This window comes from Neobacillus terrisolis, assembly GCF_051233475.1.
Lineage (GTDB): Bacteria > Bacillota > Bacilli > Bacillales > Cytobacillaceae > Bacillus_BU.
Genome location: NZ_JBKFGH010000008.1, coordinates 173015 through 230685, shown reverse-complemented (window position 1 = coordinate 230685; position 57671 = coordinate 173015). Strand labels below are relative to the sequence as shown.

At 41.2% G+C, this 57671-nt stretch carries 55 protein-coding genes and 1 tRNA gene (2 of these 56 running past the window's edge); 48 read left to right on the top strand and 8 right to left on the bottom strand.

The features are described 5' to 3' along the window. On the bottom strand, positions 1 to 336 hold the 5' portion of the coding sequence (locus tag ACI48O_RS06750; protein ID WP_435560972.1) for a multicopper oxidase family protein. Its footprint begins 1215 nt before the window's first position; only the first 336 of its 1551 coding nucleotides appear in the window; it begins with the start codon at positions 334 to 336; the stop codon falls past the left edge of the window. Between the two features lie 294 nt (positions 337 to 630). Here ACI48O_RS06750 and ACI48O_RS06745 point away from each other — a divergent pair, with 294 nt between their 5' ends. The 11 genes from ACI48O_RS06745 to ACI48O_RS06695 all read left to right on the top strand — a co-directional run bounded on the left by ACI48O_RS06745 (position 631) and on the right by ACI48O_RS06695 (position 12140). Next, positions 631 to 1758, top strand: a complete 1128-nt coding sequence (locus ACI48O_RS06745) for a ParM/StbA family protein (protein WP_435560971.1) — start codon at positions 631 to 633, stop codon at positions 1756 to 1758. 5 nt (positions 1759 to 1763) lie between these two features. Further along, positions 1764 to 2126, top strand: a complete 363-nt coding sequence (locus ACI48O_RS06740; protein WP_435560970.1) for a hypothetical protein — start codon at positions 1764 to 1766, stop codon at positions 2124 to 2126. A 281-nt stretch (positions 2127 to 2407) separates the two neighbouring features. Beyond that, positions 2408 to 2788, top strand: a complete 381-nt coding sequence (locus tag ACI48O_RS06735) for a hypothetical protein (protein ID WP_435560969.1) — start codon at positions 2408 to 2410, stop codon at positions 2786 to 2788. Between the two features lie 138 nt (positions 2789 to 2926). After that, the gene (locus ACI48O_RS06730) at positions 2927 to 4729 is read left to right on the top strand and encodes a dynamin family protein (RefSeq protein WP_435560968.1); all 1803 of its coding nucleotides are present in this window, start codon (positions 2927 to 2929) and stop codon (positions 4727 to 4729) included. Beyond that, entirely contained in the window at positions 4730 to 6535 is a 1806-nt protein-coding gene (locus tag ACI48O_RS06725; protein ID WP_435560967.1) for a dynamin family protein, read from the top strand. A 260-nt stretch (positions 6536 to 6795) separates the two neighbouring features. Continuing rightward, the gene (locus tag ACI48O_RS06720) at positions 6796 to 8121 is read left to right on the top strand and encodes an MFS transporter (RefSeq protein ID WP_435560966.1); all 1326 of its coding nucleotides are present in this window, start codon (positions 6796 to 6798) and stop codon (positions 8119 to 8121) included. A gap of 75 nt (positions 8122 to 8196) precedes the next feature. After that, positions 8197 to 8748 carry a TVP38/TMEM64 family protein gene (locus ACI48O_RS06715; RefSeq protein ID WP_435560965.1) on the top strand — a complete coding sequence of 184 codons (552 nt, stop codon included), beginning with the start codon at positions 8197 to 8199 and terminating at the stop codon, positions 8746 to 8748. An 89-nt stretch (positions 8749 to 8837) separates the two neighbouring features. Next, a complete protein-coding gene (locus ACI48O_RS06710; RefSeq protein ID WP_435560964.1) occupies positions 8838 to 9221 on the top strand; it encodes a metal-sensitive transcriptional regulator in 384 nt (127 codons plus the stop codon). A gap of 15 nt (positions 9222 to 9236) precedes the next feature. Further along, positions 9237 to 9443: a copper chaperone CopZ gene (gene copZ, locus ACI48O_RS06705; protein WP_435560963.1), complete on the top strand. Its 207-nt coding sequence runs from the start codon at positions 9237 to 9239 to the stop codon at positions 9441 to 9443. A gap of 75 nt (positions 9444 to 9518) precedes the next feature. Then, the gene (locus ACI48O_RS06700) at positions 9519 to 11942 is read left to right on the top strand and encodes a heavy metal translocating P-type ATPase (protein WP_435560962.1); all 2424 of its coding nucleotides are present in this window, start codon (positions 9519 to 9521) and stop codon (positions 11940 to 11942) included. Positions 11943 to 12011: 69 nt separating this feature from the next. Further along, a complete protein-coding gene (locus ACI48O_RS06695; protein WP_435560961.1) occupies positions 12012 to 12140 on the top strand; it encodes a hypothetical protein in 129 nt (42 codons plus the stop codon). A 50-nt stretch (positions 12141 to 12190) separates the two neighbouring features. Here the strand turns inward: ACI48O_RS06695 and ACI48O_RS06690 are convergent, their stop codons facing one another. Together ACI48O_RS06690 and ACI48O_RS06685 are read right to left on the bottom strand one after the other, a co-directional pair. Beyond that, the gene (locus ACI48O_RS06690; protein ID WP_435560960.1) at positions 12191 to 13192 is read right to left on the bottom strand and encodes a nuclease-related domain-containing protein; all 1002 of its coding nucleotides are present in this window, start codon (positions 13190 to 13192) and stop codon (positions 12191 to 12193) included. Positions 13193 to 13471: 279 nt separating this feature from the next. Further along, positions 13472 to 14320, bottom strand: a complete 849-nt coding sequence (locus ACI48O_RS06685) for a TetR/AcrR family transcriptional regulator (protein WP_435561044.1) — start codon at positions 14318 to 14320, stop codon at positions 13472 to 13474. Positions 14321 to 14496: 176 nt separating this feature from the next. On the opposite strand from ACI48O_RS06685, the gene ACI48O_RS06680 reads away from it, so the two are divergent. After that, the gene (locus ACI48O_RS06680; RefSeq protein ID WP_435560959.1) at positions 14497 to 17745 is read left to right on the top strand and encodes an efflux RND transporter permease subunit; all 3249 of its coding nucleotides are present in this window, start codon (positions 14497 to 14499) and stop codon (positions 17743 to 17745) included. Positions 17746 to 17797: 52 nt separating this feature from the next. Here the strand turns inward: ACI48O_RS06680 and ACI48O_RS06675 are convergent, their stop codons facing one another. Continuing rightward, complete coding sequence (locus ACI48O_RS06675; protein WP_435560958.1) at positions 17798 to 17953, bottom strand: hypothetical protein; 156 nt, start codon at positions 17951 to 17953, stop codon at positions 17798 to 17800. Between the two features lie 124 nt (positions 17954 to 18077). Next, positions 18078 to 18830, bottom strand: coding sequence for an alpha/beta hydrolase (locus ACI48O_RS06670; protein ID WP_435560957.1), 753 nt, complete (start codon positions 18828 to 18830; stop codon positions 18078 to 18080). A gap of 243 nt (positions 18831 to 19073) precedes the next feature. Between ACI48O_RS06670 and ACI48O_RS06665 the strand changes: the two genes are divergently transcribed. The 7 genes from ACI48O_RS06665 to ACI48O_RS06635 all read left to right on the top strand — a co-directional run bounded on the left by ACI48O_RS06665 (position 19074) and on the right by ACI48O_RS06635 (position 26791). After that, on the top strand, positions 19074 to 19307 hold the full coding sequence (locus ACI48O_RS06665; protein WP_435560956.1) for a CsbA family protein: 234 nt from the start codon (positions 19074 to 19076) through the stop codon (positions 19305 to 19307). Beyond that, positions 19282 to 19578, top strand: a complete 297-nt coding sequence (locus ACI48O_RS06660; RefSeq protein ID WP_435560955.1) for a hypothetical protein — start codon at positions 19282 to 19284, stop codon at positions 19576 to 19578. Before ACI48O_RS06665 ends, ACI48O_RS06660 begins: the two co-directional genes overlap by 26 nt. A gap of 106 nt (positions 19579 to 19684) precedes the next feature. Beyond that, complete coding sequence (gene uvrB, locus ACI48O_RS06655; protein ID WP_435560954.1) at positions 19685 to 21664, top strand: excinuclease ABC subunit UvrB; 1980 nt, start codon at positions 19685 to 19687, stop codon at positions 21662 to 21664. 9 nt (positions 21665 to 21673) lie between these two features. Further along, a complete protein-coding gene (gene uvrA, locus ACI48O_RS06650) occupies positions 21674 to 24553 on the top strand; it encodes an excinuclease ABC subunit UvrA (RefSeq protein WP_435560953.1) in 2880 nt (959 codons plus the stop codon). A 377-nt stretch (positions 24554 to 24930) separates the two neighbouring features. Next, entirely contained in the window at positions 24931 to 25248 is a 318-nt protein-coding gene (locus ACI48O_RS06645; RefSeq protein ID WP_435560952.1) for a magnetosome magnetite crystal formation protein family, read from the top strand. Between the two features lie 15 nt (positions 25249 to 25263). Next, the gene (locus tag ACI48O_RS06640) at positions 25264 to 26370 is read left to right on the top strand and encodes a DUF4097 family beta strand repeat-containing protein (protein WP_435560951.1); all 1107 of its coding nucleotides are present in this window, start codon (positions 25264 to 25266) and stop codon (positions 26368 to 26370) included. A gap of 55 nt (positions 26371 to 26425) precedes the next feature. Further along, positions 26426 to 26791 carry a phage holin family protein gene (locus ACI48O_RS06635; RefSeq protein WP_435560950.1) on the top strand — a complete coding sequence of 122 codons (366 nt, stop codon included), beginning with the start codon at positions 26426 to 26428 and terminating at the stop codon, positions 26789 to 26791. Positions 26792 to 26881: 90 nt separating this feature from the next. On the opposite strand, the gene ACI48O_RS06630 is transcribed toward ACI48O_RS06635, so the two are convergent. Further along, entirely contained in the window at positions 26882 to 27706 is an 825-nt protein-coding gene (locus ACI48O_RS06630) for an N-acetylmuramoyl-L-alanine amidase (RefSeq protein WP_435560949.1), read from the bottom strand. Positions 27707 to 27931: 225 nt separating this feature from the next. Between ACI48O_RS06630 and hprK the strand changes: the two genes are divergently transcribed. The 20 genes from hprK to ACI48O_RS06530 all read left to right on the top strand — a co-directional run bounded on the left by hprK (position 27932) and on the right by ACI48O_RS06530 (position 45491). Next, positions 27932 to 28867 (top strand): HPr(Ser) kinase/phosphatase, encoded by a 936-nt coding sequence (gene hprK / locus ACI48O_RS06625; protein ID WP_435560948.1) that lies wholly within the window; start codon positions 27932 to 27934, stop codon positions 28865 to 28867. Positions 28868 to 28935: 68 nt separating this feature from the next. Next, complete coding sequence (gene lgt / locus ACI48O_RS06620; RefSeq protein ID WP_435560947.1) at positions 28936 to 29754, top strand: prolipoprotein diacylglyceryl transferase; 819 nt, start codon at positions 28936 to 28938, stop codon at positions 29752 to 29754. 21 nt (positions 29755 to 29775) lie between these two features. Further along, complete coding sequence (locus ACI48O_RS06615) at positions 29776 to 30720, top strand: nucleoside recognition domain-containing protein (RefSeq protein WP_435560946.1); 945 nt, start codon at positions 29776 to 29778, stop codon at positions 30718 to 30720. After that, positions 30717 to 31370 carry a pyrophosphatase PpaX gene (gene ppaX / locus ACI48O_RS06610; RefSeq protein WP_435560945.1) on the top strand — a complete coding sequence of 218 codons (654 nt, stop codon included), beginning with the start codon at positions 30717 to 30719 and terminating at the stop codon, positions 31368 to 31370. The genes ACI48O_RS06615 and ppaX overlap by 4 nt, the downstream gene beginning before the upstream one ends. After that, positions 31367 to 31843, top strand: coding sequence for an acyltransferase (locus ACI48O_RS06605; protein ID WP_435560944.1), 477 nt, complete (start codon positions 31367 to 31369; stop codon positions 31841 to 31843). The genes ppaX and ACI48O_RS06605 overlap by 4 nt, the downstream gene beginning before the upstream one ends. 263 nt (positions 31844 to 32106) lie before the next feature. Next, positions 32107 to 33285, top strand: a complete 1179-nt coding sequence (locus ACI48O_RS06600; RefSeq protein ID WP_435560943.1) for an ATP phosphoribosyltransferase regulatory subunit — start codon at positions 32107 to 32109, stop codon at positions 33283 to 33285. Next, the gene (gene hisG / locus ACI48O_RS06595) at positions 33282 to 33911 is read left to right on the top strand and encodes an ATP phosphoribosyltransferase (RefSeq protein ID WP_435560942.1); all 630 of its coding nucleotides are present in this window, start codon (positions 33282 to 33284) and stop codon (positions 33909 to 33911) included. The genes ACI48O_RS06600 and hisG overlap by 4 nt, the downstream gene beginning before the upstream one ends. A 24-nt stretch (positions 33912 to 33935) precedes the next feature. After that, entirely contained in the window at positions 33936 to 35204 is a 1269-nt protein-coding gene (gene hisD / locus ACI48O_RS06590) for a histidinol dehydrogenase (protein ID WP_435560941.1), read from the top strand. Between the two features lie 214 nt (positions 35205 to 35418). Then, a complete protein-coding gene (hisB, locus tag ACI48O_RS06585; RefSeq protein WP_435560940.1) occupies positions 35419 to 36006 on the top strand; it encodes an imidazoleglycerol-phosphate dehydratase HisB in 588 nt (195 codons plus the stop codon). Further along, complete coding sequence (gene hisH / locus ACI48O_RS06580) at positions 36007 to 36642, top strand: imidazole glycerol phosphate synthase subunit HisH (RefSeq protein ID WP_435560939.1); 636 nt, start codon at positions 36007 to 36009, stop codon at positions 36640 to 36642. Next, positions 36642 to 37373 (top strand): 1-(5-phosphoribosyl)-5-[(5-phosphoribosylamino)methylideneamino]imidazole-4-carboxamide isomerase, encoded by a 732-nt coding sequence (hisA, locus tag ACI48O_RS06575; protein ID WP_435560938.1) that lies wholly within the window; start codon positions 36642 to 36644, stop codon positions 37371 to 37373. The genes hisH and hisA overlap by 1 nt, the downstream gene beginning before the upstream one ends. Next, on the top strand, positions 37373 to 38131 hold the full coding sequence (gene hisF / locus ACI48O_RS06570; RefSeq protein ID WP_435560937.1) for an imidazole glycerol phosphate synthase subunit HisF: 759 nt from the start codon (positions 37373 to 37375) through the stop codon (positions 38129 to 38131). The genes hisA and hisF overlap by 1 nt, the downstream gene beginning before the upstream one ends. Then, entirely contained in the window at positions 38128 to 38760 is a 633-nt protein-coding gene (hisIE, locus tag ACI48O_RS06565; RefSeq protein ID WP_435560936.1) for a bifunctional phosphoribosyl-AMP cyclohydrolase/phosphoribosyl-ATP diphosphatase HisIE, read from the top strand. The genes hisF and hisIE overlap by 4 nt, the downstream gene beginning before the upstream one ends. A 274-nt stretch (positions 38761 to 39034) precedes the next feature. Then, positions 39035 to 40531, top strand: a complete 1497-nt coding sequence (locus tag ACI48O_RS06560; protein WP_435560935.1) for a tetratricopeptide repeat protein — start codon at positions 39035 to 39037, stop codon at positions 40529 to 40531. A gap of 103 nt (positions 40532 to 40634) precedes the next feature. Further along, positions 40635 to 41585: a thioredoxin-disulfide reductase gene (gene trxB / locus ACI48O_RS06555; RefSeq protein WP_435560934.1), complete on the top strand. Its 951-nt coding sequence runs from the start codon at positions 40635 to 40637 to the stop codon at positions 41583 to 41585. Between the two features lie 283 nt (positions 41586 to 41868). Next, the gene (locus ACI48O_RS06550) at positions 41869 to 42327 is read left to right on the top strand and encodes an 8-oxo-dGTP diphosphatase (protein ID WP_435560933.1); all 459 of its coding nucleotides are present in this window, start codon (positions 41869 to 41871) and stop codon (positions 42325 to 42327) included. Positions 42328 to 42347: 20 nt separating this feature from the next. Then, positions 42348 to 43241 (top strand): RNase adapter RapZ, encoded by an 894-nt coding sequence (gene rapZ, locus ACI48O_RS06545; protein WP_435560932.1) that lies wholly within the window; start codon positions 42348 to 42350, stop codon positions 43239 to 43241. Then, the gene (locus ACI48O_RS06540) at positions 43238 to 44230 is read left to right on the top strand and encodes a gluconeogenesis factor YvcK family protein (RefSeq protein ID WP_435560931.1); all 993 of its coding nucleotides are present in this window, start codon (positions 43238 to 43240) and stop codon (positions 44228 to 44230) included. The genes rapZ and ACI48O_RS06540 overlap by 4 nt, the downstream gene beginning before the upstream one ends. Before the next feature lie 31 nt (positions 44231 to 44261). Beyond that, positions 44262 to 45218 (top strand): DNA-binding protein WhiA, encoded by a 957-nt coding sequence (whiA, locus tag ACI48O_RS06535; protein ID WP_435560930.1) that lies wholly within the window; start codon positions 44262 to 44264, stop codon positions 45216 to 45218. Positions 45219 to 45233: 15 nt separating this feature from the next. Continuing rightward, on the top strand, positions 45234 to 45491 hold the full coding sequence (locus ACI48O_RS06530) for an HPr family phosphocarrier protein (RefSeq protein ID WP_435560929.1): 258 nt from the start codon (positions 45234 to 45236) through the stop codon (positions 45489 to 45491). Between the two features lie 746 nt (positions 45492 to 46237). Here ACI48O_RS06530 and clpP read toward each other — a convergent pair. Further along, the gene (clpP, locus tag ACI48O_RS06525) at positions 46238 to 46840 is read right to left on the bottom strand and encodes an ATP-dependent Clp endopeptidase proteolytic subunit ClpP (protein ID WP_435560928.1); all 603 of its coding nucleotides are present in this window, start codon (positions 46838 to 46840) and stop codon (positions 46238 to 46240) included. 483 nt (positions 46841 to 47323) lie between these two features. Here clpP and ACI48O_RS06520 point away from each other — a divergent pair. The 9 genes from ACI48O_RS06520 to eno all read left to right on the top strand — a co-directional run bounded on the left by ACI48O_RS06520 (position 47324) and on the right by eno (position 56880). Next, positions 47324 to 47395, top strand: a tRNA-Arg gene (locus tag ACI48O_RS06520). A 239-nt stretch (positions 47396 to 47634) separates the two neighbouring features. Further along, positions 47635 to 48951 carry an RNA polymerase factor sigma-54 gene (gene rpoN, locus ACI48O_RS06515; RefSeq protein ID WP_435560927.1) on the top strand — a complete coding sequence of 439 codons (1317 nt, stop codon included), beginning with the start codon at positions 47635 to 47637 and terminating at the stop codon, positions 48949 to 48951. A 72-nt stretch (positions 48952 to 49023) separates the two neighbouring features. Further along, entirely contained in the window at positions 49024 to 49284 is a 261-nt protein-coding gene (locus ACI48O_RS06510; RefSeq protein ID WP_435560926.1) for a glutaredoxin family protein, read from the top strand. Between the two features lie 127 nt (positions 49285 to 49411). Further along, complete coding sequence (locus tag ACI48O_RS06505; protein WP_435560925.1) at positions 49412 to 50434, top strand: sugar-binding transcriptional regulator; 1023 nt, start codon at positions 49412 to 49414, stop codon at positions 50432 to 50434. Positions 50435 to 50556: 122 nt separating this feature from the next. Then, positions 50557 to 51564, top strand: a complete 1008-nt coding sequence (gene gap / locus ACI48O_RS06500) for a type I glyceraldehyde-3-phosphate dehydrogenase (RefSeq protein WP_435561043.1) — start codon at positions 50557 to 50559, stop codon at positions 51562 to 51564. A gap of 318 nt (positions 51565 to 51882) precedes the next feature. Further along, complete coding sequence (locus ACI48O_RS06495; protein WP_435560924.1) at positions 51883 to 53067, top strand: phosphoglycerate kinase; 1185 nt, start codon at positions 51883 to 51885, stop codon at positions 53065 to 53067. Positions 53068 to 53178: 111 nt separating this feature from the next. Further along, positions 53179 to 53940 (top strand): triose-phosphate isomerase, encoded by a 762-nt coding sequence (gene tpiA / locus ACI48O_RS06490; protein ID WP_435560923.1) that lies wholly within the window; start codon positions 53179 to 53181, stop codon positions 53938 to 53940. After that, positions 53933 to 55468, top strand: coding sequence for a 2,3-bisphosphoglycerate-independent phosphoglycerate mutase (gene gpmI / locus ACI48O_RS06485; protein ID WP_435560922.1), 1536 nt, complete (start codon positions 53933 to 53935; stop codon positions 55466 to 55468). The genes tpiA and gpmI overlap by 8 nt, the downstream gene beginning before the upstream one ends. A gap of 116 nt (positions 55469 to 55584) precedes the next feature. Then, a complete protein-coding gene (gene eno, locus ACI48O_RS06480; protein WP_435560921.1) occupies positions 55585 to 56880 on the top strand; it encodes a phosphopyruvate hydratase in 1296 nt (431 codons plus the stop codon). Between the two features lie 324 nt (positions 56881 to 57204). Here eno and ACI48O_RS06475 read toward each other — a convergent pair whose 3' ends face one another. After that, positions 57205 to 57671: the 3' portion of a nuclease-related domain-containing protein gene (locus ACI48O_RS06475; protein ID WP_435560920.1), read on the bottom strand. The gene runs 457 nt beyond the window's last position; 467 of the gene's 924 nt are visible here — the last part of the coding sequence; its start codon lies beyond the right edge, outside the window — the gene reads right to left on this strand; it ends in the stop codon at positions 57205 to 57207.

Below are 57671 nucleotides of genomic sequence, written 5' to 3'. Positions count from 1 at the left end.
ATGAATGCCATGCCAGTGAATAGCGACTGGTTCAGATAATTCATTTTTCAACTTTATTTTAACGGTTTCTCCTTCGGTGACACGGATTTGTGTGCCAGGAACAGAACCGTTGAAAGTCCATGCATCTACCGTTACCTCACTGTTTAATTTTAGAATGGCCTCTTTAGCAACAAGGTCAATTACATTTCCATCTGATTTTGCCACACTTGTTTCAACAGCTTCTATCTTGTTTTTCTCCCCATTTTCTTCTGATTTATCGTTTTCGCTTTGATTTGAGGAACAGGCAGCCAGAGTGAGAGCAATAGTAGTAAATAATAGAGCAAATTTTAGCTTCATTACAATACCTCCCAAAGTTTTCTACAAGACCGATAATAAATGTCAAATTTGTAGAAAGTGTGAATTTCGTTATCAACTAATAAAAAATCAACGATAAACATCACATCGCTTCAGTGGCGCCTAAAAAAAAGATAATTTTCACACAAAATACAAATTCACATAAGAAAAATGGCATTAACCGACAGGAAGGTCCACCATTCTTCAATAAACGAAATTGTCAGTTGTAGACATAGTTGATAGAATTGAAGGATAAGTTAAAATATTTTGAAAATTATTTCGGGGGGGGAATTGAAAATGAATTTTGCGGCGATCGACATGGGGAATTCTCTTTTTCAAGCGATTATAAATGGTCGTGAGTACTTTATGCCCAATGCTTTGGCACGGTGCACCGTAGATCGAGTAGAGTATTATGACTCAGCACAGCAGGACTTTATTGAGAATCTAATCGTAGAAATTAATAGCAATGCAGTATTACAGGGTCAGCATCAGTACTTTGTAGGATTTTCGGCGACAGAGAAAGAGAATGTGTCAAGTGTTGCAAAAAACAATCAAAAAGCTTCCTCGGATCGCTCGATTATTCTGCTATTAACAATGCTGGCATATAATGCAGTCCAAGAAAATAAAGGGGATACAACGATTAAACAACAATATGATGTTGTGGCAACGGCACTTCCAACTCGACAGGTACGACGAGATCGCGAGGAGTTAAAAAAGAAACTGCAGGGGGAGCATACCGTAACGTTCCATTATGTGCCAGGTGGAAGCAATATCACCGTACAAATTAATATAACAAATGTGTTGGTAGGAATTGAAGGTTCAACCGCTTATGTTGCACTTATTCGAGATGAGAATACATTAAAAATTAAAGATGAAAACCTCATGCGAGAAACGATTTTAATTGCCGATATGGGCGGTGATAGTACCGACTTTGTAGGAATTCGAAACAATAAAATTGTCGATGGAATTGAAGGAGAAATATTTGGAGTAAATACGTATCTTGATCGGATCATTCAAGATGTAGAAAATCGGACAGGCTATCGATTTCCATCCAGGTACAGCTTGGAGAAAAGGATCGCGCGAGGACCTTCGCACTGGAAAGTTGTTATTGATCAAGAAGATGTCAATATCACCAATTGCATTGAACCGCATCTCATCGAAATGAGTGAAAAGTTTTTAGATCTAATAGATCAAAAGCGGAAACATGTTGCCCTTCAAGAAGCAAAGCATTATTTTTGCATCGGCGGTCCTGTAAAAGTTGCTAAGAATTACATCGAAGCAGAGAATCAAAAACGGACAAAGCCGATGAAATTAAGCTTCCCTGAGCATCTTGAACGGTTAAATGTTCTTGGGTTGTGGATTCTGGCACAAGCACAAGGCATAAGAATTTTGCAAAAAGAAGTCGCCAGTGCGAAACAAGTGTGAGTTGTATGTCGATGCAATCAAAGGAAAATGGTGACGAAAAACGAACACTGACAATCTTTACGATACCAGAGAAATTTGTTCATATTGAAACAGGCAAGTTCCAAAAAGTCACTCCCGAAATGTTTCGTTTTTTTCAAGAGCATCAGGAGCAAAATAACATAGTCGAAGCGTTAATGACTGTCGTTTTCCATCATGTTCATGGAGACCGTTATCCAGTAAATTTAGATCGGTTAGAGATGAAAATGGAGGAAGTTCTACAACTTTTAAAAGATAAAAATTATTATGTTCCGGCACAGGTGCAGGCAGCGAGCGCACTGGAGGATTTGCCAGATCAACTGGATGACCTTCTTGATGAGTTCGCAGGATAGTCTATTTATAAAAATTTATGAAAGATCACCCAAGCAGTTTGTTACTTGGATGATCTTTTTTTTGTTTAAATCAACTGTTCAAAATTGCACAGCTATATGTAAAGATTTACACAAATCCTTTGGGGATGTTGAGCAGAATTAAATAAGTGTTAAGGGTATAATGGCACCATTTTTACAAAAATAATCATAATAAAGTCGATGGTAATAATTAATGGCATGAAAATTGCATAAAAATAAAGTGTGTTGTGAAAAAGTAGAGTCGAGAAAGGAGTGAATAGTAAATGTTTTATATAACAAAATACATGATCAAACAGTATTTAAAATTTACAGTACTCCACCATCTACCAGGCAGACTAACATTGAAATTATCTGATAAAGTAAAAGTTCCAGAGAAGTATAAAGTATATGATCAATATATTCTTAAAGGAATGAAGCTTTTACATGGCATAGAGAATGTTCGATTTAATTATGAGTTAGCAACAATCTTTATAACCTACGATATAAATCTCGTGAATGAAGAGAAGATTTTAACATGGACAAATAAAGTGATTGAAGTGGTATTAAATCATTATGAGTTAATTAAAAATCATGGGAAAGATAATGTAGACATGGTGATTAATAAAATCGAACAACAGTTAAAAGAAGAATTGAAAATACTTTAATGAAGGTGGGAGGGAAAGGATCTTTTTAAAGAGATCTCCTATGTTAAAGGACCGATTAATAGCAAACTAAGAAAAGCAGAAGATTACCATAGAAAAGGTGACTCTGCTTTTTTAAATTCATGGAAAGAGTGGATTGCGATGATGTCCTCAATTTCAAGGGAACGATTTTACAAATTGGCAGATCAATACCTTCCTTTAATAGATGGAAATGGAACAATTCAATCTTATAAAGACTATTATTCTCATAAATTCCAAAACCTTGAGAAGGATGAATTTGTGGTTCCAGTTCTCGGAGTTCAAGGAACAGGGAAAAGCAGTTTTCTAAATGCCTTATTAATGGAGGATATTGTCCTTCCAGTTGATGTAGATGAAACAACCTGTATCCCAGTTGAAATACGGTACAGTGAATCCAATACTAGAGAAATAGAAGTTTATTTTAATGATAAGTCAGAGCCATTGTCTATTCATGAAGCATCAGAGCTAGAGCTATTTGTCCACAATGCCTACAATTATAGTAATAAGAAGAATGTGTCCCACGTTGTTATTTATAAAAATAACGAGATATTAAAGAATGGTGTCGTTTTTGTAGATTTACCAGGTGTGTTTAGTCTGAATGAAAAAAATACGAAGACAACAATGAGCTATATTGAAAACCTTTCAGCAGCAATTTTCCTCCTTAGAACAGTTCCGCCAATAACAAATAGTGAAAAAGTGTTTTTAAGTACGGTTTGGCCAAAGTTAACAAAAGCGTGGTTTATTCAAAATCAATGGAACGACGAAAGTAAAAGGGAAGTGCTGGAAGGACTAAAGCATAATAAGCAAGTGTTACAGGAAATTGCGATAAAACATCATACAAACGAGGAAATCAATATTCAAATAGTCAATGTTTATCAAGCTTTAACGGGTCGAATGCAAGATCGAAAAGACCTTATTAACGAATCGGGATTAGAGATCGTCGAAAATTCCCTTTTGAAAATAACGGCAGATTGGAAGAAAGAATTATCTGAGCAACTTTTTGAAGACTTGAAGCTGCTACTTTTTCGCTTAAAAGAGAAGTTACAAGAAAAATTAGTAGAAGTTCGACTTGATGAAGGAGAGTTACATAAGAAATATCAGGAACAGGAAAATATTTATGACAATTTGCTGGCGGATCACCTTGAAAAAACATCGATAATGAACAAAATGCTTCAACAGTACGAGCACGATATGTGTCAATTTGCTGATCAACAAAGTAGAATTCAGGAAAAAAAGTTACGAATGAAAATGAAGCATATAACCGGTAACAAAGTGGTAGATGGAGAACGATTAACGATCGCTTTTTACGAGATTCAACGAGAATTAGCTTCAGAGTTTCTCGAAGAGTTGAACTTGAAGTTTCGAGAGATGAAACAGCAATTAGAAGGAAGCCTTGGAGAACTTAAATTTATTGATATGGACGGTTCGATTTTAGACTTTGTAATGATTCAAAAAAAAGAGGCATTTAAGTTTGAGAAAGGCCTTGTACCCGCGATTACGATTGGTGGGACTCTCTATGGAATTGCGTTAGGGTCACAAGTTGGTATTTTTTTTGGCGGCCCGATTGGGACGATCATCGGAGGAATTGTAGGCTTAAGTCTATCACTCTTATCTGGTTGGTTTGGTAAGGAGACAATGGAATATGCGCAAAAAGAGCGGGGCAAGGCAAGTATGCACGATTTAGAGTCGCCCATTCAAGCTTTTCAGAAAAGATTAAACCTGTCCATTAAACAACAAATCAATATGTTTAAAAATCAAATTCAACACTCCTTAGTACTATTTATCGAAAATCAAGAAAGAGAAATAGCATTCAAGAGAGAAGAGAATAGGATAGAAGTTGATTTATCTAAAGTAGAACTGGAGAAGAGGCGGTGCCAATTAGAGGAGGACATCGGCTTCTTAGTTTCCTTGGAGGTGAATTTGTAAATGAATTCACAGCAAATTTTAGAAAACATGAAGAAGATCGAACAACTCATTCAACGTGTAAACAGAAAAGAGTTCGTAGAAGCATGTCAATATTTGCGCGAACGAATTGAGAATCCAGAAAGTTTTGTCACCCTCGTCGGGGAAACTAGCAGTGGTAAATCAAGCTTAGTCAACGGACTGTTAGGTAAGGGAATACTACCTATTGGGCCGCAGCCAACAACCGGAACGATAGTGGAAATAATGGTTGATCCTGACTTAGATGCTGAGAAATTTTATGCGGTAACAACTGAAGCAACATTAGTTCCAATAACTTTCGAACAGTTTCAAGAATTGAATTTTAACTTGCCGGAACAGTATAGTCGGTTACGGTTATCGATCCCATCTTTTCCAAATGGATTACAAGGATTACGTATATATGAAATACCAGGGTATGAGGCGATTCAAGTTAAGTATGAAGAAATCACCAAAACACTTCTTTCAAGTAGTGACATGATTGTTTACGTGGTCAATTATCGTTCAGGTGTAAATAAAAGTGATGCTGAATTTCTCGAATACATTTACGAACTATTGCCAGAAGATGTGAAGATCTATTTAGTCATCAATCGAGTACCAGGTTCTGTGACCAATCTTGATTCAAGAATAAACGAAATCTCTTGCTCTGTTAATGACCTTATTCATAGGGATGTACCGGTTTATATTGTTCCAAGTGAAATGTCAGTTTCAGAGGATGCGGAACCTTTACCAAAGGCGGAGAAGCTTTGGGAGGACATCAGAAAAGAAGTGGTTTCTCCAGAACGACAGGAAGCATTGCGAAGCAATTTCATATCATTTCAGCAGAACCTTCTTGATGAAGTTTATCGTTATTTACATCATAAAAAAATTGCAACTCTCGTTAGTGACACAGAAAGACAACAAGTTGAAGCTGCACTGAAGGAGTTCGTGGATAACAGGAACTTTATTGAAGCGAAAATAGAATCCTCGATTAATAGAATTTCACATATGATCAAAGAGCTGTTTTCTCAGAGTGCGAACACGATCGTTGAAGAAATTGAAACAGAAATCAAGATCGCCAATAAGTGGACAAGCCAGCAAGAATGTGCCGGCTTTGTAAAAGCACATCTATTGCCAAATTTAACAAAAAAACAAACTAATAAGATAAATGCGGTCATCGAAAAAGAATTTTATTTATTGAATGATGAAATTCAATCCATCTTAAATCTCGCCATAACCAACTTTGAAGATAAAGGAATCTTAGGAAGCTCAGAATATGAAAATTTTGTTGATACGATTAGAAATAAAGTGTCACCTAGTCTAAATGGACAATCCCTTCCTGGTTCCGTCAGTCGGAACGGTGGGGCAGCCGGAACCAAGGAAGTCAAAAAAGAACCGATAAAGTTTGGCGGCTTATTCAGTCATATCTTTTCAAGAGAAACTCATATTGTGTTTGTCAGGTTTTTAAGAAAACTGGGAGCAGCATCAACAAGAGCAACTACCGCCGCAGTAGTCCTTGTAGAGGCATCGTTTTATTTTTATGAAGTGGCAGTTTGGCAATCAAAGTTAGGTAAGCTGGTTAAAGAATCAGTAAAGGTATGGCAAGAAAAATCGATAGAAGCAATGGGAAAAGATTTAATTGAATTAGAATCGTATATTAACAATGAGATCCAAGCAGTCTTTAAAGCGTATGAACTTTCATTTCCTTTTGATCAGAAAAGCATGAATGTGGGTAATCTTTGTGAAATCGAAGAACAGCTAAAAATGGTCCAGGATCTATTAAATGAGCTAGGGAATACTTTTATCCGGACATAGAATCCCTTATTTTAATAAAAAACGCTATTTTGAGAATATTTGCGGACATGAAGTCCGTTATTTGTTAAAAAATCAAGCAAATGAGGGATCTTTATGCTAAATAAGGGATCGTATGTCCGATAAATAAGGGAAATCACCATTTTCGATGCAAATAACGGAATGTGTGTCCGCTCAATTTCACAACAAAATTCTTATACGACAGTATAGCCCCCATCATGATGAGAAAACTAAGTCAATATAAAACTTTATGGGGGATTTAAATGGATTTCAAGGAAATCAGCAAGCTGGAAAAACCAATGTTCATCTTATTGTTAGGTGTGCTATTGTCTCACTTGGGCTCCTATATGGTGACGCCGATTTTGCCAATCGTGTTAAGGGTTGAAGGAGGATTAACACTGGTTCAGATTGGTTCAGTCCTTGCTGCGATCGCCATTTCCTTTCAAATCGGCAGTATTTTAGGCGGTTTTTTAGCTGATCGAATAGGGAGAAGATTCATTATTGGATTGGGAGCGTTCATTGCGGCCGGGGGATTAATCGGGTTTGGCTTATTTACTTCTTATTTGTTGCTCTTATTAACAGCTGTTACCTTGGGAATCGGCAATGGGTTAAATGCCCCTTCAACAAAAGCTGCCATCGCAGCGTTAGCCTCGAAGGAAAATCAAACGACGGCTTTTTCGCTGCGTGGTATTGCGGCCAATGTTGGAATCGTGATTGCAGGGCTTACTGTTTTCTTCTTCATTACAGGCACTGCAAAAATAGCTTTTTGGATTGCTGGAATCATCTATATTGTGTTGGGGGTAAAAAGCTGGTTATTGCTCCCCAAAAACTGTGGAGATGCTCCTTGTCCGGAACTCCCGGTTGGCGCCTACAAGGCGGTTTTAAAAAACAAACCGTTTCTCGTATTTGGCGGAGTCGGGATTTTAATTTGGGCTTTATATGCCCAGCTTTCGTTAGCTTTGCCATTGCGAGCCGCTGAAATTTTACCGGATCCGAAAAATGTTTCATTAATATGGACGATCAATAGCATCATCGTTATTTTTTCACAAGGGTTTGTAACAACTTGGATTATTAAGCGTCTACATCCTTTAACTGCAATGGGAGTTGGCATGCTTTTTATCGGCTTTGGCGTTGGATCGTTATATTGGTCCAGTGCGTTTATTCATTTAGTGTTTAGCGGGGCGATTTTTATCATCGGAGAAATGTTAATTATGCCGACGATTGACAGTACTGTATCACAGCTTTCAAGAGCAGATTTAATTGGGATCTTTTTTGCTTTGGCCAATGTTGTGTCTGGTTTAGGGGAGGCATTTGGAAAATTTGTTGGCGGAAATCTTTTGGCATTAGGGACGAAAGCAGCCTATTTGCCGTGGACTGTTTATTCTATTACCGGTATTTTATTATTTTTCGAGGTCGTGTTTCTTTTAAAACGCTGGAAACCACTGGAACTGGCTTTACAAGCTGCCGCCAATAAACCAAATAAACCAAACCATGCTCCCAGGGTTAGCTCAGGGCCAGTCCAACACCCTTCCCATCCATTTGGTAGCTGGATACCGGAAGTGTTTTTACGGAAAAGAAGAAATACATAAGTTTCTATTCAGTTCATTTTTCTATAAAATAAATCTTATGATTCGGCCAGACGACATAGGAGTGAAATAGGAAAAATGAATGAACAAGTAGTGGAGCTGCTTCAAAATTATAAACCTTATGCTTTTGCTATTAGCATTGTTATTAATATTATCATTAGTATTTTTGGGCTTGTTCCAAGTTTGTTTTTAACAGCAGCAAACTTAGTTGTCTTTGGTTTTTGGAAAGGGACATTGGTTTCCTTCATTGGTGAGGGGCTGGGGGCTGTTGTTTCTTTTATTATCTATCGAAAAGGGTTACGAAAGGTTGCGGAAACAAAGGTGTTTCATCGTCCTTTAGTAAGAAGGCTTCTTGAGGTGGAAGGAAAACAGGCGTTTATGCTCGTTCTTTCATTACGGCTTCTTCCGTTTGTTCCTTCGGGTGTCATCACTTTTTTTGCAGCAATCGGGAAAATGACCCTTATGATTTTTGCTCTTTCCAGTACGCTTGGGAAACTTCCTGCATTGTTGTTGGAAGCTTACACAGCCAATCACATGATCCAATGGACCTGGCAAGGAAAGGTTATATTAGCCGTTTTAGCTATGATTTTGTTAATATCCGTTTTAAAAGGCTTATATAAGAAAACATAATTTATTTTTAAATTGAGAAAAATGGGTATCATTCTACTTTACATACCATAGAGGGGTATGGTAATATACAATTAAAGGAGGTTGAGTTAATGGATCAATCCAATCCTAATGAAAAGACATTACAACATAATGACCATTGCGACACTGAAAATTCAGTGACGAATGAAAATACAGCATGCCATATAAGTTCCGGTCGGAAAAGTCATCATTCCGAAAAAACGAAGCAAAACCTAATCACAAGGTTAAACCGAGTTGAAGGTCAAATCCGCGGAATAAAGGGATTAATCGAGAAGGATACTTACTGTGACGATGTCATTACCCAAATTTCGGCAACTCAGGCAGCCTTAAATAGTGTGGCAAAAATTTTATTAGAAGGTCATCTGCGAAGCTGTGTGGTAGAACGAATTCAAGAGGGCGATGACGAAATCATTGATGAATTGCTTACTACGATACAAAGATTAATGAAAAAATAGGAAGGGGAAAGAATAATGGAAAATACAACTTTACAAGTAAAAGGAATGTCTTGTGGTCACTGTGTTAAAGCAATTGAGGGAAGTGTTGGGGAACTAAACGGTGTTGAAACCGTTAAAGTTGATTTAGGAGCTGGGGCCGTTAGCATCACCTTCAATCCTGAACTAGTTACGGTAGAGAAAATTAAAGAAACAATTGATGATCAAGGTTATGATGTAGAATAAACATTAACGTGCTAGAAGTAGCACGTCCTTTTTTGAAAAAAACATACCCGACTGGGGTATATGGGAGTTGGTTTTATGAGCCAAAATCTTAAAGAAACATCAATGCAAATCACAGGTATGACCTGTGCAGCATGTGCAGTCCGCATTGAGAAAGGTCTAAACAAACTAGATGGTGTAGAGGAAGCAACCGTCAACCTTGCCTTGGAAAAATCAGCGGTTAAATTTGACCCAACCAAAACGAATATAGAGGCGATCCAGAAAAAGGTTCGGGATTTAGGCTATGATGTGGTAACGGAAAAGGCCGAGTTTGATATTACCGGAATGACCTGTGCGGCTTGTTCTGCCCGGATTGAAAAAGGATTAAATAAATTGGAAGGTGTCCTGAAGGCGAATGTCAATCTTGCCTTAGAAAAGGCGACTGTTGAGTACAATCCTGGAACACTTAGCAAAGTAGACATTATTAAAAAAGTAGAAGCGTTAGGATACGGAGCAACTATTAAAGAAGAGGCGAATCCACAGGATGCGGCGGATCATCGCCAGCGTGAAATAGAAAATCAAACAGGCAAATTTTTATTCTCAGCGATTCTATCGATTCCATTGCTTTGGGCGATGGTGGGGCATTTTAGCTTTACTGCGTTTATTTGGGTACCGGATATGTTTATGAATCCTTGGTTCCAGCTTGCGCTTGCAACGCCAGTTCAGTTTATTATCGGTAAGCAATTTTACGTAGGAGCATATAAGGCTTTAAAAAACGGCAGTGCCAATATGGATGTACTTGTGGCGCTTGGGACGTCTGCTGCGTACTTTTACAGTCTCTATCTTTCAATCGTTTCGTTAACGGAAACGGCTCACACGGTGGAACTTTACTATGAAACAAGTGCCGTATTAATTACTTTAATCATATTAGGGAAGCTGTTTGAAGCAAAGGCAAAAGGGCGTTCCTCCGAGGCAATTAAAAAATTAATGGGACTCCAAGCGAAAAACGCGATTGTTGAACGCGATGGGGTTGAGAAGGAAATTCCGCTTGAAGAAGTGGTCGTTGGAGATATTCTTCATGTGAAGCCGGGTGAAAAAATTCCGGTTGATGGCAAAATTATCGACGGTCAGTCGGCAATTGATGAATCGATGCTTACAGGCGAAAGTGTACCGGTTGATAAGACAATTGGCGACACTGTTATTGGAGCAACCATTAATAAGAATGGATTTTTAAAGGTGGAAGCAACAAAGGTTGGTAAGGATACTGCGTTAGCTCAAATCATAAAGGTCGTTGAAGAAGCACAAGGCTCTAAGGCACCAATTCAACGGTTGGCCGATAAAATCTCCGGCGTGTTTGTTCCAATCGTAGTCGGGATTGCCGTTGTAACCTTTCTAGTTTGGTATTTTGCCGTTGCGCCTGGTGATTTTGCAGAAGCATTAGAAAAATTAATCGCTGTTCTTGTTATTGCTTGTCCGTGTGCATTAGGTCTGGCAACACCGACTTCGATTATGGCAGGTTCAGGTCGTGCCGCTGAGTTTGGGATTTTGTTTAAAGGTGGAGAGCACCTCGAAATGACACACCGTATCTCTGCAGTGATTTTAGACAAAACCGGAACGGTCACGAACGGGACACCTGTATTAACAGATGTTATTCTTGCCGGCAATGAATCGGAGGAGTCTGAATTCCTGGCATTGGTGGGCTCTGCGGAGAAGCAATCAGAGCACCCATTAGCGCAAGCGATTGTTCAAGGGATTAAGGATAAAGGAATTGCGTTAAAGGATGTTTCTGGGTTTGAAGCAATCCCAGGCTTTGGGATTAAAGCAACTGTTGACGGGAAAATAATGCTAGTTGGAACACGGAAATTAATGTTACGAGAAAATGTTGAAATCGGGTCAGCGCTTGATACGATGGATGCGTTTGAAAAAGAAGGGAAGACTGCGATGCTGGCAGCTGTTGACGGTCAGTATGCAGGAATTGTTGCTGTCGCCGATACAATTAAGGAAACTTCCAAAGAAGCGGTTCGCCGACTTAAAGATATGGGCCTCGAAGTCATCATGATTACCGGTGATAATCAGCAAACGGCTAAGTCGATTGCGGCTCAGGTTGGAATTGATCATGTTATCGCAGAGGTTTTACCAGAAGGCAAAGCGGATGAAGTGAAAAAACTGCAGGCCCAAGGTAAAAAGGTAGCAATGGTTGGAGATGGAATCAACGATGCCCCGGCACTTGCAGTTGCAGATATCGGGATGGCAATTGGTACTGGTACGGATGTGGCAATGGAGGCAGCGGATATTACCTTGATTCGCGGGGACTTAAACAGCATTGCTGATGCGATCTTCATGAGTAAAAAGACAATCCAAAACATTAAGCAAAACCTGTTTTGGGCATTTGGGTATAATACACTAGGAATCCCCGTTGCAGCACTAGGGTTTTTAGCACCTTGGCTTGCAGGCGCGGCAATGGCGTTCAGTTCGGTGTCGGTCGTATTGAACGCGCTTCGTTTGCAAAAGGTTAAACTATAGAAATTTGTGGCTCGTTTTTATCAAAGACAATGAAGAGTTCTTTGAATAATTTATAGGGGTGACTTTGCAATGATAAAAAAATGGGTGTTTGCTGCGATTGCCTATTTAATGATTGTTATGGTGGGCTTTGGGATTTATAATGCCACTGTCGAACATGAACCAATGAATATGGATCAAAAAGAAGCAAACCACGATTAATGAATAAATCAAAGGCATGACGGGTAAAATCACCTGTCATGCCTTTTTAGTTAATATTTGATAAAAATTTCCTTGTAATCTTGTAAGCGAAGCATTAATCTATCAAGCTCATAAACTCTTCCTTTAGTTGAACCGAAGTATGTGAGGTCTAATTTTGAGAGAAGATAGTTAGCAACTGTAGGTGATGGAAGGTGGAGAAACTCAACACATTGGCGATTAGTGATTGTTGTATTGATGAGGAAGAAATAATCTAAAAGAGTCGGAATATGGGCAATTTTTGAGGTGTATGTGCATATAGGACAAAACCAAGTTCCATGCTGCCGAACCATTGCAAACTTTAAGCATTTTGGACACTGGACACCAGGGATAATTTCAGTTTGCTTGATTCCGTAAAATTGTAATGGATTATACTCTCTAGGGGTATGGTGTTTTAATAGATATTTAATTAATTTTTTCATTTCTTTTTGGCTGATAGCTTGCTGATGGTGGATTTTATTTAAGAGTTCAACTTGTTCTGGAATTCGATGGGCAAAACATACCTTTTGCTTTGAAATGGGATTAGAGGTGTCAAGCTTAGTTGAAGGGTTACTAATAACAACAACGTATTCGATCGGGAGATTGCCAAAATTCCAACTTTGAAATAACGTATCTAATTGTTGTTTTTGCCTTTTGGCTTGGGTGATCGGGTCTTTAAATGCATCCTCAGTACCATTGTGAGATCTAATCAGTTGATGGAAATGAGGCTCGAAGAATAATGTGCCAATGATATTTTTGATTTCATTGATTAGAGCATAATGGTGGGAAAGAATGAGCGTGTCAATTTGAAAGTGGAATGGGCCTGATGGTAAGCGGAGGTCGTTGAAAATATGGTAGTCATTTTCGGGGAGGAATCTTAATTCTCGATCAGCGGCTAATTCACCATAATAACCCGCAATTCTTTTTGCTAATCTTTCCTCAATCTCGGCTCTTCTTGGAATGGTAGGTCGAGTTCTTCTCAATAATGCCTTGTCTTTAAGTATTTCTATTGGTATTCCTCGTTCTTTTTCAATCACATTCTCAACTCCTTTTACTTTTTCCTGTTTTATTTCGCTGTTTTATGGTGAAATTCCTTTAAATTGGGTGGTGAGGGAACCCGAAATATTTTTATCTGTAAAAAAATGATTTTATCGAGAAAAATGAACAATATATCTGTAAAAAAATCAATATATCAAGAAAAACCAACAATATATCTGTAAAAAATTGATTTTATCAATAAATTGACTTTTTTTACCAAAATTGAACAAAAAAACAGTACGATAACTCATAAACCTCGAGTCACCGCACTGCATTTCTTAAATCAACTTCACCTTAAAATACCCCGCTACCTTCGCTTGCAAATCCGCTAACTCCTTCACTCCGTTCAGCGTCGCCAGCATCCCTTGAATGACCGGTTTTCGCGGAGCATCGCTTTTGATTTCTTCCTCTATCACCTCTAAAGACACGACCAGTTCCGGAGCTGGAACCTTTCCTTTAGCAGCAGCAATGATCTTTAATAGTTCACTTTTTCCATTTTTCTTTTCGAACAACGAGACGACTGGGAATTCAAGAATGACCGGTGCTTCGCCAGAATCTTTGAGTCCTTCAACCAAACTATCTATTCTTTTTAAAATAAACCGCGCTAAGTAATTGAAATCAAGAGGCGTTTTATTAAACATAATCATTTCAAAATAGCTTTTGTTTATGCCTTGCACGATAAGGGTGAGATCGATTAAATAAGGTCGAATCTCCTCACCATATATGGTAAGAAACGCCTTTTGGAAGAAAATTTGCGATTGCTCGCGCATCCTGGAAAGAAAATTTGCAATTTCATTATTAAACGGAATCGCTTGTTCCCGGGCCTGCATAATAATAAATTCTTTATGTTTGCTCATTTCTTCAAACTGACTGGCCAGTTGCTCCACAAATAGCTCTCGAGGCGGTAGATTTTTGGATTCTATTTCATCTAATTGTGTTTTAATTTGATCATAATAATACTCAAAAATGGAGAGAAGAAGTGCTGTTTTCGATTTAAAATAAAGGTAGAAGGCCCCTTTTGAAATTCCGCACTCTGTTGCGATATCCTGGATTGATGTTGCTGTAAATCCCTTGATGGCAAATAGTTTTATGGCTCCTTCGATAATGGCAATTTCTTTTTCCTTCATGAGCACTTGGTACACATCCTTATTTTCTGTATGCTTAAGAAAAATTTAATGTTTTTTTAATTGACTATGACTGACTGGTCATTTACTATTATTAACGAACATGACCGATTGGTCAATGTTGTTTTTTTACGATAATAATAATCGGTTATTCACCTATTCATCACAGGAGGTCTAAAATGAACGGAATCATCAATTTTGTTTTGAAAAACAAATATGCTGTCTGGCTGATTACTTTTATTATAACAGTTGCCGGGCTATATTCTGGAATGAACATGAAGCTTGAAACCATTCCGAATATTAATGTTCCTGTAATTAGTGTTACTACTATCTATCCTGGAGCTACACCACAGGAGGTTGCCGATCATGTAACCAAACCGATCGAGCAAGCGGTTCAAAACCTTAATGGTGTAAGTGTAGTCAACTCTTCATCCTTTCAAAACGCTTCTTCGCTTCAAATTGAGTATAAATATGAGAAAAACATGGATGAAGCTGAGGATGAGTTGAATAAAGCATTAGCGAAAACAACCTTCCCGGAAGCAGTTCAGGATCCGAATGTTGCTCGGATTAGTATGAATGCATTCCCAATTTTAGCGGCAAGTGTTGCGAATGACAAGCAGTCGCTCGCTGCTCTTAGTAAAACGGTTGAAGATGAGATGATTCCAGCCTTAGAAGGTTTGGATGGAGTCGCTTCCGTGCAAATTTCCGGACAGCTAATTGACGAGGCGGAGCTTGTTTTTAACAAAGAAAAAATGGCTCAGTATGGTCTGAGTGAGGAAACGGTTCAGGGGATCATTAAGGGATCAAATGTTTCGATTCCACTCGGTCTGTTTACATTTGGAAATGAAGAAAAATCCGTTGTCGTGGATGGCAAGTTGATCACCATCGATGACCTTAAGCAAATGGAGATTCCGGTCATCCCGTCAACGGCCGGACAGAGTGCAGCTGGAGCAGGAATGCCAAGCGGTATTGGATCTCAAACAAGTGCCGGAGCCCAAGCAGGAATGCCAAACAGCACCGGAGCGCAGGCAAGTCCCGGAGCTCAAACTAGCACCGGAACTCAAGCTGGCTTAACAACACAACCTAATTCGGCAGTGCAACCCGGCACTACCGCTCAATCTCAGCAAATGCCTGGTCTCCCAACCGTTAAACTAGGTGAAATCGCCGACATTAAAGTGGTTGGTAAAGCGGAATCTGTTTCCCGCACAAACGGAAAAGAGTCAATCGGACTTCAAATTGTCAAGGCAGCGGATGCCAACACCGTTACTGTTGCAAATGATGTAAAAGAAGAACTCGCCAATTTTGAAGATGAGATTAAAGGCTTGGATGTTCATACAACGTTTGACCAAGCAGAACCGATTGAACAGTCGGTCAGCACGATGTTGAGCAAAGCGATTTTTGGCGCCATTTTTGCAGTCGTTATTATCCTGCTGTTCCTGCGAAACTTTAAATCAACGCTTATCTCAGTTGTATCGATTCCATTATCGCTCTTGATTGCCGTTTTAATTTTACAACAATTAGATATTACGCTTAACATGATGACGCTAGGTGCGATGACGGTAGCAATTGGCCGTGTCGTCGATGACTCAATTGTTGTCATTGAAAACATTTTCCGCCGCATGTCGTTACCAGAAGAGAAATTGCGAGGCAAGGCGCTGATTCGAGAAGCCACGAAAGAAATGTTTATGCCAATAATGTCCTCAACGCTCGTTACGATCGCCGTCTTTTTACCGATGGCTTTAGTGAGCGGGATGATTGGTGAAATGTTCATGCCGTTTGCGTTAACCATCGTGTTTTCGCTATTGGCTTCATTATTAGTGGCGATCACACTCGTGCCGATGATGTCGCACTCTTTGTTTAAGAAAAACTTAAGCGGGGAAAAGGCTGGGCATCATGATAAACCTGGTAAGCTAGCCGGGTGGTACAAATCGATTTTAAATTGGGCATTAAACCATAAAATCATCACATCAACGATTGCGGTGGTATTGTTAGTAGGCAGCTTTTTCTTAGTGCCACACATTGGGGTCAGCTTCCTACCATCCGATGAAACGAAAATGATCATCGCTACTTATAAGCCGGAGCCGGGTCAAACTCGGGCTGATGTTGAAAAAATAACATCGGAAGCCGAACAATATTTACTTGATCGAAAAAATGTCGAAACGGTGCAAATGTCTTTAGGCGGTCAGAATCCAATGAATCCAGGTAGCGGTAATGACGCAATGTTCTTTATTGCCTATCAGGATGATACGAGTAATTTTGAGAAAGAAAAAGAAACGGTTATTAAAGAACTTCAAGATAAGACTAATATGGGCGAATGGGCGAATCAAGATTTCTCGGCCCAGGCTGGCGGCAATGAGATTGTTGTCCGTGTCTTTGGTGAAGACATGAAAGACATTGAGCCTGTCGTTAATGTAGTATACGATATTATGAAAGCTGACAAGCGCTATAAAAAGGTAGAAACGAGCATCGCCGAAACATATGATGAATATGTTCTCGTGGCCGACCAGGAAAAGTTAAGTAAACTTGGACTAACAGCTGGTCAGGTTGGAATGGCGTTAATGCCAAATCAACAGCGTCAGGTTATCACCACAGTGGAGAAGGATGGCGAAGAGTTAAATGTTTACCTTCAGGTTGAAAAGGAAACAACCGCCACTGTCGAGGATTTGACGGGTAAAACAATTCAGTCACCACTTGGCCTACAAGTTCCAATTAGTGAACTTGTAAAGGTGGAGGAAGGCAAAACATCTGATACAATCACGCGCCGTAATGGGAAAATTTCTGTCCAGGTAAGCGGAACACCGAAAACAGATGACGTTGCAGAAATATCCACAAACCTTCAAGCAGATTTGGATAAAATAGATACTCCTGATGGCGTCGACATTTCGATGGGTGGGGTTACTGAGGACATTCAAGAAGCCTTTACCCAGTTAGGTTTGGCCATGCTTGCAGCAATTGCGATTGTATATTTGATTCTGGTGATAACCTTTGGTGGCGGCCTTGCACCATTGGCGATTCTGTTCTCACTGCCATTTACGATTATCGGTGGTTTAGTCGCTTTACTAATCACAGGAGAAACGATCAGTGTATCTGCCTTGATCGGTGCGTTAATGTTAATCGGAATTGTTGTTACAAATGCGATCGTGTTAATCGACCGTGTGATTCACAAGGAGCGCGAGGGCTACAGCACCCGTGAAGCGTTGTTAGAAGCGGGGGCGACCCGACTTCGTCCAATCTTGATGACGGCCATTGCAACGATCGGTGCCCTTCTTCCATTAGCATTTGGAATGGAAGGCAGCGGACTTATCTCAAAAGGGATGGGTGTCACTGTAATTGGCGGCTTAACAAGCTCGACATTATTAACTTTGTTGATTGTGCCAATTGTTTACGAGATTTTAAGCAAATTTAAACGAAATCGTATCGAAGATTAAAAGGAAAAAAGCTGACTCCCGAGGGGGTCAGCTTTTTTCCTTTTAAAAAAATCTAGTCTCCGCCATTATGTAAGCTTGCATCTGCAACAGGACTCGGCTCCCGGTCCTCCTCCTCCGCAACCGGAAAATTACTAATAATAAACGCAAATACCAATACCGTAAACAACACACTAATAAACACAAAAAAACGTTCTCGCAAAAGTTTCATTCTTTTCTAATCTCCCTTGCAAAAGATCGTGAGGATGTCCCTGACCTGGCCCGGGTTGCAGAACAGGAACACCCTCAATTTTTTAGAAAATTTCCGAACGTTACATGTTTATTAAGCAATGTGCTTATTTATTTATAATTTTTTTTACAAATGCACGAATGTATTGGGGGATTTTTTCCTTATCATAGTCTAATGAAGCAACATGGTACGAATTTTTCAGGATAATCTGGCCTTTTATTTTAGAAGAAACAGAATCTAAAATCTGCACGGAATCAGCCGGAGGAACTACATGGTCTACCGCTGATGTCAAGGTAAGCACCGGAATCCGTACATTTTCAAGTTGCTCAATCGTTAAATCGAGCAGCTGTTGCAATTCGTGAATGGCTGTTAACGGTACTTCTTCATAGGTGATTTCTTCCGCAGTTTGATCCTTTATATCCGGTGCGCCTTCCTGAATGAATCTTGGACCGCTGCTGTTGCGAAGCGCATCGTAACCTGGAACATGGAGAGCGGCATTGATTGTTGCCACACCTTTTATTTCTGGATATTTAGCTGCCAGCTGCAGGCAGAGGGCGCCGCCCATTGATTGCCCTACTACGAATACTTCTTGAACCGAATCCTTTAGCTCAAGATACGCTGCTTCAAGATCCTTGACCCAGTCCGTATACTTGGCTTGCTCCATATCATAGCTTGATGTTCCATGCCCGGTTAAGCGAGGCGCTGATACGGTAAAACCAAAGCGGTTCAGCATTTCTCCGATTTCACGAACGCTCTGGGGGGTACCGACAAATCCGTGAGATAACAGAATCCCGATTTCGTTTCCTTTTAGAAAAAATGGCTCAGCGCCAGCAAGTACATTAACTTTGGTTAAATTCATTTAATATCGCACCTCTTTCTTTAAATCATTCTTCAAGTTCGAGTGTTGTTGTTTTTGATTATAAAGGGTGAATTTTCAAAAATCAATACTAATTTTATAATTCATATAAGAAAAGTAGGGATTAATCTTTCGAAGTCCGTTCTTAGCCTTTGCAATTACGGTATTTTAAGAGTATTCTAGTAATAATAAAAAGTTGTCGGACCTTTATTGATTGCAATTATAGTATAGAAGGAAGGTGTAACAATGGTTATCAAATATTTGTCCGCTCTTATACTTCCCGGGATCGTGGTAGTATTGTTTTCGCGTGTAACCTATAACCATGTCATTGGTTTAGTATTAACGGTTGCGCTGATTGCTGCCTCGGTATATAAAGGATACACGGATTCGTGGCTGTTAATTATTGTTGACGCCTTTTCGTTAACCGCAGGTTTTTGGTATAGCACGAGCATGATTGAAAAGACGAGAAAAAGGGCCTGATATCCCTTTTGTGAAGTGTGCCACAGCTCCAGGGGTTGTGGTTTTTTGCATTTTGGCAGGTGTTGGCGGGGTGATTTTTTTCACTTGCGCCGATAAATCTTCAAAAAGCGCCGATAAAAATCAAAAAACCGCCGATAAAAATCAAAAAACCGCCGATAAACTCTCCAATAGCGCCGATAAATGGGAGAAAACCGTCGACAAATCTCCCCTGCCCCCAAAAAACGAATATTTGTTCGCTTATTATTGGTTTGTTTTCCCTCAATTGTGGTAGAATGGGGATAGTAGTTTTTTTTGAAAAAATAAACCTAAATCAGCCACCGAAAGCGCTGATATTAAATAAAGAATTCTTGAATTTTCCCATAAAGGAGGTCATAAAAGTGAAGGACCAATTCGAATTAGTTTCAAAATATTCGCCCCAAGGGGACCAGCCGCAGGCGATCCAAAAAATTGTAGAAGGGATTCGCCAAGGGAAACGGCACCAAACCTTGCTCGGAGCTACCGGAACCGGTAAGACATTCACGATTTCCAATGTTATTAAAGAGGTAAATAAGCCAACCCTCATCATTGCCCATAACAAAACCCTCGCCGGCCAGCTATATAGTGAATTTAAAGAGTTTTTTCCTAATAACGCGGTTGAGTATTTCGTCAGCTATTATGATTACTTTCAACCGGAAGCTTATGTGCCGTCTACTGATACATTTATTGAAAAAGATGCCAGTATTAATGATGAAATTGATAAGCTTCGTCACTCTGCGACCTCCTCGTTATTTGAACGGCAGGATGTCATCATTATTGCCAGTGTTTCTTGCATTTACGGCTTGGGGTCTCCGGAAGAATATCGTGATCTTGTTGTTTCGCTTCGTACAGGGATGGAAATTGAGCGAAATCAGCTTCTCCATAAGCTGGTCGATGTCCAATACAGCCGCAACGATATTGATTTTCAACGTGGAACGTTCCGGGTCCGTGGCGATGTCGTCGAAATTTTCCCGGCCTCTCGCGATGAACACTGTATTCGTGTTGAATTTTTCGGAGATGAAATCGACCGCATCCGTGAAGTGGATGCGTTAACGGGTGAAATCATGGCTGAACGAGACCATGTCGCGATTTTCCCGGCCTCCCACTTCGTTACCAGAGAAGAAAAATTAAAGGTTGCGATTCAAAATATTGAGCAAGAGCTCGAAGAAAGACTGAAGGAACTTAGAGAAAATGGAAAGCTATTAGAAGCACAGCGCCTCGAGCAGCGGACTCGTTATGATTTAGAGATGATGGCTGAAATGGGATTCTGTTCTGGAATTGAAAACTATTCCCGTCATCTAACGTTGAGACCACCAGGATCAACGCCATATACGTTATTAGATTATTTTCCGAAAGATTTCCTGCTTGTTATCGATGAGTCGCATGTAACCTTGCCGCAAGTTCGTGGGATGTTTAATGGAGACAAAGCGAGAAAGCAGGTCCTGGTTGATCACGGCTTCCGTCTCCCATCAGCACTTGACAACCGGCCGCTTACCTTTGATGAATTCGAAAAGCATATTAGCCAGGCCGTTTATGTGTCTGCAACCCCTGGTCCGTATGAACTTGAGCATACGCCAGAAATGGTCCAACAGATAATTCGACCAACTGGGCTCCTTGATCCGATGATTGATGTTCGTCCAATCGAAGGACAAATTGATGATTTAATTGCCGAAATTCATGACCGGATTCAAAAGAATGAACGGGTACTTGTTACGACCTTAACCAAGAAAATGTCGGAGGATTTGACCGACTATCTGAAGGAAATCGGTATTAAGGTTAACTATTTACATTCAGAAGTGAAAACTCTTGAGCGAATTGAGATTATACGTGAGCTTCGGCTTGGCAAATATGATGTTCTCGTTGGCATTAATCTACTTAGAGAAGGATTGGATATTCCAGAGGTTTCGCTTGTTGCAATTCTCGATGCAGACAAAGAAGGCTTCCTTCGTTCAGAACGATCGCTTATCCAAACGATTGGTCGGGCGGCTCGTAATGCTAATGGGCACGTGATCATGTACGCTGATAAGATTACGAATTCAATGGAGCTTGCCCTAAATGAAACGAAACGTCGCCGTCAGGTGCAGGAAGAATATAATCTTAAGCACGGAATAACGCCAATGACCATTCAAAAGGATATTCGTGAAGGCATTAGAGCAACGCATGCAGCAGAGGATCAGGATGAATACAAACCAGCGGCAGCACTCGGCAAGCTGACCAAGAAGGAACGCGAAAAGGTCATTGCCGATTTAGAAAAAGAAATGAAGAAAGAAGCAAAGGCCCTCAATTTCGAACGAGCCTCAGAGCTTCGTGATCTTATATTTGAGTTGAAAGCGGAAGGATGACGTAAAAAAATGGCAATGGAAAAATTGATTGTTAAAGGGGCCAGAGCTCATAATTTAAAAAATATTGATGTCACCATTCCGAGAGATAAGCTTGTCGTGTTAACGGGACTTTCCGGGTCTGGAAAGTCTTCTTTGGCCTTTGATACGATATATGCCGAAGGGCAGCGGCGCTATGTTGAATCATTATCAGCATATGCCCGACAATTTCTCGGTCAAATGGATAAACCGGATGTTGATGCGATTGAAGGACTGTCACCAGCGATCTCGATTGACCAAAAAACAACAAGCCGAAATCCTCGTTCAACAGTTGGAACCGTGACGGAGATTTATGATTATTTGCGGCTTCTATTTGCGAGAGTGGGCCGGCCAACCTGTCCGATTCATAACATTGAAATTTCTTCGCAGACGATAGAGCAAATGGTCGATCGAATTTTAGAATATCCTGAGCGTACGAAGCTGCAAATTCTTGCTCCAATTGTCTCGGGGCGAAAGGGTGCTCACGTTAAAACATTGGAGGATATTAAGAAGCAAGGTTATGTCCGTGTTCGGATTGACGGTGAAATGTATGACCTCGGTGATGAATTCGACCTTGATAAAAATAAAAAGCATTCAATCGAAATTGTCATCGATCGAATTGTCATAAAAGAGGGAATAGGATCCCGCCTCGCGGATTCACTTGAATCGGCCTTAAAATTAGGGAACGGTAGAGTATTTATCGATGTAATAGGCGAAGAGGAGCTATTGTTCAGCGAAAACCATTCCTGTCCGCATTGTGGATTTTCAATTGGGGAACTTGAACCGCGGATGTTTTCATTCAACAGTCCGTTCGGAGCGTGTCCGGAATGTGATGGTCTTGGTTCAAAGCTCGAGGTAGATGTGGATTTAGTGATTCCAAATCGCGACTTGACGTTAAAGGAAAATGCAATTGCACCGTGGGAATCGATCAGCTCTCAATATTATCCGCAGCTGCTTGAAGCAGCCTGCAACCATTACGGGGTTGATATGAATGTGCCCGTCAAGGACATTCCGGAGCATTTGCTCAATAAAATCCTGTACGGCTCGGAAGGTGAGAAAATTTTCTTCCATTATGAAAATGACTTTGGGCAGATGCGCGAAGGCTATATCGAATATGAAGGGGTCATTCGTAATGTCGAGCGCCGTTATAAGGAAACGAGTTCCGATTTTATCCGTGAGCAAATGGAAAAATATATGGCCCAGCATCATTGTCCGAAGTGTAAAGGCTATCGCTTAAAGCAGGAAGCAATGGCAGTGTTAATTTCCGGCCGACATGTTGGTGAAATCACATCTTTATCAGTCGTTGAGGCGCATCAGTTTTTCGAAAACCTGCAACTCACTGAAAAAGAAATGAAGATTGCTAACCTCATTTTCCGTGAAATTAGGGAACGTCTCGGTTTCCTGATTAATGTCGGACTTGATTATTTATCATTAAGCCGGGCAGCTGGCACCCTTTCCGGGGGTGAAGCTCAGCGGATTCGCCTAGCGACACAAATTGGTTCACGCTTAACCGGAGTCCTGTACATTTTGGATGAACCTTCCATTGGACTTCATCAACGGGATAATGACCGGCTGATTAGCACACTTCAAAGCATGCGGGATATAGGCAATACGCTGATTGTGGTCGAGCATGATGAGGATACAATGCTGGCTGCAGACCACCTAATCGATATTGGACCTGGAGCAGGGGTTCATGGCGGAACGATCATCTCGCAGGGCACACCTGAAGAGGTGATGAATGATCCGAAGTCGTTAACCGGTCAATACTTGTCTGGGAAAAAATTTATTCCGCTCCCAATTGAACGTCGGAAGCCGGATAATCGCTTTTTAGAAATTAAAGGTGCGAAAGAAAATAACCTGCAAAATGTGAGTGTCAAAATACCATTGGGTTTGTTTATTGCTGTTACCGGTGTTTCCGGATCGGGAAAAAGTACGCTAATTAATGAAATCCTTCATAAGTCTTTAGCGCAAAAGCTTAATGGTGCCAAAATCAAGCCGGGTGAGCACAAAGAAATTAAAGGAATTGGGCAATTAGATAAGGTCATCGATATCGATCAATCGCCAATCGGTAGAACGCCGCGCTCAAATCCGGCTACTTATACCGGAGTTTTTGATGATATCCGTGACGTGTTTGCAGCAACGAATGAAGCGAAGGTGCGTGGGTACAAAAAAGGACGCTTTAGCTTCAATGTTAAGGGCGGTCGTTGTGAGGCATGTCGTGGCGATGGAATTATTAAAATTGAAATGCATTTCCTGCCAGATGTTTATGTTCCGTGCGAGGTTTGTCACGGCAATCGTTATAACCGTGAAACATTAGAAGTAAAATACAAAGGTAAGAGCATTTCTGATATACTGGAGATGACGGTAGAAGATGCGGTTGTTTTCTTTGAAAACATTCCAAAAATCAAGCGGAAGCTTCAAACGATTGCTGATGTAGGTCTTGGCTATATTACGTTAGGACAACCGGCAACAACCTTATCTGGAGGAGAGGCACAGCGTGTCAAACTGGCTTCGGAGCTGCACCGTCGCTCAACCGGCCGTTCACTCTATATTTTGGATGAGCCGACAACCGGACTACATGTTGATGATATTTCGCGCCTGCTCGTCGTGCTGGAGCGATTGGTTGAAAATGGTGATACGGTTTTGGTCATTGAGCATAATCTTGATGTTATTAAAACGGCTGATTATCTAATTGATCTCGGACCTGAGGGAGGAGACAAGGGCGGAACGATTGTCGCAACAGGTACACCTGAGGCAGTCACAGAAGTCCCGAATTCCTATACCGGTAAATATTTAAAGCCTATTCTGGAACGGGATCGTGCCCGAATGTCTCAGCAAATCGCAGAAAGAGAAGCGCTCGGCAATCTCTCCTAAACTCAGAAGCTGAGTACCGCGCGGAAACTTTCCTGATTTTAAAAAATAAATACGATACTACTAAGGACCTGACAGCATAAGACAATTGGCTGTCAGGTCCTTTTATTTTTGGTTGTTAAAGAACCATCTTGATTTTAATCACTCTGTTGATTGGAGCGGAAGGTGCGAGACTCCTGCGGGAGAAGGTGTCACGGGAGACCCCGCAGGCGCTATGGCGCCGAGGAGGCTCCCGGACTCCCCCGCTGGGTCGCTGAGCACCTGGAGCGGAAATCAACAGACAAGTTTAACGCTGCATATCAAAAAAACAGGGAGGTTTTTTCAAAAAATTTGAAACTTCACCCCACTTTTGACGTAAATATCAGAGGAGATGAATGGTGGTGGAACAAGAAAAAATACTATCCGCCTTATCTTATTTCAGTGTATTTTTTTTCGGGGGGATCTTCCCGCTGATTATCTACTTTGCCTCTGGAAATGAAGAAGTAAAACGGCATTCCAAACGAGCGTTTTTTTCACATATTGTGCCGCTTATTACCGTGCCGTTTGTCATTTGGTCTATTGTTTTAGGATTAACCGGTCATCAAGCAACAGTCCCGTATGTTATCGTTCCAACGCTTATTGTTTGCTTTATTCTTGATTTGGTTGTCTTCATTTGGAACATTGTTCAAGGGATAAAAGTATTAAAACTTGAAAATTAGGTGGAGGGATTCGGTATGCAAGAGGAACGGAAACGCATATTAAAGATGGTGGAAGAAGGAAAAATATCTGCCGAAGAAGCTTTAACATTATTAAATGACCTTGAAAATTTGGAGCAGGAGAAGGAAAAGAAACAGGAAGCGCTAGTAAATGAATTATCTACGGTCGTTCAATTTGAAGAAGGAAAGAAAGAAGAGGAATCCTATCAATATAAATTCCAATCGCTTAAGGATAAAATAGTTGATTTTGTTGATTCTACCTTTAAAAAGATAAAGGATTTTGATTTGGATCTTAATTTTGGGCCTGCGGTTGAAATTTCTCATATTTTTCAGCAAGGAGAAGTAGAATTGCGGAATATCGATATCGATATTGCCAATGGTTCTGTTCAGTTTATTCCGTGGGATCAAGGAGATGTACGAATCGAATGTTCCGCTAAAATTTATCGGGCCGGCACGCAGGATGAAGCACGAGCAAGCTTTTTAAAGGATGTCCTTTTTAAAGCGGAACTCGGAACACTTCGCTTTGCAGCTCCACCGAAGTGGATGAAGGTAGATGCAGTCATCTATATTCCGCAGGTGGATTATGATAAAGTTCGTGTCCGTATGTTTAATGGACCGATAGAATGTGAAAACTTAAAGGTGAAGTCGCTAAAGGTTAAAACAGCCAATGGAAGAATTTCAGCCACTGGAATTGAGGGCATTAAAATGGACGCAGAAACCGCGAATGGGAAAATCAAAATAGAGAATAGCAGCTTGAAAGAATTAGAGGCTGAAACATTAAATGGTGCGATTCAGCTGAAGGGAGATTATTCTCGCCTTGAGATACAGTCGTTTAATGGTAATATCTCATGTCAATTAACGGGTACACAAAGTGAAAAGGTTGAGGCAAAAACGATAACCGGCAGCATTGATCTTGCCATACCTGCAGGGTTAGCTGTATCCGGGGAACTTAAATCCAATCTCGGCGGCTTTGCGGTAGAACTCGATGGAATTCAAATTGTTTCCGAGAAAACCGATATGGTTCAAAAGAGTCTCACCTTCAAGCCGGTTGTTGCTGATCAGCCACCATTTAACCTTTTTGCCGATACAAAAACAGGCTCAATTTCTGTAAAAAAATATCAATAGTAGAGAATGGATTCGATGATATCGACCATATATCGTAAGAAAGGGATCTGTAGGCATGAAATGGTTGCTAGGGATTTTAATCAATGCGGTCCTGTTCATGGCCCTTGCTGGATATTTTAATGATTCATTTCAGCTATCGGGTGTTGGAGCAGCGGTTATCGCTAGTTTTGTTTTATCTTTTTTGAATATACTTGTTCGGCCGATCTTGATCATTTTAACCTTGCCAATCACCATTTTAACGCTTGGTTTCTTCTTGTTTGTCATTAATGCAATAACGTTAATGCTAACAGATTCGATCATGGGAGCCGATTTTGAAATCAATGGTTTTGGGATGACTTTATTTGTATCAATCATCATGTCATTCGTCAATGTGATCATTCAAAAAGTGCTATTAGATCGTAACGATAAGGAGCGAACATAAAAAGCCGGCAGCGAATTTGCCGGCTTTTTATCTAAATAGTACATCTAGGAACTGTGTACGTTCATTTTTTAGGCTGAAATCATTCATGCATTAATCACGGTATACGTATGGCTGATATCCTTTACTTCGCAGTTTTTGCAATAACTCATCTGCATTTTGTTTATCCTTGAAGGCGCCAGCCTGAACTTTAAATAAACCGGCATCTGAAAAAATGAAATTTTGGAAACCATCATTTTTTAGACGGGTAGCTAGTGCTTCGGCATTACTTCTTTGCTTAAAGGCACCAACCTGGACCTTATATAAATCTGTAGTGGGAGTTGGTGATGGCGATGGTGCAGGTGTTGGTGCCGGGGCTGGAGCTGGTTTTTTTACTAAGCCGAATTGTTCCGCGACCGCTTTAACGATGGCATCTGCACAAGTGCGCCGATAGCTTTCTGAACGAAGCAGTTTTATTTCTTCTGGGTTGGTCATAAACCCGCACTCGATTAGTACGGCGTCCATGTTTGTTTCCCTTAGTACATGGAAATCAGCTGTTTTCACACCGCGGTTTCGTAATCCTGTTTGAGCAATGAGGTTTCTTTGGATTTTTTGGGCAAGTGCCAGAGCAATTGACGGTCTTGACGGATAAATAAACGTTTCAATTCCACCTGCATCATTCCATGTTGTTCCATATGCATTTGCATGAATGGAAATATAAACATCAACACCTAAATTATTGGCGCTATTTGTTCTTTGCTGCAATGGTACATCGGTTTGGTCAGAGTGGGCATAATAGATGGTCACATTTTGATAGCCATCTAGGAAACCTTTTGCATATTCGGCAACTGCTCTGTTAAACTCGTACTCTCTCATGCCATCTGGACTTCGTTTTCCTGACGTGTTATACCCATGACCTGCATCTAACATGATTTTCATCTTACCACTCCTTTTCGAATCTCATTTGCTTTTTTGCAATAAGGGTTCACAAATAATATATGTTTAGAGCCTCGAAAAGGACATGGTTTTAGTGCCCATTTATGATGAAATAGTCAGAAATACTTTATATTATGAAAACAGTTCGTTTGGTTCTTTGAAAAAAAGTGCTAAAATATAGTTTATATTTAAACTTATTTTTTCTTTTATAAAAAGGAGGAGGCTCTTTTGCCAAAGGTTCGCACCAAAGATATCATTGAGAAGTTTAACTTAGAGCTGATCAGTGGAGAAGAAGGCATAAATCGCCCGATTACGACGAGTGACATTTCCCGGCCAGGGATTGAGATGGCAGGTTATTTCAACTATTATCCAGCAGAACGGATTCAATTATTAGGAAAAACTGAATTATCTTTTTTTGAAAGACTCAATGAAGTGGAGCGGGAATATCGGATGGATCAACTCTGCACAGATATTACGCCAGCTATTATTGTGACAAGGGATATGAATGTTCCAATCGAGCTCATTGAGGCATCCGAACGGGAATCGGTTCCAGTAATGCGAACCCATATGGTAACAACAAGATTTTCTAGTCGTTTAACGAATTTTCTGGAAAGTCAGCTGGCACCAACCACAGCAGTGCATGGTGTTCTAGTCGATATTTACGGGATTGGTGTGTTAATTACCGGTAAAAGTGGTGTCGGAAAAAGTGAGACCGCGCTTGAGCTTGTGAAACGAGGCCACCGCCTAGTTGCGGATGATTGTGTGGAAATTCGCCAGGAGGATCAGGATACACTGGTTGGCCACGCACCTGAGTTAATCGAACATTTACTTGAAATTCGCGGCCTAGGAATTATTAATGTGATGACATTGTTTGGGGCAGGCTCGGTCCGCAGCCATAAACGAATTACATTGGTGATTAATTTGGAGCTTTGGGATCAAAACAAGCAATATGACCGGCTTGGCTTAGATGAAGAAAAAATGAAAATTATTGATACCGAAATAACGAAGCTCACTGTTCCGGTTCGTCCAGGACGAAATCTTGCGGTTATTATCGAGGTAGCGGCAATGAATTTCCGCTTAAAGCGAATGGGTGTTAATGCCGCAGAGCAATTTACACATCGTTTAACAGACGCAATTGAAGACGTCGATCACGAAGAGTATTAATTTGATAAGCATACGGCAGGAATGTGGATTAACAGCCTTCTATTGCGTGAGATAAAGGAGAAATGATAATGGAAGAAACGATACAACCGATTGACCCAATTGCCATTTCGCTTGGACCGCTTCAAGTGCACTGGTATGGGGTCATCATTGGGACCGGGATTGCCCTGGCACTTTGGCTCGCCATGCGCGAGGGCGATCGACGGGGGCTGCCAAAAGAGGCCTTCCCGGATTTAATGATTTGGGCGATCCCTATCGCCATTATTAGTGCGCGTATTTACTATGTTATTTTTGAATGGGATTATTATGCGGTTCATCCCGCCGATATCCCGAAAATTTGGAATGGTGGAATTGCGATTCACGGTGCGCTAATTGGTTCAGTGGCAACAGCTTATTTTTTTACTAAAAAGAATAATATATCGTTCTGGAAGCTGGCGGATATTGCAGCACCCAGTATTATCTTGGGCCAAGCGATTGGCAGATGGGGCAACTTCATTAATCAAGAGGCGCACGGCGGTGAAGTGAGCCGGACCTTTTTAGAAAATCTGTTTTTACCCGATTTTATTATTAATCAAATGTACATTAATGGTACTTATTATCATCCGACCTTCTTATATGAATCCATCTGGAATTTGGCTGGGGTGTTCATTTTACTTGGATTACGAAAAGTTAACTTGCGCCGCGGCGAAATCTTTTTGGCTTACATAGTCTGGTATTCGATTGGACGCTTCTTTGTAGAAGGTTTGCGGACTGATAGCCTCATGCTGACAGAAAATCTCCGCATGGCCCAAACGATATCAATTGGCTTAATCATACTGGCCATTGCCCTTTTCGTGTTTAGGAGAAAAAAGGGATTAGCCGATGTTCATTATTTAGATAAACGTAATTAACACAAAAAGGTGGGAAGAGGAATGTTGCTTGCTTCCGTACGGAAGGGTTTATTGGTTGGGCTTAAAACAACCTGGACGTTTGGGAGAATTATTTTTCCCGTCACCCTCATTGTTTCGATATTAAAGCATACACCAGTACTCCCTTGGTTAATCGATCTTATTGCTCCATTTATGGGCTGGCTCGGTTTATCCGGGGATGCAGCGATCCCACTTGTTATCGGTAATTTTTTAAATTTGTATGCGGCGATAGGAGCTATTTTGACACTTGATTTAACTGTTAAAGAAGTTTTTATAATTGCTGTGATGCTGTCTTTTTCTCATAACATGTTTATTGAATCAAGTGTCGCTCTGGCGGTTGGTGTGAAGCTGTGGATTGTCTTGGTCGTTCGTCTTGGCTTAGCCTTTTTGTCGGGTTTGATGATTCATCTTGTTTGGCAAGGTGGAACTGAACTTGCCGATTACGGACTTGTCTCTGCCAAAGAAGCAAATGTCAGCGGATTTTGGAATGTGTTTATTGAAGGGCTACAAACAGCCGGAATGGGTATCATTCAATTGGCGATAATTGTCATTCCGTTTATGATGGTTATACAGGTATTGAAGGATTTGAAATGGATTGATGTGTTTTCGCGCTGGGTTGCCCCAGGAACCCGGATATTAGGAATGAAGGAAAATACATCAACGACACTGGCAGCAGGACTGCTGCTCGGGTTAGCCTATGGGGCAGGTGTCATGGTACAGGCAGTTAAAGAGGATGGAGTAAGTAAGAAAGATGTTACCCTGGCCTTTTTATTTTTAATGGCTTGTCATGCCGTTGTCGAGGATACACTGATCTTTATGCCGCTTGGAATACCGGTTTTGCCGCTCTTACTGATAAGGATAGGAGTCGCCTTTTTATTAACGCTAGTTGTGTCAACGCTCTGGAATCGAGCAGAGGATGCAAAAAGAAAGGAAGCAGCAAGTATATGAACCAGAATATTAATACAGTACTTTTTGACTTAGATGGCACGTTGATTGATACAAATGAACTAATTATCTCTTCTTTTTTACACACGCTTGAAATTTTCCATCCTGGTGAATACAAACGGAACGATGTTCTGCCGTTTATCGGTCCAACCTTGGTCGAAACGTTTTCAAAAATTAATGAAGCAAAGTGCGACGAAATGGTCAAAACGTATCGCGAATTCAATATTTCCAACCATGATCTTCTTGTCCAGGAATATGAGGGGGTTTATGAGACTCTTTCCGTATTGAAGGAAAACGATTATAAGGTTGGGATTGTCACAACCAAAATGCTGAATGTAACGATGATGGGTCTGAAGCTTACGAAGATGGATCATTTCTTTGATACGATCGTGGCGCTTGATCATGTTAACCATCCAAAGCCTCATCCAGAGCCAATCTTTAAGGCATTAGAGCAGCTGGATTCTCGTCCTGAGAATGCGATGATGGTCGGTGATAATTACCATGATGTTCTTGCCGGGAAAAATGCCGGAACAAAAACAGCTGGGGTTGCTTGGGCTGTTAAGGGACGGGAATCGTTGGAGGTTCATCACCCTGACTATATGCTGGATAATATGCGCGACCTTCTGCCAATTCTTGGGGTTAAGGTGCGATGAGAAATACAACGCGCTATCCGGTTGAAGGCTCCAATTCGTTGTGGCAAGTATATAAAACTGTCTCGTTTTGGAAAGTTGCAAAAAACTTCATAGTTATACAGATAGCACGCTTTACTCCTTTCTTGAGTGTGAAAAACTGGCTATATCGTACATTTCTACGGATGAAGGTTGGTGAGAAAACCTCATTTGCGTTAATGGTTGTACCAGATGTGATGTTTCCAGAAATGATCAGTGTTGGCAGCAATACGATTATCGGCTACAACACGACCATCTTAGCCCATGAATATTTAATTAAGGAGTATCGACTTGGTCCAGTGGTGATTGGAAACGAAGTAATGATCGGTGCCAATTCCACTATCCTGCCTGGTATTACCATTGGTGAAGGAGCAATCGTCGCCGCTGGTTCACTCGTCCACAAAGATGTCCCACCGGGAGCATTTGTCGGAGGAAACCCAATGCGTCTTATCAAATAGGGTGCCTGCCCCCGGTGACTTAACACGTTAAAGCACCGGGGGACAGGCACCTTTTGCTTTACCGCGCTAATAGAGCGGGGGACAGTCCCCCGGTGCGGTGATGCGTTAAATTTAGTGGAATTTACATCCATTTTGGTCTTGACGAATGATGTCTGGAAGAGTACACTTACATATAACTTCATTATGCTAATACATTAGCGAACTAAAGGATTTCGGATTTTTCAAATTAGATTAACGATATATGACGATAAAAGGGTGAGCTTATGAGTCTATTTATGTTTGAAAAGCCGCTTGGGATGAGAGACACTTTACCAGACTTATATGAAACAAAGCAGCGGGTTAAGCGGAAATTAGAAGAGGAAATGAAGCGCTGGGGCTATCAATTTATCGAAACGCCGACGCTTGAATATTTTGATACAGTTGGATCAGCATCGGCTATTTTAGATCAAATGCTATTTAAGCTGTTGGATCAGCAAGGACATACGCTTGTTCTTCGTCCGGACATGACCACGCCAATCGCACGGGTGGCGGTTTCCAAGCTATTAAAGGATTTACCGTTGCGTCTTGCTAGCTCGGCCAATTTATTTCGTGCCCAGCAGCGCGAAGGCGGCAGACCGGCCGAGTTTGAACAAATCGGCGTAGAATTAATTGCGGACGATACGTTAAGTGCAGATGCTGAGGTCATTGCGTTAATGGTGTCCTCCATTAAGGCAGCTGGCTTACAGGATTTCAAAATCTCAGTCGGCCATATTGGCTTTGTACAAGAGTTATTCCTGCAAATCTTAGGAACAGAAGAGCGCGCCAAAACGCTAACGAAATATTTATATGAGAAAAACTATGTCGGTTATCGCGAGCATGTGAAATCATTGCCGCTTTCATCGATTGATAAACAGCGTTTATATGACCTATTGCAGCTGCGCGGTGGTGCAGAGGTAATCGAAAGCGCCTTTGCACTGATTGAAAACGAGGCAGGCCGTGAAGCGATTCAGCAGCTCCGTCAATTATGGGATATCATTTCCGATTATGGAGTCGCAGAATACGTGAAATTCGACCTCACGTTAATTAATCATATGAGCTACTATACCGGTATTTTATTTGAATTATATGCAGGCAAAGTCGGATTCCCGCTTGGAAGTGGCGGCCGCTACGATAAGCTGTTAGAAAAATTCGGGAAAGAAACAGGAGCAACAGGCTTTGCGGTTCGCGTCGACCGTCTGCTTGAAGCACTCGGCCATCTGGAAAAGCCTGAACCAATCAGCTGCATTCTGTTCAGTGAAGAACGCCGCAAAGAAGCGTTCCAATTAGCCGTTCAAAAACGCTCCGAAGGCGAACAGGTTGTTTTGCAAGACATCAACGGAGTAAAAAATGTGGATTCGTTAACGAATAAATTTGCAGATACCGTCTTTTTACTCGGAAAACAAGAAAGGGGGTCTGTTGAATGAGTACCAATACAATGCTAACCATCGCCATGCCGAAGGGCAGAATTTTTGAGGAAGCCTCTGATTTACTTAGAAAAGCAGGCTTCCGCTTGCCACCGGAATTTGAGGATTCACGCAAGCTGATTATCGATGTCCCTGAGGAAAATTTTCGGTTTATTCTGGCAAAGCCAATGGATGTGCCCACATATGTTGAGCATGGTGTAGCTGATTTGGGGATTGCCGGTAAGGATGTTATGCTCGAAGAAGATCGTGATGTGTATGAATTATTAGATTTAAAGATTAGTAAATGCTATCTTGCTGTAGCTGGACTGCCAAACACAGAGATGAACAATGTCGCACCGAAGATTGCGACAAAATATCCGAAAGTTACGGCAGCCTATTTCCGCCAGCAGGGTGAACAAGTCGAAGTGATTAAACTCAATGGTTCAATCGAATTAGCCCCAATCATCGGTTTGGCCGATCGCATTGTTGATATCGTTTCAACTGGCCGGACCCTCGTTGAAAACGGTCTGGTCGAATACGAACAAATCGTGGGCATTACTTCCAGATTAATCGTCAACCCGGTTAGCTATCAAATTAAGGATGAACGGATTCGCGAACTAGTGGAGCGCTTAAGTGAAGTGATTTAATTGCTTCAGAAAGGATGATATTTCGTGAAAATCTTGCAGGTTAGTGAAGATATTTCTATTAAAAGGTCGGTTGACGCGGGTACTGAGGAACAGCGCGCCGCGGTCAAAGCCATTATCAATGATGTGCGCATCAATGGAGATTACGCCTTAAAACAATATACAGAAAAATTCGATGGCATCTCGCTGTCCAGCTTTTTAGTAAGCGAGGAAGAAATCAACGCTGCATATGAAAATATTAGCGATAATCAGCTGGCAATTATCAAGGAAGCAGCGGCCAATATTCGTGCCTTTCACGAAAAGCAGCTGCGCCCATCTTGGATGACGACGGAGAAGAACGGAACGATTCTTGGTCAAAAAGTAACCCCACTTGATTCAGTCGGACTATATGTTCCTGGCGGTACAGCTGCTTACCCTTCGTCCGTGCTGATGAATGTGATTCCAGCACAAACCGCTGGAGTTGAGCGGATTGTGGTCGTATCTCCTCCTGGTAAAAATGGTACCATTCCCGCGGCCGTTTTAGTTGCGGCACATGTGGCAGGAGCGAAGGAAATCTATAAGGTTGGCGGTGCCCAAGCAATCGCGGCTCTCGCATATGGTACTGAAACCATCAAGCCGGTCGATAAAATTACCGGTCCGGGAAATATTTTTGTGGCATTAGCAAAGCGCGAGGTATTCGGTGATGTTGATATTGATATGATTGCCGGTCCAAGTGAAATTGCCGTGTTAGCAGATGACACGGCACGAGCGAATGAGGTTGCGGCTGACTTGTTATCACAAGCCGAGCACGATCCGCGCGCTTGCAGCGTGTTGGTTACTCCCTCAAGACAGCTTGCCGAAGCCGTCTCTGCCGAGGTTGAGAAGCAACTGACTGATTTACCGCGCCGAGAAATTGCCCAAGCATCGATTGATCATTACGGCACGATTTATGTTACGGAAACAATGGACGAAGCAGTCGAAACGATTAATAAGCTTGCGCCGGAGCACCTTGAAATCGTCACGGAAAATGCAATGGAGCTTCTCGGTCGGATTCGCCACGCTGGAGCCATCTTTATTGGACGCTACAGCTCTGAACCGGTTGGAGATTATTTTGCCGGTCCAAACCATGTATTGCCGACAAATGGAACAGCGCGTTTTTCCAGTCCGTTAAACGTGGAGGATTTTCAGAAAAAATCAAGCGTGATTGTATATAGTGAGGCGGCTTTCCATGAGAATGCGGCGAAAATTGCTGAGTTTGCTCGAATCGAAGGGCTTGAAGCTCACGCACGGGCGATTGAAGCACGGTTTAAAAATTAAATGATAAAAAACCATAAACGGAATGAACGTTGAAACTAGTTTTATTTTTTGTTGATTGGAGCGGAAGGCGCGAGACTCCTGCGGGAGAAGCGAATCACGGGAGACCCCACAGACGCCAAGGCGTCGAGGAGGCTCCCGGATCGCCCGCGGAAAGCGAGCGCCTAGAGCGGAAATCAACAAATCGATACAATTTATTAAAATTGGAGGGTCAAACATGGAAAGAACGGCAAGTGTAATTCGGAAAACGAATGAAACGGATATAAAGCTGCAATTATCTATTGATGGTGAAGGTCAGTCTGATATTGAAACGGGCGTGCCGTTTATGAACCATATGCTTGACCTGTTTACAAAGCACGGTCAGTTCAATTTATCGGTCGATGCCAAGGGTGATATTGAAATCGATGATCATCATACGACTGAGGATATTGGTATTTGCATTGGCCAAGCACTTAGAGAAGCATTAGGCGATAAAAAAGGAATCAAGCGTTACGGCAACGCCTTCGTGCCGATGGATGAAGCGTTAGCGCAGGTAGTAATCGATTTAAGCAATCGTCCCCACTTAGAAATGCGTGCAGAGTTCCCGAGTCAAAAGGTTGGTACATTTGATACGGAGCTCGTTCATGAGTTTCTTTGGAAGCTGGCACTTGAGGCTCGCATGAATTTGCACGTCATCGTTCACTATGGCCACAATACCCATCACATCATTGAAGCAGTATTTAAGGCTTTGGGCCGGGCGCTCGATGATGCAACGACAATTGACCCTCGCATTAAAGGGGTTCCATCAACGAAAGGAATGTTGTAAATGATCGGGATCATTGATTATGGGATGGGAAATCTGTTCAGCGTCAGCAAGGCGCTTGAACGGCTAAACGTTCCCTATTTTATCTCAGAAAATAAAGATGAGCTGTTAGCGGCAGATGCTCTTCTTTTACCTGGAGTGGGTGCCTTTCGTGATGCGATTGAACGTTTGAACGAAACGGGGCTGGCTGACATGGTCCGCAGCTATATCGCCAGCGGCAAACCGCTACTGGGAATTTGCCTTGGCATGCAGCTTCTGTTTGAAGAAAGTGAGGAAAACGGGGTTACGAAAGGGCTTGGCATTCTCCCTGGCCGCGTTGTCCGCTTTGCCGGCCATACAAAGGAAGGACAAGCTTATAAGGTTCCGCACATGGGCTGGAATAAGCTCCACTATCTGCATGAGTCGCCGATTTTGAAGGAGATTACCGAAGACTATGTATATTTTGTTCATTCTTATTATGTAACGACCGAGGATCGCGATGTTGTCATTGCGGAGGCGGAGTATGATGTGAGGGTTCCTGCGGTTGTCGGTCGTGGCAATGTGTATGGCATGCAGTTCCATCCGGAAAAGAGCAGCCGTTTAGGCATGGAGCTTTTGCGTAACTTTACGGAGCTGGCTGTGAAAAGGAGTGGGGTTTAATGAGCTTTATTATTTATCCAGCAATCGATATGAGAGGCGGGAAGTGTGTACGCCTTCTTCAAGGTGATTACGATAAAGAAACCGTATATGGGGATTCTCCGTTTGAAATGGCGAAGCAGTTTGCGGACGCAGGCGCTTCATGGATTCATATGGTTGATTTAGACGGTGCGAAGGACGGCAAGCGCGTAAATGATACGTTTGTGATTCAAGCGGCGCAGAACCTTGACGCTAAAGTGCAAATCGGCGGGGGAATTAGAACAGAAGCGGATATTGCCCATTATTTAGAGCGCGGCATCGAGCGGGTCATTATCGGAAGTATCGCCGTTTCTAATCCTGATTTTGCGATCGAGATGATTAAGAAATATGGCCGTCATATTGCTGTTGGTATTGATGCGAAAAATGGCTATGTTGCGACACACGGTTGGCTCAATACTTCTGAGATGAAGGCAGTTGAGCTTGGCAAGCGCTTTGCGGATGCCGGAGCGGAGACGTTTATTTTTACAGACATCGCAACAGACGGGATGCTGTCAGGACCGAATGTAGATGCGGTCGTTCAGATGGCTGTTGAGACTGGAAAAAGTGTCATTGCTTCCGGTGGAGTGAGTTCGTTGGCTGATTTGACGAAGCTTAAGACATATGCAGGACAAGGAGTGTCCGGCGCCATTGTCGGTAAGGCGATTTATGAGGGTCGCTTTACGGTTCGCGAGGCGTTAGAAGAGGTGAGAGGATAATGTTGACGAAACGAATTATTCCTTGCCTTGATGTAAAAGAAGGACGGGTTGTCAAGGGCATTCAGTTCGTCCAGCTTCGCGACGCTGGTGATCCGGTTGAACTGGCTCGTTTTTACGACGAGCAGGGTGCCGATGAATTAGTATTCCTTGATATATCCGCTTCGCATGAGGGGCGGAAGACGATGACGGAAGTGGTAAAGGCTGTCGCTTCAGAGCTGGCGATTCCGTTTACGGTTGGCGGCGGAATCAACTCATTAGAGGATATGAAACGGATGCTTCGTGCCGGAGCCGATAAGGTATCGCTTAATACGGCTGCTTTGTTGAATCCTGATTTGATCAATGAGGGGGCAAGCTTTTTTGGCTCGCAATGTATTGTATGTGCAATCGATGCGAAGTACGATGAGGAGCTTGGTTCTTGGCGCGTGTTTACTCATGGCGGCCGCAATGCGACGGAATGGGAAGTGATTGCCTGGGCGAAGGAAGCTGTTGGTCGAGGGGCTGGAGAAATTTTGCTAACCAGTATGGACTGTGATGGTGAAAAGGCTGGCTTTGATATTGCGTTAACGAAGGCGGTCAGTGAAGCAGTGCATGTTCCGGTTATTGCTTCGGGCGGAGCTGGAAACGCCGAACATTTTGCTGATGCTTTTGTAAAAGGACGTGCTGATGCCGCTTTGGCTGCATCAATTTTTCATTATAAAGAAACCTCTGTCAGTGAGGTTAAAGCGTTTTTACGGGAAAGAGGAGTTGAAGTGCGATGAATATTGCCGAAATCAAATTTGATGAGAAGGGGCTCGTTGCCGCCATCGTTCAGGATATCGCGACAAAGGAAGTCCTCACCCTAGCGTATATGAATAAGGAATCGTTGGAAAAATCGCTTGAGACAGGTGAAACTTGGTTTTATAGCCGCTCACGAGCAGAGCTTTGGCATAAAGGCGCCACTAGCGGGAACACGCAGCGGATTGTAGAAATCAAATATGACTGTGATAAGGACGCTTTATTAGTGTTGGTTGTACCTGCTGGTCCAGCTTGCCACCACGGGACAGTTAGCTGTTTTGTAGAAAGCTTGTATACTGCCGAGGCTGCTGGTGATATTTCAAGTTTGTCTGATTACGAGATTCTGTTGAAGCTTGAAAAAGTAATCAAGGATCGCGAAGAAAAAATGCCTGAAGGGGCTTATACAACGTATTTATTTGAAAAGGGCGTTGATAAGATTCTGAAGAAGGTTGGCGAAGAAGCTGCAGAAGTGATTATTGCAGCGAAAAATCGCTCTCACGAAGAATTGAAATGGGAAGCATCTGATTTGCTTTATCACTTGTTGGTGTTATTGCGTGAACAAAAACTTCCATTTGCAGAGATTTTGAAGGTGCTGGAGACTCGGCATAAATAATTCGTTTTCAAGGACCGGCAACATGGCGAGTGTTGCCGGCCTTGTTTGTGTCTAAAATATGGCGAATACGGATGGAATGTTCAAATCCACGGATAAAGTACTAAAATTCACGGATAGGACTTCAAAATCCACGGATAGAATCGTAACAGTTCCAAAAGCCCCAGCTATTTGTACCCCTCCTCATGTCGATTTCTTTCTCGACAATCCCACTTCTCTATAAGCAAGTACCTGTGTTATACTACATAAGTTAAAAAAGTTTTTACAGGAGGCTTTCATGAGTAAAGACTCTAAAGCTACAAAGCAAAAAGCAAAGATTCTTTCATTTGTTCCAACGGCAGAGTACTATTTTACAAAGGGTGTAAAAGCTTACAATCGCCGTGATTTTCATAAAGCAAAAAAATATTTCCTTCGTGCGCTTCAGTTGGACCCAGGTGAACCGATGATCACTTGCCAGCTTGCTGTTTTGCATACGGAAATGGGTGAATATCAACAGTCCAATCGCCTCCTCCACACGATACTGGATGAGTTAGATGAAGAACTGTATGAGTGTCACTATTTCCTTGCAAATAATTATGCCCACCTAGGTCTATTTAAAGATGCTCATCATCATGCAAACCTCTATTTAGAACTTGATCCATACGGGGAATTCACGGATGATACGGAGGAATTACTTGAGCTTCTTAACTTAGAAGCAGAGGAAATTGACGAGGATGATTTCTACGAGCATGACGACTTAATCGTCCAGCAGGAACAAGCGCGCGACTTGCTAGAATCCGGTCATTTTCCAAAGGCAATCGAGGTATTAAGCAGCATCATCGAAAATTACCCTGAGTACTGGTCGGCATATAATAACCTCGCACTGGCTTATTTTTACCTTGGTGAAGCCGATAAAGCGTTCGAAATTTTAAACGATGTCCTGCAAAAGAACCCAGGCAACCTGCATGCGATGTGCAACCGCTTGGTATTTGCCTATTATCAACAGGATGTCATTGAAGTAAAGAAACTTAAGGCCGTACTGGAAAAAATAAAGCCGTTGTCGATCGATCATCAATATAAGCTCGGAACGACGTTTGCGCTTGTTAAGGAATATGAACTCGCTTATACGTGGCTTCGGAAGTTGCAAAAACAAGGCTATGATGGCGAAGGCGCATTTTATTATTGGCTCACATATGCTGCGTATTTTACCGGGCATGAAACTGCAGCAAGAAATGTTTGGAAAAAGGTGTTAGAGCTGACGCCTGAAAAAGAAGGATTCGAGCCATGGAGCGATGATAAGGCTAATTACACTGGCTTTGAAGAGCATGTTCCTTCTATTATGAAGAAGCTAGATAGCAACTTTGTTGAGGAAAGATTGTTTGCCCTTTTCTTAACATCCGTTTCCAAGCAAAAGGATGATATTTTGTCCTCGATTTTTCGTAAAAACAACAAGAAATTTTCTAACTTGGAACGCGAATATCTATCTTGGATCAAATCGAATGATGTGGACGAGAAATTTACTGCTCATGAACCGGCAGAGATTCTTTATTCCCATCACCAGCCAATCGGCTCAGTTGAATCAGGACTTTATTTAATGTGGTTTTCCGTTTATGTGAAAATTTTAAATGAAGGTTTATCTTTAAAAAATAAACAAGCATGGGCCGCAGCGATTGAATATGTGTGGCTGCATTTACGATATGAAAAGATTACCCAGGCTGCTCTTGCGGGCAAATACAATCTTTCTACAGCTACCTTGCAAAAATATGTCAAACAAGTGAAAAACTTATTGGTTTGAGCAGATTTTTGGACTATCCGATGATGTTTTTATAGGATTAGTGTAAATACTAATTGTAGTAAAAGCTGTTTAGGATGAGCTGTAAGAAGGAGGAGAAAACAAGGTGTCAGAAGAAAAAATTTATGATGTCATCATTGCAGGGGCAGGCCCGGCTGGAATGACCGCTGCTGTATATACTTCACGTGCTAACTTGTCTACATTAATGATTGAGCGCGGTATTCCGGGTGGACAAATGGCCAATACCGAGGATGTTGAAAATTACCCTGGTTTTGAATCGATTTTAGGACCTGAGCTTTCAACCAAAATGTTCGAGCACGCAAAGAAATTCGGTGCTGAATATGCATACGGCGATATTAAAGAAGTAATTGACGGAGAAGAGTATAAAACCGTTGTGGCTGGAACGAAAGAATACAAAGCTCGCGCTGTTATTATTACAACAGGAGCAGAGTACAAGAAACTTGGCGTTCCTGGTGAAAAAGAATTAGGTGGCCGTGGTGTTTCGTATTGTGCGGTTTGTGACGGAGCTTTCTTTAAAAATAAAGAGCTTTACGTCATCGGTGGTGGAGATTCCGCTGTCGAAGAGGGTGTATACTTAACCCGTTTTGCTTCAAAAGTAACGATTGTTCATCGTCGTGATGAGCTTCGTGCCCAAAAGATTTTACAACAACGCGCATTCGATAATGAAAAAGTTGAATTTGTTTGGAGTCATACGGTAAAACAAATCAATGAAAAAAACGGTAAGGTCGGCAGCATTACCCTTGTTTCAACCAAGGATGGCTCAGAACAAGAATTACCGGCGGATGGTGTATTTATCTACGTTGGTATGATTCCGCTATCTAAACCGTTTGAAAGCCTCGGCATTACAAATGAAAATGGCTACATTGAAACAAATGAGCAAATGGAAACAAAAGTAGCCGGTATTTTTGCCGCTGGTGACATTCGTGAAAAAACATTGCGCCAAATTGTAACAGCAACAGGCGATGGTAGTATTGCCGCACAGGCTGTTCAGCATTATGTTGAAGAACTTAAAGAAAGCTTAAAAGCTAAAGCATAAAGAAGAAACCACGTTTAAAGGCGTGGTTTCTTTATGTCTTTTTGTTAAAAGTTACTTTCATTTAATTCAACTGTAACAGTGCTGAAATATATTTGCCGTACAATAGGCTTAAGTAATTGACCCCCTTTATTTAAATAAGTTGGTGGCGCAGGACATCCTGTGCCTATTTTTTTTCAAACAGTTTGTCAAACCGCTATCATTGTTACATAATCCCAATAATAGTATAATGAAAAGAATAAAGATATTTTCAAACTTGTAAGTGTTAGAGATAGAGGTGTTTTACATGCAGAGGGTCACAAATTGTGTATTACTAAAGGATGACAAAGTCTTGCTTTTACAAAAGCCACGTCGGGGTTGGTGGGTGGCGCCTGGTGGTAAAATGGAACCTGGTGAATCGGTAAAAGACTCCTGCATACGAGAATTTCGCGAAGAAACAGGGATTTACCTTAAAAACCCCAATATTAAAGGGATTTTTACATTTATCATGGTTGAAGGTGACAAGGTCCTGTCTGAATGGATGATGTTTACCTTTGTTGCAACAGAGGCAGAAGGTCCTACTCTTCACGAATCGGACGAGGGTAAGATTGAATGGCATGATTTGGATCGAATTAGCACGCTGCCCATGGCTGAAGGAGACCATCACATCATTGAATATATGATCCATGGAAAAGGACTCATCTATGGAACATTTACATATACACCGGATTTTAAGCTGATGTCATATCGGCTTGATCCAAGCTAATCAGTAATGGAGGGAAGTACATGAGTACCGGTGCGACAAGTGAGACCCAGATGGTCATTATTACAGGAATGTCAGGTGCAGGGAAAACGGTGGCGATTCAAAGCTTCGAGGATTTAGGTTTTTTCTGTGTTGATAATCTGCCGCCGACTTTGTTACCGAAATTCCTAGAACTGATGAAAGAATCAGGGAATAAAATGAATAAAGTGGCATTGGTTATGGACTTAAGGGGGAGAGAGTTTTTTGACCATCTTTTCAAGGCATTAGATGAACTTAGTGAAACGTCCTGGCTTACGCCGCAAATCTTGTTCCTTGATGCAGACGATTCGACCTTGGTCCGGCGCTATAAAGAAACGCGGCGCTTTCATCCGCTTGCCCCATCAGGACTTCCATTAGAAGGAATAAAGCTTGAACGAGAATTATTAGAAGAATTAAAGGGTAGAGCCCAATTAATTTATAATACTTCAAATATGAAACCGAAAGATTTAAGAGAGAAAATCCTCACTGAGTTTTCCGCTAATAAACAGACGATTTTTACAGTTAATGTAATGTCTTTTGGATTTAAACACGGGATTCCGATTGATGCTGATCTTGTTTTTGATGTCCGTTTCTTGCCAAATCCGCATTATATTGATTCGATGCGACCAAAAACAGGGCTTGACGAAGATGTTTCCAGCTATGTTTTAAAATGGAATGAAACCCATAAATTTTTGGAAAAAGTAACCGAGCTGCTCGGTTTTATGCTGCCGCACTATAAGCGGGAAGGTAAAGCACAGCTTGTTGTGGCAATTGGTTGTACCGGCGGACAGCACCGTTCGGTGGCCCTAGCAGAGTACATTGGCCAATTTTTCAAAAAGGATTATGAAACTCGGGTTAGTCATCGGGACATTGATAAAAGGAAGGAAAAATTAACATGACGAAGTTCCAACAACCTAGAATTGTCATTATAGGTGGTGGAACGGGCTTGCCTGTTCTATTACGAGGATTGAAAAAATATCCTGTTGATATAACTGCTATTGTGACAGTGGCCGATGACGGCGGGAGCTCTGGAAGGTTGCGAGATGACCTTCATATCCCGCCACCAGGGGATGTTCGCAATGTGCTTGCTGCATTATCCGATGTGGAGCCATTAATTGAAGAGATGTTCCAGCACCGCTTCAAAACTACGAATGAACTTTCAGGGCACTCGTTAGGGAATTTAATTTTAGCGGCCATGACTTCCATTACCGGGAATTTTGTTCATGCTATCCAAGAAATGTCCAAAGTTTTAAATGTAAATGGTAAGGTGCTGCCAGCTGCCAATCAAGGAGTCATTTTGCATGCAGAGCTCGAAGATGGTACGATAGTTTCCGGAGAGTCAAAAATTCCTTTTTCAGGTAAAAAAATTAAAAAAGTCTTTCTTACACCCGGAAATATTTCTCCACTTCCGGAATCCGTTCAAGCGATTAAGCAAGCTGATTTAATTATTATAGGTCCAGGGAGTTTGTATACAAGCGTGCTTCCTAATTTGCTTGTTCCGGAGCTAGGCAAGGCCGTCTGTAAAGCAAAGGGAAAAAAGGTTTATATTTGTAATTTAATGACTCAGGCTGGGGAAACATTAGATTATACAGCTAGTGATCATGTAAAGGCAATTTACGATCATATGAATTGCAGCTTTATTGACACCATCCTAGTTAATACGAAACCGATTCCTTCAGAAATCCAGCAGCGATATCAAAAAGAATACGCCAAACCTGTCTTTTTTGATGTTTCGAATCTACAAGAGCTTGGGATTGAATTGCTTCAAGATGAATTTGTTTGCTTGCAAAACGGAGCAATTCGTCATGATACAAACAAGGTAGCAGAAATTTTATATTCTTTCCTTTTAAATGAAACAAAACAAGGTTTAAAGCGTAATTACAATTGATACTTTTGCCTGTGGATGGAGGTGTTTAAGGTTGTCTTTCGCTTCAGAAACGAAGAAAGAACTGACAAATATAGAAGTAAAAGCATGCTGTAGTATATCTGAACTCTCCGCATTAATTCGTATGAATGGATCCTTATCATTCTCCAATCGTAAACTAATCGTAGATATTCAAACCGAGAATGCAGCAATTGCCCGAAGAATTTACACACTAATAAAAAAGAATTATCAAGTTCAAGTTGAATTGCTGGTCAGAAAGAAAATGCGCTTGAAGAAAAACAATGTTTACATTGTACGACTCGCTGATCAGGCAAAATCAATCTTGGAGGATTTGAAAATATTAGGCGAAGGCTTCACCTTTGTTCACGATATTTCAGATGAGCTTATTAGAAAGAAATGTTGTAAGCGTTCTTATTTGCGAGGAGCCTTTCTGGCAGGGGGTTCTGTCAATAACCCGGAGACGTCCTCCTACCATCTTGAGGTTGCCTCACTATATAAAGAACATAATGATGCTTTGTGTGAATTGATGAACACATTTCAACTTAACAGCAAAACACTTGAGCGGAAAAAAGGGTATATAACCTATTTAAAAGAAGCAGAAAAAATTACCGAATTTTTAAATATTATCGGTGCTCATAATGCTTTACTTAAATTTGAAGATATCCGGATTGTCCGTGATATGAGAAATTCTGTTAATCGCTTGGTTAATTGTGAGACGGCCAATTTAAATAAAACGATTGGGGCCGCATTAAGGCAAGTCGAGAACATTCGATTTATTGATCAAACCGTTGGATTGCAAATTCTACCGGGAAAACTAAGGGAAATAGCCGAATTACGAGTAAATTACCAGGATGTAACTCTTAAAGAGCTGGGGGAAATGGTTTCTGGCGGAGTTATCAGTAAATCTGGGATTAATCATCGGTTAAGAAAAATAGATGAAATAGCTGAAAAGCTAAGGGCAAGTGAGCCGATCAAAAATAGAGAAATATAAGGGGAGAGAAATCGCATGTTAGAAAAACAGGTAAAAGTTAAACTGAAAACTGGTTTACAAGCACGTCCTGCGGCACTCTTTGTTCAAGAAGCCAATCGGTTTTCATCCGAAATTTTTTTAGAGAAAGACGGTAAAAAAGTCAATGCCAAAAGTATTATGGGGTTAATGAGCTTGGCAATAAGCTCAGGCTCTGAAGTTTCTCTATCCGCAAACGGCAGTGACGAAACAGAAGCTATTGAAGCCCTTTGCAATTATATTTGCGATGAGGCATAAAAAACACTAAAGGTTTCCGTTTTATATTTATATTGAAGTGACAGTCGTTATGATGCCTTTCGCCTATATAAAAGCAAAACTCGCCATCAAAAAATTGGCGAGTTTTCTTTATTATACTTACGAGCTTGTCCTCCTCCGATTGGTTAACAAAAATAATGAAGTTACGATATTTTGGCGGACACAGAGGCCCTTATTTTGATGTTTTTAGCTTGTTATTGCATCTTACCGGACACAGGGGCTCTTATTTATATAAATACCACTCAAAAATCGCCATTTATTAGCGAATAGCGGAACTGGTGTCCGCTTATCTATCAAAAAGAGCATATTTTATCAAAATAACGGAACGTATGTCCTCTTAAGATAAGGAACCTACCATGCCGGCGTTCCGAATGACATCAATATTGACAGTCGTTTCATTGAACAATATTATGTCAAAGGCTGTGTTAAACTAGACTATTGATTTCCGCTCCAGGCGCTTGCTTTCCGCGGGGCGGGCGGTGAACCTCCTCGGAGCTAAAGCTCCTGTGGGGTCTTACCTGTCCCGCTACTCCCGCAGGAGTCAAGCGCCTTCCGCTCCAATCAACATTGTGTAAAAAAATCAACACTGAGCTTTAACACAGCCATGTTAAAAAAAACCCTTGTAAATAATTAAATGACGTATGCCAGAGCATACGTCATTTATTAAGAAGGCACCTTTTAACGCCCACTATAAAAAATAGAGCGCGAGTTTCGTTTAGGAGCGATTATTATTTTTTCTCACCAGTAGCAGAGCTGCGTTCAATAATATGATCGACTAAGCCGTATTCTTTAGCCTTTTCAGCAGTCATGAAGTTATCGCGCTCAGTGTCACGCTCAATTACTTCAAGTGGCTGGCCTGTGCGTTCTGCAAGGATACCGTTTAATTTATCACGTAGGAAAAGGATGCGCTTTGCAGCGATTTCGATTTCTGTTGCTTGACCTTGTGCACCGCCAAGTGGCTGGTGAATCATAACTTCGCTGTTTGGTAAGCAATAGCGCTTGCCTTTTGTACCTGCAGCAAGTAAGAATGCACCCATTGATGCAGCCATACCGATACAAATCGTTTGAACATCGGGCTTAATGAACTGCATTGTGTCATAAATTGCCATACCGGCAGTGATGCTACCGCCAGGGCTGTTAATGTAAATGGATATATCTTTTTCAGGATTTTCAGCTTCTAAGAATAATAATTGAGCGACAATTGAGTTGGCAACATGGTCATCAATTGCGCTTCCGAGCATGATGATACGGTCTTTTAACAAACGGGAATAAATATCGTATGCCCGCTCGCCGCGATTTGTCTGTTCAATTACTGTAGGAATCAAATTCATTTTTCTGTTCCTCCTTTAATCTCATATTCCAAGGTTAGACCCCAAGATTTTTCCTCATAAATCTCGATGAAAAAAATCTTATGTATTGTTATCATACACTGATGGTCAATTAAGGTCAAACAAATCGACCTGCATTTAGCGTGATTTGTTCGACAACATTAGCTTGCATGAATGGTGTGTTTTCCCTCGCAGAAATGTCCATGCTTTACATCTTATCCGATTAGGGAATTTTTAAACAAAAGGCTCTGTTGATTTCCGCTTCAGGTGCTCGCTTTCCGCGGGGGAGTCCGGGAGCCTCCTTGGCGCAAAGCGCCTGTGAAGTCTCCCGTGACACCTTCTCCCGCAGGAGTCTCGCACCTTCCGCTCCAATCAACAGCCAAACAAAAACCGATTCAAAGTGTTGGGCCCATTTTCCTTAAAAACAATGCTTGCAATCAAGTTCATCATGCCATATAATATTTTAACGTAGCGTCTTTTTTACATGCCCTCGTGGTGCAACGGATAGCACGTAAGATTCCGGTTCTTGAGATGTGGGTTCGATTCCTGCCGAGGGCGTTACCAAAACCTCTTGCCTATTTAGGGTAAGGGGTTTTTGGCATTTTTAAAGGTATTTCGATAACTTTTCTAATAAAATGCATACTTTCCGCATAATTATTTTATAAAATAAAGTGGTCCTCATCATACAATCAGCCTATCACTCATATTCAAAAAATGAATATGTTAGTAGTAAGCTCTGGTATTTTTTCGTGAACATATTTCTTCTCTGTTGTAAAATGAGGACAGGGGGAGTGAAAATGGATTTAAGAGCAGGATTATCTCAACAACAGTCGTTAAAGTTATCGATGACTCAAGAGCTTTCACAAGCAATTGCACTTTTACAATATTCGGCTATTGAGCTTGTGGATTTTCTCGAAAATAAAGCGCTTGAAAATCCATTATTGCATATTAAAAGCAGAAAAGCGGAGGTATACCAGCCAAAGGCGAAGGGGCAAAGTCAAAAATCAAATGACAAAGCTTGGATTGAACAAATCAGCGATCAGCGCTTTACGTTAGCTGATCATTTATTTCCGCAAATTCAAGATATGAAAATGAGCCCATTTCAGAAAAGGGTGGTTACCCACTATATCTATCACCTAGATGATAATGGCTATTTTACGGGTAATTTACAGGATATAGCCAATCACTTTAATTTTTCTTTGGCTGACGCAGAGGAATGCTTGGCTATTTTGCAAAGAGTGGAGCCGGCAGGCATTGGGGCACGAACCTTAAGAGAATGCTTGCTTCTGCAGCTTAATCGCCAGGAAGTAAAGAATGAGCTGGCTGAAAGGATTGTTTCGGAGCATTTTTCGATGTTTGCTGAAAAAAAGTGGAAGCAGCTTTCGAAACTGCTTTCGATTGATATAAAGGAAATTCAGCAAGTATTTGATTATATTTTAACGCTTAATCCAAAGCCGGGAGCTGCCTTTCATTATGAAAGAGCTTCATATGTAATCCCTGATGTCATGGTAGTTCAAGAGGGTGATCAATTCGTTGTCAGGTTATTTGATCACATTCTGCCAAAAATTCAGTTTAATAAAGATTATTTTGCTAGTTTAAATTCCTATCAAGATAAGAAGGTCAACGATTTTCTGAATGAGAAGCAACAGGATTATCACTGGATTATTCGCAGCTTAGAGCAACGCCAAAAAACAATCTTGAACGTAACAGGTAAAATTGTAGACAAACAACAAGCTTATTTTGAAAAAGGTCCTACTTTTTTAAAACCGATGACGATGAAAGAGATATCTGAAGAATTGGGAATCCACGAATCGACTGTGAGCAGAGCTGTACGTGAAAAGTACGTTCAAACACCGTTTGGAACCGTTGAGCTAAAATCATTTTTCACGAATGCGATTGAATCCGTTTCTGATGAATCACTGTCATCGAGCAAGGTTAAGATGGCGATGGAGAAATTAATTAAAGAAGAAAATAAGCAAAAGCCTTTATCGGATTTGGACATTGTCCAGCTTTTAAAGGAGAATGATGGGATCGTAGTTTCCCGAAGAACCGTTGCTAAGTATCGAGACCAGCTCGGTATTCCTTCTTCTTCAAAACGAAAAAGATACGATTAATCTAAATGTGGAGAATCCTTCACTGTTTTTCTAATTAAATGCAGATAAGTGGAAAAAGGAGGACAACTAATCGTGGAGGCCCAGGTAGTAGTTACATTTTATACTCGAAAGAAATGCCATTTATGTGAGATGGCCAAAGAATCATTAACGCAACTTCAAACAGAGTTTCCTTTTTCTATTAAAGAAGTGGATATTGATACAGATGATCATCTAACAGAGCTTTATGGGATTATGATTCCGGTGGTTGTGTTAGATGGTGAAGAGGTCCAATTTGGCCGTGTTGACAAAAATGTCATACGTAAGCGTTTGCAAGAAAAAATCTCTTTATTATAAGTTGAAATTTCATTTCACTCCTGTTAAAATAAGCCTTAGGTTAAGGAGTGATTTTTTTTGCAACAAGTGGGACATAATATGTCTAGGCGGGACATTTTACGACCATCCAAAAGAGGAGAATATTACCATGGACTCAATTATTGATTTACAAAAAAGATTATTACCTGACCTCCTGCAAGTTATGCAAAAACGCTACTCCATTCTTCAATACATAAATTTAATGCAGCCAGTTGGAAGAAGGAGCTTAGCGGGAAGTCTTAGTCTTACTGAAAGAGTGCTTCGCAGCGAAGTGGAATTTTTGAAAGACCAGGATCTGATTGATTTTTCAAGTGTTGGAATGAGTTTGACATCAGAGGGTTCAGAGCTTCTAGAAAAGCTTGAAGGCGTAATGAGAGAAGTAACAGGTATTGACCAAATAGAACGACAGCTCGAGCGCCAACTTCAAATTAAAAAGGTCATAGTCGTTTCAGGCAACAGTGATGAATCACCTTGGGTAAAAAGTGAAATAGGGCGGGCGACAGTTAATTGCATGAAAGACCTTTTGCCAGGTAAAAATATTATTGCTGTTACCGGCGGAACTACAATGGCGTCGGTAGCCGAGATGCTTACACCCGATTTTCATGAAAAAGAATTGCTGTTTGTACCAGCACGCGGTGGTGTTGGTGAAGAGGTTAAGAATCAAGCGAACACCATTTGTTCAAGAATGGCGGAGAAGGCCGGTGCAAAACATAGAGTCTTTTACGTTCCAGACCAAGTAAGCCAGGAAATTTATGAATCCTTTATCAAGGAACCTTATATTACAGAGGTTTTAGAATTAATTCATTCAGCAAGCATGGTTTTACACGGTATTGGAGACGCTATAACAATGGCTGAACGCCGCAACACATCGAATGATGAAATTCAAAACATAAAGGCGAAAAATGCTGTTGGGGAGGCTTTTGGATACTATTTCAATGAATCAGGAGAAGTGGTCCATAAGGTCTTAACGATTGGCATTCAGCTCCAAGACATTGCTGATATCGAGCATGTTCTTACCGCTGCAGGCGGAGCATCAAAAGCAAAGGCAATTCGTGCTTATATGAAGCAGGCTCCAGCTTCAACGATTTTGATAACCGATGAAGGAGCAGCTAAACAATTGTTAAAGGGTTAAGTCCTTTTAAACATTGAAAGCATATTCTATTGGTTATAGGGGAATTATTTAACAATGTTAATACTGGGGTTATCCCCCTTTATATAAATTTTAAAAGTGTAACCTTAAAGGAGGAAATAATAATGGCAGTAAAAATGGGTATTAATGGATTTGGTCGTATTGGACGTAATGTTTTCCGTGCAGCTTTAAAAAATCCTAACGTTGAGGTAGTTGCAGTTAATGATTTAACTGATGCAAATATGCTTGCACATCTTTTACAATACGATACAGTTCATGGCAAATTAGCTGAAACAGTAACAGTTGATGGTGATTATTTAGTAGTTGGTGCTCATCGTGTGAAAGTTATCGCTGAGCGCGATCCTGCTCAACTTGGCTGGGGAGATCTTGGCGTAGAAGTAGTTGTAGAATCTACTGGCCGCTTCACTGACCGTGCTAATGCAGCAAAACACCTTGAAGCAGGTGCGAAAAAGGTTATTATCTCTGCTCCAGCATCTGGTGAAGATTTAACAATCGTTATGGGTGTTAACGAAGACAAGTACGATGCAGCTAACCACCATATCGTTTCTAATGCATCTTGTACTACTAACTGTTTAGCTCCATTTGCTAAAGTATTAAATGACAACTTTGGTATCAAACGCGGTATGATGACAACTGTTCACTCATACACAAATGACCAACAAATCTTAGACTTGCCGCACAAAGACTACCGTCGTGCTCGTGCTGCAGCTGAAAACATGATCCCAACTTCAACTGGTGCTGCAAAAGCGGTTGCTTTAGTACTTCCTGAATTAAAGGGTAAATTAAACGGAATGGCAATGCGTGTACCAACTCCAAACGTTTCTGTAGTTGACTTAGTAGCTGAGCTTGAAAAAGACGTTACAGCTGAAGAAGTAAATGCAGCATTAAAGGCAGCAGCTGAAGGCGATTTAAAAGGTATCTTAGAATACACTGAACTTCCACTTGTATCTACTGACTTTAACGGTAGCCCTGCATCTTCTACAATTGATGCTCAATCTACAATGGTTATGGAAGGCAGCATGGTAAAAGTACTTTCTTGGTACGATAACGAAACTGGTTATTCTAACCGTGTAGTAGACTTAGCAGATTTTATGGGTAAAAAAGGTTTCTAATATTGGATATTAGTTCCATAAACGTCTATAATGGTATAGGGTGTGCGTCTGGACGCTCTTGCTATTAGTTTCTTAAAAAATAGATCGTTTCAAATCCCCTGATTGGCGGGGTTCTTGCAATCGAATGGGATAAAAAGGGGAGCGGGGATCATTCCCCACTCCCCTCTTTTGTTTTATTTCGAGAATAGAAATTTTTATTAAATGCCGATCAGTTCGGGGGATTAAAGTAAATACTATATAATAGCAAGCTTCTGTGATGCTCGGTAAACCGTTGGGTATCCAAATTTATTTTTTAACTAAAAAGGAGGACCATCCTGAATGAACAAAAAATCTGTAAAAGACGTAACAGTCAAAGGTCAACGCGTGTTTTGCCGCGTGGATTTCAATGTTCCAATGAAAGATGGACAAATTACGGACGATACTCGTATCCGTGCTGCTCTGCCAACAATTCAATATATGGTTGAACAAGGGGCAAAAGTAATTTTAGCATCTCATCTTGGCCGTCCAAAGGGACAAGTTGTGGAAGAATTGCGCTTGACTGCTGTTGCGGCTCGTCTTGCTGAACTTCTAGGTAAAGAAGTAAAGAAGACTGACGAAGCTTATGGTGAATCAGTTAAAGCAGAAATTAATGGATTAAGTGAGGGCGATGTGCTTTTACTTGAGAATGTTCGTTTCTACCCTGGTGAGGAAAAAAATGATCCAGAACTAGCGAAGGCATTCGCAGAGCTTGCAGATCTTTATGTGAATGATGCCTTTGGAGCTGCTCACCGTGCCCATGCTTCAACAGAGGGAATTGCTCATCACATTCCTGCGGTTTCAGGATTTTTAATGCAAAAAGAGCTTGATGTTCTTGGAAAAGCTTTATCAAACCCTGAAAGACCTTTTACTGCAATTATTGGTGGTGCAAAGGTAAAAGATAAAATTGGCGTAATTGATAATTTACTTGAAAAAGTAGATAACTTAATTATTGGCGGCGGTTTGGCTTATACATTTATCAAAGCTCAAGGTCATGAAATTGGTAACTCCTTATTGGAAGCAGACAAAATGGATTTAGCCCTTTCATTTATTAAGAAAGCAGAAGAAAAAGGCGTTAAATTTTATATGCCGATTGACGCTGTTGTGGCGGAAGAGTTTTCTGCTGATGCAAATACAAAAGTAGTTGGAATTGATCAAATTCCTGCTGATTGGATGTCCCTTGATATCGGACCTAAAACAGCCGAGTTATATAGCGATGTAATTAAAAACTCTAAATTGGTCATTTGGAATGGACCTATGGGTGTATTTGAGATGGACAAGTTTGCCGGCGGAACAAAGGCTGTGGCAGAAGCACTAGCAGAAGCAAATGATACATATTCTGTTATCGGTGGAGGCGACTCAGCTGCAGCGGTAGAAAAATTTGACTTAGCTGATAAAATGAGTCATATTTCTACTGGTGGCGGTGCTTCATTAGAATTCATGGAAGGAAAGGCTTTACCAGGAGTTGTAGCGTTAAACGATAAGTAATTAGTTGTTTGCTGCAAAAAATGGTTCAAGCTTTTTAATATACAACTTTGAGATTCCAGCTCGTTCATTAGAACGATTTAATTAGATAACCAGGAAAGGATGTACACCATCATGCGTAAACCGATCATAGCAGGAAACTGGAAGATGCATAAAACTCTTGCAGAAGCAAAAAGCTTCATGGAGCATGTTAATAAACTAGTCCCTTCTAAAGAGAAGATGGATTCTGTTGTTTGTGCTCCCGCTTTATTCCTTGAACAACTTGTTGCGATTTCAAAAGGCTTTGATGTTGAAATCGGTGCACAAAATATGCATTTTGAAAAAAGCGGTGCTTTTACAGGCGAAATCAGCCCCGTTGCGCTAGCTGATATCGGCGTTAAATACGTGATTATTGGTCACTCTGAGCGCCGTGAAATGTTTAATGAAACAGACGAGGGTGTAAACAAGAAAGCACATGCAGCATTTGCACATGGATTAATTCCAATTGTTTGTTGCGGTGAAACGCTAGAAGAGCGCGAAGCAGGTCAAACAAATGAATTAGTTGGTGCACAAGTTAAAAAGGGCTTAGCAGGATTAACAGAAGATCAGCTAAAGCAAACGGTTATTGCATATGAACCTATCTGGGCAATCGGCACAGGCAGATCCTCTTCTGCATCGGATGCAAATGAGGTGTGCGCTTATATTCGTCAGGTTGTCGGAGAACAATTTTCACAGGAAGCAGCCCAAGCAGTTCGGATTCAATACGGTGGCAGCGTGAAGCCTGAAAACATCAAAGAATATATGTCACAACCGGATATCGACGGGGCGTTAGTAGGAGGAGCAAGCCTTGAGGCTGAATCTTACCTACAATTATTGGAGGCAGGATCAAATGAGTAAATCTCCCGTGGCATTAATCATCCTTGATGGATTTGGATGCCGGAATGAAAAAAAAGGAAATGCAGTTTCACAAGCTAACAAGCCTAATTTCGATCGTTATTGGAGTTCTTTTCCGCATCAACAGTTAAGAGCAAGCGGAGAGGCAGTTGGATTACCCGATGGTCAAATGGGGAACTCTGAGGTTGGACACCTTAATATCGGTGCCGGCCGGGTTGTTTACCAAAGCTTAACACGCGTAAACGTGGCGATTCGTGAAGGGGAATTTGAAAAAAATGAAACCCTTGTAGGTGCGATTAATCACGTTAAAAAAGAAGGAACAAGTCTTCACTTGTTTGGCTTGTTATCTGATGGTGGCGTTCACAGCCATATTAACCACATGTTTGCTTTGCTTCGCTTAGCAGCAGCTGAAGGTGTGGAAAAGGTTTATGTTCATGCATTCTTAGATGGACGTGATGTTGGACCGCAAACAGCAGAAGGCTTCATTCAATCAACGATTGATGAAATGAAACAAATCGGTGTAGGTGAATTTGCAACCATTTCTGGTCGTTACTATTCAATGGACCGTGACAAGCGTTGGGAGCGAGTGGAAAAATCTTACCGTGCCATGGTTTACGGTGAAGGTCCTTCTTATACAAATCCAATGGATGTCGTGAAAGATTCTTATGAAAAAGGCATCTATGATGAGTTCGTGTTGCCATCTGTCATTACTCGTGAAAACGGTGAGCCAGTTGCAACTATCGGTGAAAACGATGCGGTTATTTTCTATAATTTCCGACCTGACCGTGCGATTCAAATTTCAAATACGTTCACAAATAAGGATTTCCGTTCGTTTGACCGCGGACAGAAGCATCCGAATAATTTATTCTTTGTTTGTATGACTCATTTCAGTGAGACAGTTGACGGGTATGTAGCGTTTAAGCCAACAAACTTGGACAACACACTTGGTGAAGTATTAGCGCAAAACAACCTAAAGCAGCTCCGAATTGCCGAAACGGAAAAATATCCGCACGTAACGTTCTTTATGAGCGGTGGTCGTGAAGCAGAGTTTCCTGGCGAGGAAAGAATCTTAATTGCCTCACCAAAAGTGGCAACCTATGATTTGAAGCCGGAAATGAGCGCTTATGAAGTAACGGATGCATTGGTAAATGCGATTAACGAAGATAAGTTTGATGCGATTCTTTTAAATTACGCTAATCCGGATATGGTAGGACACTCAGGCATGCTTGAACCTACGATTAAAGCTGTTGAAACAGTTGATGAGTGCTTAGGTCGGGTTGTGGATTTAATTGTAGCAAAAGGCGGTACTGCAATTATTACTGCTGACCACGGGAATGCAGATGAGGTTATTACCCTTGAAGGCAATCCAATGACAGCTCATACAACTAATCCGGTTCCGGTTATTGTAACAAAAGCTGGTGTTGAGCTTCGCGAAGGCGGAATTCTTGGCGATTTAGCTCCAACAATGCTTGATTTATTAGGTATCGACAAACCAGTTGAAATGACGGGTACGTCTTTAATAAAGAAATAGGTATGTTTGCTTTATCAGATTGAAATATTATATCTGTTAGGGTAAATTCAAATATGGACAGTTTATTGTTTTTATTTTTAAAAAAATAACAATCATTCAAAAGGAGAGATTTAGCTATGCCATACATTCAAGAAGTTTATGCTCGTGAAGTCCTTGACTCTCGCGGAAATCCAACAGTTGAGGTTGAAGTTGTTACAGAATCAGGCGCTTTCGGACGCGCATTAGTTCCATCTGGTGCTTCTACTGGTGAATACGAAGCAGTTGAGCTTCGTGACGGCGACAAAGCTCGTTACCTTGGTAAAGGTGTATTAAAAGCTGTTGACAACGTAAACAACATTATTGCTGATGCAGTAATCGGTATGGACGTTACTGACCAAGTAGCAATCGACCGCACAATGATCGATCTTGATGGTACTGAAAACAAAGGTAAATTAGGCGCAAACGCAATCCTTGGTGTTTCTATGGCTTGTGCTCATGCTGCTGCTGATTTAGTGGGTCTTCCACTTTACCGTTACCTTGGCGGATTCAATGCAAAGCAATTACCAACTCCAATGATGAACATCATCAACGGTGGTTCTCATGCTGACAACAACGTTGACTTCCAAGAGTTCATGATCTTACCTGTAGGCGCTCCTTCTTTTAAAGAAGCAATCCGTATGGGTGCTGAAGTATTCCACAGCTTGAAAAAAGTTCTTTCTGGCAAAGGCTTAAACACAGCTGTAGGTGACGAAGGTGGTTTCGCTCCTAACCTAGGTTCTAACCGCGAAGCTTTAGAAGTTATCATCGAAGCAATTAAAGCTGCAGGATACGAGCCAGGAAAAGATATCTACCTTGGTATGGACGTAGCTTCTTCTGAATTCTACAACAAAGAAACTGGCAAATACGATCTTGCTGGCGAAGGCCGCACAGGTTTATCTTCTGCAGAAATGGTTGATTTCTACGAAGAGCTAGTAAACGAATTCCCAATCATCTCAATCGAAGATGGTTTAGACGAAAACGACTGGGAAGGCCACAAGCTATTAACTGAGCGCATTGGCACTCGCGTACAGCTTGTTGGTGACGACTTATTCGTTACAAACACTAAGAAGCTTGCTGAAGGTATCGAAAAAGGTATTGCAAACTCAATTTTGATAAAAGTAAACCAAATCGGTACGTTAACTGAAACTTTCGAAGCAATCGAAATGGCGAAGCGCGCTGGTTACACTGCAGTAGTTTCTCACCGTTCTGGTGAAACTGAAGATGCAACAATCGCTGACATCGCAGTTGCAACAAACGCTGGTCAAATCAAGACTGGTTCAATGTCTCGTACAGACCGTATCGCGAAATACAACCAGTTACTACGCATCGAAGACGATCTTGGCGTATTAGCTGTATATGATGGTTTAAAGTCTTTTTATAACTTGAAGAAGTAATTTTGTTTAAAGTTACGTGACGCCGGCGGGGAAGTGCTCCCGCCGGCGTTTTTTTAGTGTTGATTGTGGCGGAAAATTGGCATCGGCAAATAAAAGTGGTTAATCGGCAAATAAGAAACTAATTTCCGCAAATAAAGGCTACAAACCCGCAAATAAGATGGCGTAGTCGGCAAATAGGAAAGGTGTTGTTATTTATAATAATTTTAATATACGGATAGAAATGCAAAATCTACGGATAAAACTAAATAATCCACGGATTGGGGGCATAAATCTACGGATTAAACCCTAGAATCCACGGATAAACCACCGAAATCCACGGATAGCTTACACATACTGATTAAAAAGATCCCAAGTTAGGTGATAAAATCGCTGTTTGTTGTTGCCTGAAGTTTTTAAATTTAGCTTTTTTAAGTGTTGATAAGCGACATCGCCTGATTCTATCCCCAAAAACTCCCGAAACTGCTGATTTGTGATCCATGGTCCATGCAAAAGATAGTAATCTCGCAGCGCAGGCAACCAAGCATCCTTAGATTTGCATCCACACGTCGGACAAATCCACCAGCCTTGATAATAAATCATTCCTAATAACCTGCAAATCGGACAATGAACTCCGTTCAAAAGCTCAGAACGAGATATCCTATAAATTTTCTCAATATCAAAGCTAGGTTCAAAATGTTTTTTTAATAAAAGCTTCGTCAATTTCCTCATCATGGCCGGTGTAAATACGTCGTGCTTGTACTTCACATCAAAATCCTCAATTCGAAAGATTACTTGTCGGCCTCGACAGATTC

Excerpts from the sequence above, each read along its gene's own strand:
- ACI48O_RS06745 (WP_435560971.1), top strand. The coding sequence starts at position 631 with ATGAATTTTGCGGCGATCGACATGGGGAATTCTCTTTTTCAAGCGATT.
- ACI48O_RS06740 (WP_435560970.1), top strand. The coding sequence starts at position 1,764 with ATGTCGATGCAATCAAAGGAAAATGGTGACGAAAAACGAACACTGACA.
- ACI48O_RS06735 (WP_435560969.1), top strand. The coding sequence starts at position 2,408 with ATGTTTTATATAACAAAATACATGATCAAACAGTATTTAAAATTTACA.
- ACI48O_RS06730 (WP_435560968.1), top strand. The coding sequence starts at position 2,927 with ATGATGTCCTCAATTTCAAGGGAACGATTTTACAAATTGGCAGATCAA.
- ACI48O_RS06725 (WP_435560967.1), top strand. The coding sequence starts at position 4,730 with ATGAATTCACAGCAAATTTTAGAAAACATGAAGAAGATCGAACAACTC.
- ACI48O_RS06720 (WP_435560966.1), top strand. The coding sequence starts at position 6,796 with ATGGATTTCAAGGAAATCAGCAAGCTGGAAAAACCAATGTTCATCTTA.
- ACI48O_RS06715 (WP_435560965.1), top strand. The coding sequence starts at position 8,197 with ATGAATGAACAAGTAGTGGAGCTGCTTCAAAATTATAAACCTTATGCT.
- ACI48O_RS06710 (WP_435560964.1), top strand. The coding sequence starts at position 8,838 with ATGGATCAATCCAATCCTAATGAAAAGACATTACAACATAATGACCAT.
- copZ (WP_435560963.1), top strand. The coding sequence starts at position 9,237 with ATGGAAAATACAACTTTACAAGTAAAAGGAATGTCTTGTGGTCACTGT.
- ACI48O_RS06700 (WP_435560962.1), top strand. The coding sequence starts at position 9,519 with ATGAGCCAAAATCTTAAAGAAACATCAATGCAAATCACAGGTATGACC.
- ACI48O_RS06695 (WP_435560961.1), top strand. The coding sequence starts at position 12,012 with ATGATAAAAAAATGGGTGTTTGCTGCGATTGCCTATTTAATGATTGTT.
- ACI48O_RS06685 (WP_435561044.1), bottom strand. The coding sequence starts at position 14,320 with ATGAAGGAAAAAGAAATTGCCATTATCGAAGGAGCCATAAAACTATTT.
- ACI48O_RS06680 (WP_435560959.1), top strand. The coding sequence starts at position 14,497 with ATGAACGGAATCATCAATTTTGTTTTGAAAAACAAATATGCTGTCTGG.
- ACI48O_RS06675 (WP_435560958.1), bottom strand. The coding sequence starts at position 17,953 with ATGAAACTTTTGCGAGAACGTTTTTTTGTGTTTATTAGTGTGTTGTTT.
- ACI48O_RS06670 (WP_435560957.1), bottom strand. The coding sequence starts at position 18,830 with ATGAATTTAACCAAAGTTAATGTACTTGCTGGCGCTGAGCCATTTTTT.
- ACI48O_RS06665 (WP_435560956.1), top strand. The coding sequence starts at position 19,074 with ATGGTTATCAAATATTTGTCCGCTCTTATACTTCCCGGGATCGTGGTA.
- uvrA (WP_435560953.1), top strand. The coding sequence starts at position 21,674 with ATGGCAATGGAAAAATTGATTGTTAAAGGGGCCAGAGCTCATAATTTA.
- ACI48O_RS06640 (WP_435560951.1), top strand. The coding sequence starts at position 25,264 with ATGCAAGAGGAACGGAAACGCATATTAAAGATGGTGGAAGAAGGAAAA.
- ACI48O_RS06635 (WP_435560950.1), top strand. The coding sequence starts at position 26,426 with ATGAAATGGTTGCTAGGGATTTTAATCAATGCGGTCCTGTTCATGGCC.
- ACI48O_RS06630 (WP_435560949.1), bottom strand. The coding sequence starts at position 27,706 with ATGAAAATCATGTTAGATGCAGGTCATGGGTATAACACGTCAGGAAAA.
- lgt (WP_435560947.1), top strand. The coding sequence starts at position 28,936 with ATGGAAGAAACGATACAACCGATTGACCCAATTGCCATTTCGCTTGGA.
- ACI48O_RS06615 (WP_435560946.1), top strand. The coding sequence starts at position 29,776 with ATGTTGCTTGCTTCCGTACGGAAGGGTTTATTGGTTGGGCTTAAAACA.
- ppaX (WP_435560945.1), top strand. The coding sequence starts at position 30,717 with ATGAACCAGAATATTAATACAGTACTTTTTGACTTAGATGGCACGTTG.
- ACI48O_RS06605 (WP_435560944.1), top strand. The coding sequence starts at position 31,367 with ATGAGAAATACAACGCGCTATCCGGTTGAAGGCTCCAATTCGTTGTGG.
- ACI48O_RS06600 (WP_435560943.1), top strand. The coding sequence starts at position 32,107 with ATGAGTCTATTTATGTTTGAAAAGCCGCTTGGGATGAGAGACACTTTA.
- hisG (WP_435560942.1), top strand. The coding sequence starts at position 33,282 with ATGAGTACCAATACAATGCTAACCATCGCCATGCCGAAGGGCAGAATT.
- hisB (WP_435560940.1), top strand. The coding sequence starts at position 35,419 with ATGGAAAGAACGGCAAGTGTAATTCGGAAAACGAATGAAACGGATATA.
- hisH (WP_435560939.1), top strand. The coding sequence starts at position 36,007 with ATGATCGGGATCATTGATTATGGGATGGGAAATCTGTTCAGCGTCAGC.
- hisA (WP_435560938.1), top strand. The coding sequence starts at position 36,642 with ATGAGCTTTATTATTTATCCAGCAATCGATATGAGAGGCGGGAAGTGT.
- hisF (WP_435560937.1), top strand. The coding sequence starts at position 37,373 with ATGTTGACGAAACGAATTATTCCTTGCCTTGATGTAAAAGAAGGACGG.
- hisIE (WP_435560936.1), top strand. The coding sequence starts at position 38,128 with ATGAATATTGCCGAAATCAAATTTGATGAGAAGGGGCTCGTTGCCGCC.
- ACI48O_RS06560 (WP_435560935.1), top strand. The coding sequence starts at position 39,035 with ATGAGTAAAGACTCTAAAGCTACAAAGCAAAAAGCAAAGATTCTTTCA.
- ACI48O_RS06550 (WP_435560933.1), top strand. The coding sequence starts at position 41,869 with ATGCAGAGGGTCACAAATTGTGTATTACTAAAGGATGACAAAGTCTTG.
- rapZ (WP_435560932.1), top strand. The coding sequence starts at position 42,348 with ATGAGTACCGGTGCGACAAGTGAGACCCAGATGGTCATTATTACAGGA.
- ACI48O_RS06540 (WP_435560931.1), top strand. The coding sequence starts at position 43,238 with ATGACGAAGTTCCAACAACCTAGAATTGTCATTATAGGTGGTGGAACG.
- ACI48O_RS06530 (WP_435560929.1), top strand. The coding sequence starts at position 45,234 with ATGTTAGAAAAACAGGTAAAAGTTAAACTGAAAACTGGTTTACAAGCA.
- clpP (WP_435560928.1), bottom strand. The coding sequence starts at position 46,840 with ATGAATTTGATTCCTACAGTAATTGAACAGACAAATCGCGGCGAGCGG.
- rpoN (WP_435560927.1), top strand. The coding sequence starts at position 47,635 with ATGGATTTAAGAGCAGGATTATCTCAACAACAGTCGTTAAAGTTATCG.
- ACI48O_RS06505 (WP_435560925.1), top strand. The coding sequence starts at position 49,412 with ATGGACTCAATTATTGATTTACAAAAAAGATTATTACCTGACCTCCTG.
- gap (WP_435561043.1), top strand. The coding sequence starts at position 50,557 with ATGGCAGTAAAAATGGGTATTAATGGATTTGGTCGTATTGGACGTAAT.
- ACI48O_RS06495 (WP_435560924.1), top strand. The coding sequence starts at position 51,883 with ATGAACAAAAAATCTGTAAAAGACGTAACAGTCAAAGGTCAACGCGTG.
- tpiA (WP_435560923.1), top strand. The coding sequence starts at position 53,179 with ATGCGTAAACCGATCATAGCAGGAAACTGGAAGATGCATAAAACTCTT.
- gpmI (WP_435560922.1), top strand. The coding sequence starts at position 53,933 with ATGAGTAAATCTCCCGTGGCATTAATCATCCTTGATGGATTTGGATGC.
- eno (WP_435560921.1), top strand. The coding sequence starts at position 55,585 with ATGCCATACATTCAAGAAGTTTATGCTCGTGAAGTCCTTGACTCTCGC.